The organism is Pseudomonas sp. FSL R10-2189, assembly GCF_009600325.1.
Classification (GTDB): Bacteria; Pseudomonadota; Gammaproteobacteria; order Pseudomonadales; family Pseudomonadaceae; genus Aquipseudomonas; species Aquipseudomonas helleri.
Window position 1 is genome coordinate 1 of sequence record NZ_WIVZ01000032.1, and the last position, 57,247, is coordinate 57,247.

The 57,247-nt window shown below is 59.7% G+C and carries 50 protein-coding genes (1 of these 50 cut by a window edge); 12 read left to right on the forward strand and 38 right to left on the reverse strand.

Going from position 1 to position 57,247, the window contains the following annotated elements; all coding sequences use genetic code 11:
• Window positions 1–92: 92 nt before the first annotated feature.
• The 28 genes from GHO32_RS20025 to paaF form a co-directional block, all read right to left on the reverse strand.
• Window positions 93–713 (reverse strand): TetR/AcrR family transcriptional regulator, encoded by a 621-nt coding sequence (locus GHO32_RS20025; RefSeq protein ID WP_048372709.1) that lies wholly within the window; start codon window positions 711–713, stop codon window positions 93–95.
• Window positions 714–828: 115 nt separating this feature from the next.
• A complete protein-coding gene (locus tag GHO32_RS20030) occupies window positions 829–1,917 on the reverse strand; it encodes an endonuclease/exonuclease/phosphatase family protein (RefSeq protein WP_153334884.1) in 1,089 nt (362 codons plus the stop codon).
• Between the two features lie 50 nt (window positions 1,918–1,967).
• Window positions 1,968–2,678 carry a purine-nucleoside phosphorylase gene (gene deoD / locus GHO32_RS20035; RefSeq protein WP_153334885.1) on the reverse strand — a complete coding sequence of 237 codons (711 nt, stop codon included), beginning with the start codon at window positions 2,676–2,678 and terminating at the stop codon, window positions 1,968–1,970.
• A gap of 2 nt (window positions 2,679–2,680) precedes the next feature.
• Window positions 2,681–3,922, reverse strand: a complete 1,242-nt coding sequence (locus GHO32_RS20040; RefSeq protein ID WP_153334886.1) for a phosphopentomutase — start codon at window positions 3,920–3,922, stop codon at window positions 2,681–2,683.
• Complete coding sequence (gene deoA / locus GHO32_RS20045; RefSeq protein ID WP_153334887.1) at window positions 3,919–5,241, reverse strand: thymidine phosphorylase; 1,323 nt, start codon at window positions 5,239–5,241, stop codon at window positions 3,919–3,921. Before deoA ends, GHO32_RS20040 begins: the two co-directional genes overlap by 4 nt.
• A complete protein-coding gene (deoC, locus tag GHO32_RS20050; protein ID WP_153334888.1) occupies window positions 5,241–6,014 on the reverse strand; it encodes a deoxyribose-phosphate aldolase in 774 nt (257 codons plus the stop codon). Before deoC ends, deoA begins: the two co-directional genes overlap by 1 nt.
• Window positions 6,015–6,082: 68 nt before the next feature.
• On the reverse strand, window positions 6,083–7,342 hold the full coding sequence (locus GHO32_RS20055) for a NupC/NupG family nucleoside CNT transporter (RefSeq protein WP_153334889.1): 1,260 nt from the start codon (window positions 7,340–7,342) through the stop codon (window positions 6,083–6,085).
• 77 nt (window positions 7,343–7,419) lie between these two features.
• A complete protein-coding gene (locus tag GHO32_RS20060) occupies window positions 7,420–7,836 on the reverse strand; it encodes a cytidine deaminase (protein ID WP_153334890.1) in 417 nt (138 codons plus the stop codon).
• Entirely contained in the window at window positions 7,833–9,557 is a 1,725-nt protein-coding gene (locus GHO32_RS20065) for a bifunctional UDP-sugar hydrolase/5'-nucleotidase (RefSeq protein WP_153334891.1), read from the reverse strand. The genes GHO32_RS20060 and GHO32_RS20065 overlap by 4 nt, the downstream gene beginning before the upstream one ends.
• A 19-nt stretch (window positions 9,558–9,576) precedes the next feature.
• Entirely contained in the window at window positions 9,577–10,224 is a 648-nt protein-coding gene (locus GHO32_RS20070; RefSeq protein ID WP_048372726.1) for a MotA/TolQ/ExbB proton channel family protein, read from the reverse strand.
• Window positions 10,225–10,297: 73 nt separating this feature from the next.
• Window positions 10,298–12,538: a TonB-dependent receptor gene (locus GHO32_RS20075; RefSeq protein ID WP_153329736.1), complete on the reverse strand. Its 2,241-nt coding sequence runs from the start codon at window positions 12,536–12,538 to the stop codon at window positions 10,298–10,300.
• A 46-nt stretch (window positions 12,539–12,584) separates the two neighbouring features.
• The gene (locus GHO32_RS20080) at window positions 12,585–13,346 is read right to left on the reverse strand and encodes an energy transducer TonB (protein WP_153334892.1); all 762 of its coding nucleotides are present in this window, start codon (window positions 13,344–13,346) and stop codon (window positions 12,585–12,587) included.
• A gap of 3 nt (window positions 13,347–13,349) precedes the next feature.
• Complete coding sequence (locus tag GHO32_RS20085) at window positions 13,350–13,757, reverse strand: biopolymer transporter ExbD (RefSeq protein WP_048372729.1); 408 nt, start codon at window positions 13,755–13,757, stop codon at window positions 13,350–13,352.
• 470 nt (window positions 13,758–14,227) lie between these two features.
• Entirely contained in the window at window positions 14,228–14,719 is a 492-nt protein-coding gene (locus GHO32_RS20090; protein WP_153334893.1) for a GNAT family N-acetyltransferase, read from the reverse strand.
• Between the two features lie 131 nt (window positions 14,720–14,850).
• Complete coding sequence (paaZ, locus tag GHO32_RS20095; RefSeq protein ID WP_153334894.1) at window positions 14,851–16,905, reverse strand: phenylacetic acid degradation bifunctional protein PaaZ; 2,055 nt, start codon at window positions 16,903–16,905, stop codon at window positions 14,851–14,853.
• Between the two features lie 29 nt (window positions 16,906–16,934).
• On the reverse strand, window positions 16,935–18,542 hold the full coding sequence (locus GHO32_RS20100) for a cation acetate symporter (RefSeq protein WP_153334929.1): 1,608 nt from the start codon (window positions 18,540–18,542) through the stop codon (window positions 16,935–16,937).
• Between the two features lie 35 nt (window positions 18,543–18,577).
• A complete protein-coding gene (locus tag GHO32_RS20105; protein WP_153334895.1) occupies window positions 18,578–18,886 on the reverse strand; it encodes a DUF485 domain-containing protein in 309 nt (102 codons plus the stop codon).
• A gap of 43 nt (window positions 18,887–18,929) precedes the next feature.
• A complete protein-coding gene (gene paaE, locus GHO32_RS20110) occupies window positions 18,930–20,006 on the reverse strand; it encodes a 1,2-phenylacetyl-CoA epoxidase subunit PaaE (protein ID WP_153334896.1) in 1,077 nt (358 codons plus the stop codon).
• 33 nt (window positions 20,007–20,039) lie between these two features.
• Window positions 20,040–20,573, reverse strand: coding sequence for a 1,2-phenylacetyl-CoA epoxidase subunit PaaD (gene paaD, locus GHO32_RS20115; RefSeq protein WP_153334897.1), 534 nt, complete (start codon window positions 20,571–20,573; stop codon window positions 20,040–20,042).
• Complete coding sequence (gene paaC / locus GHO32_RS20120) at window positions 20,560–21,321, reverse strand: 1,2-phenylacetyl-CoA epoxidase subunit PaaC (RefSeq protein WP_153334898.1); 762 nt, start codon at window positions 21,319–21,321, stop codon at window positions 20,560–20,562. Before paaC ends, paaD begins: the two co-directional genes overlap by 14 nt.
• Before the next feature lie 8 nt (window positions 21,322–21,329).
• On the reverse strand, window positions 21,330–21,611 hold the full coding sequence (gene paaB, locus GHO32_RS20125; RefSeq protein WP_153334899.1) for a 1,2-phenylacetyl-CoA epoxidase subunit PaaB: 282 nt from the start codon (window positions 21,609–21,611) through the stop codon (window positions 21,330–21,332).
• A 15-nt stretch (window positions 21,612–21,626) separates the two neighbouring features.
• Complete coding sequence (paaA, locus tag GHO32_RS20130) at window positions 21,627–22,616, reverse strand: 1,2-phenylacetyl-CoA epoxidase subunit PaaA (protein WP_048372745.1); 990 nt, start codon at window positions 22,614–22,616, stop codon at window positions 21,627–21,629.
• A 252-nt stretch (window positions 22,617–22,868) separates the two neighbouring features.
• Entirely contained in the window at window positions 22,869–24,194 is a 1,326-nt protein-coding gene (paaK, locus tag GHO32_RS20135) for a phenylacetate--CoA ligase PaaK (protein WP_153334900.1), read from the reverse strand.
• 102 nt (window positions 24,195–24,296) lie between these two features.
• Complete coding sequence (gene pcaF / locus GHO32_RS20140) at window positions 24,297–25,508, reverse strand: 3-oxoadipyl-CoA thiolase (protein ID WP_153334901.1); 1,212 nt, start codon at window positions 25,506–25,508, stop codon at window positions 24,297–24,299.
• Window positions 25,501–25,950: a hydroxyphenylacetyl-CoA thioesterase PaaI gene (gene paaI / locus GHO32_RS20145; RefSeq protein ID WP_153338366.1), complete on the reverse strand. Its 450-nt coding sequence runs from the start codon at window positions 25,948–25,950 to the stop codon at window positions 25,501–25,503. The genes pcaF and paaI overlap by 8 nt, the downstream gene beginning before the upstream one ends.
• On the reverse strand, window positions 25,943–27,460 hold the full coding sequence (paaH, locus tag GHO32_RS20150) for a 3-hydroxyacyl-CoA dehydrogenase PaaH (protein ID WP_153334902.1): 1,518 nt from the start codon (window positions 27,458–27,460) through the stop codon (window positions 25,943–25,945). Before paaH ends, paaI begins: the two co-directional genes overlap by 8 nt.
• 2 nt (window positions 27,461–27,462) lie before the next feature.
• Window positions 27,463–28,254, reverse strand: a complete 792-nt coding sequence (gene paaG / locus GHO32_RS20155) for a 2-(1,2-epoxy-1,2-dihydrophenyl)acetyl-CoA isomerase PaaG (protein ID WP_153334903.1) — start codon at window positions 28,252–28,254, stop codon at window positions 27,463–27,465.
• 40 nt (window positions 28,255–28,294) lie between these two features.
• On the reverse strand, window positions 28,295–29,068 hold the full coding sequence (gene paaF / locus GHO32_RS20160; protein WP_153334904.1) for a 2,3-dehydroadipyl-CoA hydratase PaaF: 774 nt from the start codon (window positions 29,066–29,068) through the stop codon (window positions 28,295–28,297).
• A gap of 370 nt (window positions 29,069–29,438) precedes the next feature.
• Between paaF and paaY the strand changes: the two genes are divergently transcribed.
• The 3 genes from paaY to feaR all read left to right on the forward strand — a co-directional run bounded on the left by paaY (window position 29,439) and on the right by feaR (window position 32,012).
• Window positions 29,439–30,035, forward strand: coding sequence for a phenylacetic acid degradation protein PaaY (gene paaY / locus GHO32_RS20165; RefSeq protein ID WP_153334905.1), 597 nt, complete (start codon window positions 29,439–29,441; stop codon window positions 30,033–30,035).
• A 55-nt stretch (window positions 30,036–30,090) separates the two neighbouring features.
• A complete protein-coding gene (gene paaX, locus GHO32_RS20170) occupies window positions 30,091–31,014 on the forward strand; it encodes a phenylacetic acid degradation operon negative regulatory protein PaaX (RefSeq protein ID WP_153334906.1) in 924 nt (307 codons plus the stop codon).
• An 83-nt stretch (window positions 31,015–31,097) separates the two neighbouring features.
• Window positions 31,098–32,012 (forward strand): transcriptional regulator FeaR, encoded by a 915-nt coding sequence (gene feaR / locus GHO32_RS20175; protein ID WP_153334907.1) that lies wholly within the window; start codon window positions 31,098–31,100, stop codon window positions 32,010–32,012.
• A 49-nt stretch (window positions 32,013–32,061) separates the two neighbouring features.
• Here the strand turns inward: feaR and tynA are convergent, their stop codons facing one another.
• Window positions 32,062–34,350 carry a primary-amine oxidase gene (gene tynA, locus GHO32_RS20180; protein ID WP_153334908.1) on the reverse strand — a complete coding sequence of 763 codons (2,289 nt, stop codon included), beginning with the start codon at window positions 34,348–34,350 and terminating at the stop codon, window positions 32,062–32,064.
• Between the two features lie 292 nt (window positions 34,351–34,642).
• On the opposite strand from tynA, the gene GHO32_RS20185 reads away from it, so the two are divergent.
• Window positions 34,643–36,133, forward strand: a complete 1,491-nt coding sequence (locus GHO32_RS20185) for an aldehyde dehydrogenase family protein (RefSeq protein ID WP_153334909.1) — start codon at window positions 34,643–34,645, stop codon at window positions 36,131–36,133.
• Between the two features lie 28 nt (window positions 36,134–36,161).
• Here the strand turns inward: GHO32_RS20185 and GHO32_RS20190 are convergent, their stop codons facing one another.
• Genes GHO32_RS20190 through GHO32_RS20200 form a run of 3 tightly spaced genes read right to left on the reverse strand, consistent with a single transcriptional unit; the run spans window position 36,162 to window position 39,046 of the window.
• Complete coding sequence (locus GHO32_RS20190; RefSeq protein WP_153334910.1) at window positions 36,162–37,079, reverse strand: DMT family transporter; 918 nt, start codon at window positions 37,077–37,079, stop codon at window positions 36,162–36,164.
• Between the two features lie 2 nt (window positions 37,080–37,081).
• A complete protein-coding gene (locus GHO32_RS20195) occupies window positions 37,082–38,041 on the reverse strand; it encodes a 2OG-Fe(II) oxygenase (protein WP_153334911.1) in 960 nt (319 codons plus the stop codon).
• A 24-nt stretch (window positions 38,042–38,065) separates the two neighbouring features.
• Complete coding sequence (locus GHO32_RS20200) at window positions 38,066–39,046, reverse strand: hypothetical protein (RefSeq protein ID WP_153334912.1); 981 nt, start codon at window positions 39,044–39,046, stop codon at window positions 38,066–38,068.
• A gap of 162 nt (window positions 39,047–39,208) precedes the next feature.
• On the opposite strand from GHO32_RS20200, the gene GHO32_RS20205 reads away from it, so the two are divergent.
• Entirely contained in the window at window positions 39,209–40,057 is an 849-nt protein-coding gene (locus GHO32_RS20205; protein WP_048390670.1) for a LysR substrate-binding domain-containing protein, read from the forward strand.
• Here the strand turns inward: GHO32_RS20205 and GHO32_RS20210 are convergent.
• Together GHO32_RS20210 and GHO32_RS20215 are read right to left on the reverse strand one after the other, a co-directional pair.
• Window positions 40,051–41,541 (reverse strand): M81 family metallopeptidase, encoded by a 1,491-nt coding sequence (locus GHO32_RS20210; protein ID WP_153334913.1) that lies wholly within the window; start codon window positions 41,539–41,541, stop codon window positions 40,051–40,053. The two genes, GHO32_RS20205 and GHO32_RS20210, sit on opposite strands and share 7 nt — an antisense overlap.
• Window positions 41,542–41,570: 29 nt before the next feature.
• Window positions 41,571–42,875 carry an MFS transporter gene (locus tag GHO32_RS20215; protein ID WP_153334914.1) on the reverse strand — a complete coding sequence of 435 codons (1,305 nt, stop codon included), beginning with the start codon at window positions 42,873–42,875 and terminating at the stop codon, window positions 41,571–41,573.
• Window positions 42,876–43,000: 125 nt separating this feature from the next.
• Between GHO32_RS20215 and GHO32_RS20220 the strand changes: the two genes are divergently transcribed.
• Complete coding sequence (locus tag GHO32_RS20220) at window positions 43,001–43,912, forward strand: LysR family transcriptional regulator (protein ID WP_123749554.1); 912 nt, start codon at window positions 43,001–43,003, stop codon at window positions 43,910–43,912.
• Here GHO32_RS20220 and GHO32_RS20225 read toward each other — a convergent pair.
• Window positions 43,906–44,814, reverse strand: a complete 909-nt coding sequence (locus tag GHO32_RS20225) for a LysR family transcriptional regulator (RefSeq protein WP_153334916.1) — start codon at window positions 44,812–44,814, stop codon at window positions 43,906–43,908. The two genes, GHO32_RS20220 and GHO32_RS20225, sit on opposite strands and share 7 nt — an antisense overlap.
• A gap of 187 nt (window positions 44,815–45,001) precedes the next feature.
• On the opposite strand from GHO32_RS20225, the gene GHO32_RS20230 reads away from it, so the two are divergent.
• The 4 genes from GHO32_RS20230 to lpdA all read left to right on the forward strand — a co-directional run bounded on the left by GHO32_RS20230 (window position 45,002) and on the right by lpdA (window position 51,629).
• Window positions 45,002–46,039: a D-cysteine desulfhydrase family protein gene (locus GHO32_RS20230; RefSeq protein ID WP_153334917.1), complete on the forward strand. Its 1,038-nt coding sequence runs from the start codon at window positions 45,002–45,004 to the stop codon at window positions 46,037–46,039.
• A 119-nt stretch (window positions 46,040–46,158) separates the two neighbouring features.
• Window positions 46,159–48,777 carry an alpha-ketoglutarate dehydrogenase gene (gene mdeB, locus GHO32_RS20235; RefSeq protein WP_153334918.1) on the forward strand — a complete coding sequence of 873 codons (2,619 nt, stop codon included), beginning with the start codon at window positions 46,159–46,161 and terminating at the stop codon, window positions 48,775–48,777.
• A 93-nt stretch (window positions 48,778–48,870) separates the two neighbouring features.
• A complete protein-coding gene (gene aceF, locus GHO32_RS20240; RefSeq protein ID WP_153334919.1) occupies window positions 48,871–50,142 on the forward strand; it encodes a dihydrolipoyllysine-residue acetyltransferase in 1,272 nt (423 codons plus the stop codon).
• 11 nt (window positions 50,143–50,153) lie between these two features.
• Entirely contained in the window at window positions 50,154–51,629 is a 1,476-nt protein-coding gene (lpdA, locus tag GHO32_RS20245; protein ID WP_218576902.1) for a dihydrolipoyl dehydrogenase, read from the forward strand.
• 57 nt (window positions 51,630–51,686) lie between these two features.
• Here lpdA and GHO32_RS20250 read toward each other — a convergent pair whose 3' ends face one another.
• Window positions 51,687–52,427 carry an SDR family oxidoreductase gene (locus GHO32_RS20250; RefSeq protein WP_153334920.1) on the reverse strand — a complete coding sequence of 247 codons (741 nt, stop codon included), beginning with the start codon at window positions 52,425–52,427 and terminating at the stop codon, window positions 51,687–51,689.
• Window positions 52,428–52,919: 492 nt separating this feature from the next.
• On the opposite strand from GHO32_RS20250, the gene GHO32_RS27240 reads away from it, so the two are divergent.
• Entirely contained in the window at window positions 52,920–53,858 is a 939-nt protein-coding gene (locus GHO32_RS27240; protein WP_368668514.1) for an AEC family transporter, read from the forward strand.
• Between the two features lie 27 nt (window positions 53,859–53,885).
• Here the strand turns inward: GHO32_RS27240 and lldD are convergent, their stop codons facing one another.
• Window positions 53,886–55,028 carry an FMN-dependent L-lactate dehydrogenase LldD gene (gene lldD, locus GHO32_RS20260; RefSeq protein ID WP_153334922.1) on the reverse strand — a complete coding sequence of 381 codons (1,143 nt, stop codon included), beginning with the start codon at window positions 55,026–55,028 and terminating at the stop codon, window positions 53,886–53,888.
• A gap of 132 nt (window positions 55,029–55,160) precedes the next feature.
• Here lldD and GHO32_RS20265 point away from each other — a divergent pair, with 132 nt between their 5' ends.
• A complete protein-coding gene (locus tag GHO32_RS20265) occupies window positions 55,161–56,042 on the forward strand; it encodes a LysR family transcriptional regulator (RefSeq protein ID WP_153334923.1) in 882 nt (293 codons plus the stop codon).
• A 63-nt stretch (window positions 56,043–56,105) separates the two neighbouring features.
• Here GHO32_RS20265 and GHO32_RS20270 read toward each other — a convergent pair whose 3' ends face one another.
• Window positions 56,106–57,247, reverse strand: partial view of a MalY/PatB family protein gene (locus GHO32_RS20270; protein ID WP_153334924.1) — the 3' portion only. It continues 16 nt past the right edge of the window; only the last 1,142 of its 1,158 coding nucleotides appear in the window; the start codon falls outside the window, past its right edge; it ends in the stop codon at window positions 56,106–56,108.

The following is a 57,247-nucleotide window of genomic DNA, read 5'->3' on the forward strand; positions in this document are numbered from 1 at the left end:
CCTAAGCCCTGTGGGATACAGGACTCAGGCTGCGCTGGGCGCTAGTTAATCTGTCCAACTTTTGGGGGGCAGTTCAAGGGGGCTAGGGCAGCCTACGGTTCCAGCCCGATGCCGCGCAGGATGACTGTGGTGATGGTTTGTACCGCTTGATCAAACTGTTGGTCTGACAGCGGCTGGTGGCCGTTGAGCACGTTGACCTGGTAGTCGAAGTCCGCGTAGTGCTGGGTCGAGGCCCAGATCATGTACAGCAGGGCAGAGGGCTCGACCGGGTTGATGCGTTTTTCTTCAACCCACTGGCGGATCTTCTCTTCCATGAATTTGGCGCCCTTGGACATGTGTTCTTCAAGCATGTCCTGAAACAGTGGCGCACCGCGCATGATCTCGTTGGCCCAGAGTTTTGAACCGTGGGGACGCAAACGCGAGTGGGTCATTTTTTTCATCACGTAGCTGGTCAGTACCACGCGCGGGTCGTCGAACTGCACAAAGCAGTCGCCTTCCAGATCCCAAGTGCCGAGGAGGTTGACCAGCACTTCGCGGTAGAGGTCTTCCTTGGTGGTGAAGTAGTAATGCAGGTTGGAGCGTGGCAGTTCGGCATGCAGGGCAATGTCGGCCATTTTGGTCCCGGCATAGCCTTGTTCGGCAAAAATTTTCTCCGCAGCTAAAAGGATTTTTTCGACGTTTTTTCGACGGATTTTAACTTTAGGATTGGTCATCGAATTCCATATTCGGGCGAAGGAGCAGCTCGGGCCTATGCGTGCGTAGCATAGTTCAAATCATTTACAAAAATCAGGTCAGCCGCCTGAACAGACGGCCGACCGGCCCGCTTTTTCAAGGCGCAGGGCGGAAGATTTCTGCGTACAGCGGCCAGTGGTCAGAAACGCCTTCGGCATGCCGGGCACTGTCAAAACGTGCCGGACTGCCCCAGCGATTGACCTGGTACGGGCTGCTGTGGGCCAACCGGATGCTAGCAGGGTCAACTTGCCAGCCATTGAAGCCGCCCGCCCTGGTCATTTGCTTGGGGAATAGCAGCATGTCGAAGAACGACCACTCGCGCTTGGTGTGGTAGTAGTAGCTGCCTTTGCAGTCATTGCAGCCAATGAATTGCGAGACCGCCCAGGTGCTGGCCAGGTCTTTGGCGATGTAGCCGTTCTGTTTTTCTTCCCCGGCATTGATGTTGAAGTCACCGCCGACAATGGGCAACACATCGCTTGGCAGTTCGCTTTTGAGTTGTGCCAGATACGCCACGGCTTGCTGGCGCAGGTAGCCCGGGGCGCCGCCAGACGGCAGGTGCACGGCGAACACGGCGGCCTTTTGGCCACCCGGCAGCAATAAGCGTACTTCAAGGATGCCGCGGGTTTTGCTCACGCGTTCCTGGTCTTCGTTGCCCAGGGCTTTGTACGGCACGCGGTGCAGGCGGGCCTTGTCCCATTGCGGTAAACGGCTGAGCACAGCGGTATCGATACCCCGCGCATCCCAACCTTCGATCAGCACGCGCGTCTGGTAGTTCGACTTGCCGAGGTGGCTGTTGAGCTGCTCAATCACGTTGATGTTTTCAACTTCGTCGAGCATCAGGATGTCCGGGCCTCGGCCCTGGTTGATCTGCTGGATGACGGCGCTCAGGCGTTTGAGTTTTTCGTTGAGCAGGGCGTCGGTCCAGTCGTTTTCTTCACATTCCTTGCGCCACGCCGCCACGTCAATTTTGGTGCAGGTGGCGAGGTATTCCGGGTGAGCTTGCTTGACGCTCAGGGGCAGGTAGGCGTAGTCGTCCTTGCCCTCGTCGTGCACGGTATCGAAGAGGTTTTCGACGTTATAGGTCATCAGCGACACCCGCGCTGTGTCGGCGCTGTGATGGGGGGTGCAGGCGCTCAGGCACAGGACGCTCAGCGCAATGGCGATAGGGGCACGAAGGAATTTCATGGTGGATCGATCCAGGCAAGTAGGGAAGTGTTGGTCTTAAGCGTCAGGGGTTACGGAGTGGTCAGCGCCTCCAGGCTCAACTGCATCATGGCGTGGAAGTCGTCCTGGCGTTGTTGGGCGCTGAGCCTGTCACCGGTGAGGATGTGGTCGCTGACGGTGAGGACGGTCAGGGCTTTTTTCCCCAGTTCGGCGGCAACGCCATACAGCCCGGCCGCTTCCATCTCTACGGCCAGCAAGCCCATTTTTTGCATGCGTTCAAACAGCCCGGCCTCTGGTTCGTAGAACAGGTCGGCGGAAAAAATATTGCCGATGTGTACCGGCAGTTTTTGCCTGTCGGCCTGGCGCACCACGCGTTCAAGCAGGCGGTAATCGCAGATGGCGGCAAAGTCGTGGCCGGCCAGACGTTTGCGGTTGACGTTGGAATCGGTGCAGGCGCCCATGGCGATGACCAGCTCGCTGAGCTGTACGTGGGGCTGCACCGAGCCGCAACTGCCGACGCGGATGATCTGCTCCACGCCAAACTGGCTGAACAGTTCGTGGGCATAGATGGACACCGAGGGGATGCCCATGCCGGAGCCCATCACCGAGATTCGCTGGCCGTTAAAGCGGCCGGTGTAAGCCAGCATGTTGCGCACGCCGTTAACCTGCACTACGTCGGTCAGGTAGGTGTCAGCGAGCATCTTGGCGCGCAGCGGGTCGCCGGGCATCAGCACGGTGTCTGCAAAGGCGCCAGGTTCGGCGTTGATGTGCACAGTAGCCATGATCAGTTGCCTCGCGCCGGTGTTTCGTGAAGAAAAGACCGCCCATGGGAGCATGGCGGTAGCCTGAAGAAATCAGCCAGGGTCTGGCCAAAATCGGCAAAACTGTCGCGTTCGCCGAGGCTGCCAGGCGTGATGCCTGCGCCCCAGGCCAACACGGGAATGTGTTCGCGGGTGTGATCGCTGCCGGCAAAGCTGGGGTCGCAGCCATGGTCGGCGCCAAGCAGCAGCAGATCGTCAGGGCGCATCTGCGCGAGCAACTCGGGCAGGCGCCGGTCGAAGGCCTCCAGCGCTGCGGCATAGCCGGGGATGTCACGGCGATGGCCGTAGAGCATGTCGAAGTCGACAAAGTTGCTGAAAATCAACGTGCGGTCCGGGGCTTCGGCCAGCGCGCTGAGGGTGGCGTCGAACAGCGCATCGTTACCGTCGGCCTTGTACAGTCGGCTGATGCCACGGTGGGCAAAAATATCGCCGATCTTGCCCACGGCAAAAACCTGGCCACCGGCTTCGCACAAGCGGTCAAGTACGGTCGGGGCGGGCGGCGGCACGGTGTAGTCATGGCGGTTGCCGGTGCGCACGTAGGTGCTCGGGCTATCACCTTTAAAGGGCCGGGCGATGACCCGGCCGATGGTGTACGCATCGCACAATTCACGGGCGATTTCGCACAGGGCCAGCAACCGCTCAAGACCAAAGTCGTCCTCGTGGGCGGCGATTTGCAACACGCTGTCGGCGGAGGTGTAGAGAATCGGTTTGCCGCTGCGCCGATGCTTGTCGCCCAGTTGCTCGAGGATGGTTGTGCCGGAGGCGTGGCAGTTGCCGAGGATGCCCGGTAGGTTGCCCCGTTTGATCAAAGCCTCCAGCAGTTCGGGCGGGAAGCTGTTTTGGTGTTCAGTAAAGTAACCCCATTCAAACAGCACCGGCACACCGGCCATTTCCCAGTGCCCGGACGGAGTGTCTTTGCCGCTAGACAGCTCACGGGCGTAGCCGTAGGCGCCCTCGACCTGACTCTGGGCGGGCAGGCCGGGCGGGAACACCCCGGCACTTAATGCCGCGGCATGCCCCAGCCCGAGGCGGGCCAGGTTGGGCAAGTGCAGCGGCCCTTGACGTTGTGGGGTGTCGGCTTCGCCACGGGCGCAGGCCTGGGCGATATGCAGCAAGGTGTTGGCCCCGCTGTCACCAAAGGCGTCGGCATCGGCGCTGGCGCCAATACCAAAAGAGTCGAGCACCAGCAGCAGTGCCCGGCTCATGAAGCCTCCATCAATAACTGCACGATCAACGGCGAGGCGCTGTCGGTGTGCTCGGTGATGGTATAGGCCGCAAGCACGGCCTTGGCGGCTTGCTCGGCCTTGAACGGGTTGCTGGCATGCACCATGGCCAACGGTTGACCGGCCTCAACATGTTCGCCGGGGAGCTTCAACTGGCTGAGGCCGACGCTTGGGTCGATGCGGTCTTGCGGGTGCAGGCGGCCGCCGCCCAGAGACACCACGCAAATGCCGATGGCCCGGGTATCAATGCTGTTGACCACGCCCGACACTGGGGCGCAGACCGGGATCACTACCTCGGCTGCGGCCAGGTACGCCTGTGGGTGATCGACCAGGTCGGCCGGGCCGCCGAGTGCTTCGACCATGCGTGAGAAGCGGCGCAGGGCCTCACCGCTGCGCCAGACGTCGAGCAAGTGCTCTCGGGCCTGTTCGGCGCTGCTGGCCAGGCCTGCACAGAGCAGCACTTGGGTGGCCAGGGCCAGGGTTACTTCCCACAGGCGCTCGCTGCGCACTTCACCGCGCAACAGAGCAATCGCTTCTTCGACCTCCAGCGCGTTGCCCGCCGAGCGCGCCAGCGGCTGGTTCATGTCAGTGATCAGGGCGCGGGTCTTGACCCCGGCGCCGTTGGCCCCGGACACCAGCGAGTCGGCCAGGGCCACGGCGTTGTCGGCCGTGGACATAAACGCGCCGTTGCCCACTTTGACGTCGATCAGCAGCACATCGAGGCCCGCCGCGAGCTTTTTGCTGAGGATCGAGGCGGTGATCAGGTCGATGGATTCGACGGTCGCGGTCACGTCGCGAATCGAGTACAGGCGCTTGTCGGCCGGAGCCAGATCACCGGTCTGGCCAATGATTGCGCAGCCGACGTCAGCGACGATGGCCTGCAAGCGCTCGGGGGAGGGCAGGCTGTTGTAGCCGGGGATGCTGTCGAGTTTGTCGAGGGTGCCACCGGTGTGGCCCAGCCCGCGCCCGGAGATCATCGGCACATAACAGCCGCAGGCGGCCAGCAGCGGTGCCAGCGGCAGGCTGACCATGTCACCGACCCCGCCGGTGGAGTGTTTGTCGACCACCGGGCCCGGCAGGTTCCAGCTCATGACTTGCCCTGAGTCGCGCATGGCCAGCGCCAAAGCGACGCGTTCCTGCACCGTCATGCCCTTGAGCATCACGGCCATGGCGAAGGCGGCGATCTGGCCTTCGCCAATGCTGTTATCGGTGATGCCGCGAACAAAGCGCTGGATATCGCTGTCGCTGAGGGTCAGGCCTGCGCTTTTGCGGCGAATGACTTCTTGTGGCAACCAGTTCATCAGTACGCTCCTTGCGCTGGGGTATCGGCACTCAGGCCGATGAGTTCAAGCGTGTTGTCGAGCAGGCTGGAGGCGCCAAAGCGCAAGTGGCGCGGCGAGATCCAGTCTTTGCCAAGGGTGTGTTCGGCCAGCCACAGGTACACCGCTGCATCGCCCAGCATGCGCATGCCGCCTGCGGGTTTGAAGCCGACGTTCGGGTTGGTTTTGGCGATCACATGCAGCATCAATTCAGCCGCTTCAGGGGTGGCGTTGATCTTCACTTTGCCGGTGCTGGTCTTGATAAAGTCGGCACCGGCTTCGATGGCGTCGATGCTCGCCCGGCGGATCAGCAAGGCATTGAGTTCACCGGTTTCGAGGATCACCTTGAGCAGCGCTCGGCCTTCGCACAGCGCTTTGCAGGCGGCGACCAGTTCGCGTCCGCGTTGTTCGTCGCCGCCAATCAGGGCGCGGTAGGGGTAAACCACGTCGATTTCGTTGGCGCCGTCTGCCAGTGCCTGGCGAATTTGCTCAAGCACCTCGGCCAACGGCGCATCGCCTGCGGGGAAGTTGCACACGGTGGCCACCTGGATCGAGTCGCCACCCAGGGTATTCAGGGTGCTGCGCGCCAAACGGACAAACTGCGGGTAGACACACACTGCGGCGACAGGCCCGACCGGGGTCAGGGCCTTGCGGCACAGCGCCTGGATGCTGGCGTCGGTGTCGTCGGCGTTGAGTGAGGTAAGGTCCAGCAGGGCGATGACTCGACGTGCCAGTTGGAGTTCGGTGTCATTCATGTCGGTTCTTCGATCTTTCAAGGGCGCCCGGTCAGTGGCGGGCGCCTGTTGGGGTAATAAGGTGCGTTTCACAGTGAAATAAACACGCCGGCCAGTGCTGCACTCATAAGGTTAGACAATGTCCCGGCGGTGACGGCGCGCAGGCCCATGCGGGCGAGATCCTTGCGCCGGGAAGGGGCCATGACCCCCAGGCCGCCGAGGATGATGCCGATCGATGAGAGGTTGGCAAAACCGCACAGGGCAAAGGTCACGATGACTTGCGTGTGGGCCGACAACACGCTGACGCCTTTGCTTGCCGCTTGCACCGGATCGATGTGAGCCGCGAAGTCGACGTAAGCAACAAACTCGTTGAGCACCAGTTTTTCACCGATAAACCCGCCAGCAACCGTGGCTTCGCTCCACGGCACGCCAATCAGGAAGGCCAGCGGCGCAAACAGGTGGCCGAGGATCAGTTGCAGGCTCAGGTGCGGCAGGCCGAACCAGGCGCCGCACCAGCCGAGAATGCCGTTGAGCATGGCGATCAGGGCGATAAAGGCCAGCAGCATGGCGCCAACGTTGAGTGCCAGGTGCAGGCCGTTGCTGACGCCCAGTGCCGCAGCGTCGATGACGTTGGCCGGTTTGTCCTCGGGGTAGACTTCCACGCAACTCGGGTCGTCATGGGGCAGATGGGTTTCAGGCTCCATCAGCTTGGCCATCAGCAACCCGCCGGGGGCGGCCATAAAGCTGGCCGCGATCAGGTATTTAAGCTCGATGCCCAGGCTTGCGTAGCCGATCAATACAGAGCCGGCCACCGAGGCCAGACCGCCCGCCATCACCGCGAACAGTTCGCTACGGGTCATGCTGGGCAGAAACGGGCGCACCACCATCGGCGCTTCGGACTGGCCGACAAAGATGTTGGCGGTGGCCGACATCGACTCGGTGCGGCTTGTGCCCAAGATGCGGTGCAATGCGCCACCGATCACCCGGATGATCACGTTCATCACGCCCAGGTAGTAAAGAATGGCAATGAAGCTGCTGAAGAACACAATCAGCGGCAACACCTTGATCGCGAAGACAAACCCCTGATGGCCGAACACCTCGAACATCTTCTCGCTGGCCAGCGGCCCGAAGAGAAAGCTGATCCCTTCGTTGGCATAGTCCTGCAGCGACGAAACGGTGTTGGAAATGGCCGCCAGGGTGGTCTGCCCCCAGGGCACGTACAGTGCGAATGCACCGACACCTGCTTGCAGTAAAAAGGCTCCGCCCACTGTTTGTAACTTGATCGCCCGGCGGTTGCTGGAGAGCAAGACCGCCAGAAGGATCAATACACCTACACCAATGAAGCTCATGACTGCATTCCCATGTGTAAAGCATCAAAATCGCCTGCACCTCTGTTGGGTGCTGCGGCGGGCAGGGCAGTGGGTCGTTAAAAACGGAAAGCGCCGGGTAACAGTTGCTCGATGGTCCAGTCGCGGCTGGCCGATTCTTGATGCCCGATACAAAACACCGGGCAGTGAGCAAGCATGAGTTCGTGCATGACCTGACGGCAGGCGCCGCAGGGGGAAATCAGCGCCACTTTTGGGGCATACACCAGCATCGCCTTGAAACTGCCGGGGGCATGCCCCTGGGCGATGGCGCTGAACAGTGCACTGCGTTCAGCGCAGTTGGTCAGTCCGTACGAGACGTTTTCGACGTTGCAGCCGCGGATGATCTGATCATCCGCGGTCAGCAGGGCGGCCCCGACAGGGAAGTCCGAGTGCGGGCACCAGGCGGCTTTCGAGGCCGCAATGGCCTCGGGCAGCAGGCGCTCGTAAAGTGCTTGCGCTTGGGCCGTGCGGCTCATCGTTGGGCACTCTTGGCCAATGCATCGTCGACCTTGTGAATGCGCTGCGCGGGAGTGTGTTCGCCCACCGGGTTACCGGCGCGGTCGTTGACTTGCAGGTAGTCGATCAACGCATTGAGGTCATTTAGACCGGTGTCCAGACGTTCGCTGGCGTCCTTGAAGACCGTAAAGTTATCGCCGCCGCCGGCCATGAACGAGTTGACGGTGACTTGGTACGGGTAATCGGCAATCACCGGAACGCCGTCAATTTTCATGCTGTTGGCCAGTACCCGGTCACCTTGAGGTTTGCTGGCATCCCAGCTGTAGGTCAGCGAAGACGACGGTTGCAACGGGTAAAAGCCGAAACCGTTGTTTTGCCACTGTTGTTCCAGCAGTTGTTTTAGTTGCGCGCCGGTCAGGGTGAGGATGTTCAGGGTGTTGTTGAAGGGCTGGACCGAGGCCACTTGGCTGTAGCTGAGTTGGTCCTGGCCCGGGTCGAGAATCAGGTCGGTACGGATCCCGCCGAGATTGATGAACGCCACTTGCGCACCCAGCGAACGGGTGGCATGCAATTGCGCATCGGACACCAGGTCGCCCATGGCGGACTCGCCTGCGGCGTTGAGGGTACGTTTGACTTCTGTCGCGGCCATGCGCGCGATGGGCTTGTTCAGTTGCTCATGGCTGCGGGCTTCGACTTCGGCCTGCTGCGCAGCGATTTCTGGCATCGGCTGGTAGCGTTTGGGGTCGACCACAATGTTTTCGGCCTTGGCATCCAGTAACTGGTGCTTGCCGGTGTCGACCTTCAGGTTCAGGTGCGTGACCAGACGCCCGTACGAGCTGGCCTGGGTGATGAGTTTGTCGCCCAGACGGCACATGTAGCCCTGGTGGGTGTGCGCAGTGATCACCACTTTGATTTCCGGGGCCAGACGGTTGGTCACATCGAGGATGTCGCCTTTGAGCTGGCTGCAATCGGTCTTGTCGAAGGATTCGGCGGTTTCGCCGCCCTGGTGAATCACCATGATCACCGCGTCCACGCCTTGCTTGTGCAGTTCTGGCAACAGCGCGTTGGCCGCTTCGGCTTCATCGATGGTGTACAGGCCGTTCATGCTTTGGGTGCTGACATAGGTCGACACATTGCGCAGCACGGCACCGACGAACGCAATTTTCGCGCCGTTGGCTTCTTCAATCTGGTAAGCCGGAAAGAGCGTCTTGCCGGTTTGTGCGTCCATCAGGTTGGCTGCCACATAGGGGAAGCGTGTGCCTTTGTAATCCTTGCTGTACAGACAGGCCTTTTCCGGGCGCGGTGAGTCGCAGCCGCCGTTGATCTGGCGTTGCAACTCGATCGTGCCCTGATCCAGTTCATGGTTGCCGATCACGCTGAATTTCAGCCCCAGGGTGCCGAGAGCCGTCAACGTCGGCTCGTCGGCCCACATGGCAGACATCGGCGGGCTGGCCCCAATCATGTCCCCGGCGCCGACCAACAGCGTTTGCGGGTCTTTTTTGCGCAGTTCGCTGACCACACCGCTGAGGGCGTTGATACCGCCCGCCTGCATCGTCACCTTGCCACCCGGCGCCGAGGCATCGGCGTAGGTGAACGGGTTGGGTGCGAGGTTGCCGTGGAAGTCGTTGATGGCAGCAATGTTGACCTCGACCGTTTTGCCGGGCGGGTTACAGGCGGCTATTGCCAGGGCCAGCGGTAGAATCAGGCTGGCCTGGCACAGGCGCGAGAATACATTCGACATGGGGGCTCCTTGGCTTGGCTCAGGCGGTACGTGGCTGGCCGGCCAGCGAGGCGGCAGGCGTAGGGGAGGCGACGTATTGAGTGCCCAGGCCTGCGCGCAGCAGAAGCATTTTCAGGTTGTCGTTGATCAGTTCCAGGCGGTCTTGCAAATGGCTGTTGAAGACCATGCCCACCAGTGCAATGGCGATACCCAGCGCGGTGGCGTACAGCGCCGTACCGATACCGCGGGACACTTCACCCGGGTCGGAAACACCGGCTTCGGCCAGGGCCTTGAAGGTGTCGATGATGCCCATGATGGTGCCGAGCAAACCCAGCAGCGGTGCGCCGGCGACGACGGCTTCGAGGATCCACAGGCTGTGGGACAGCTTGCCGCGCATGGAGATGTAAATGGCCTGGCCGAGGTCTTCGAGTTCCTGGTGCGAGTGCAGTTGACGACGGCCGTCGTAAATCTGCGAAAGCAATTGCAGTGGCAGGCTGTCACGTTGGGTCAAGGCTGCTGGCAGGTCATCGACGCTGCGCACTTTGCCGCTGATGGCCGGGACAAGTTGGCGGGCCTTGCGCAGGGAGTAGCTGAAAAAGATGCAACGTTCAACGACGACAAAGGCGGCCAGCGCAGCAGCGCCGTACATGACGTAGAAAGTGAGATCGTGCAGCAGATTCATGTTCATCAGGTTCTTCCTATGGGTGGGTACAGCCCAGGCCCGCTGTTTAGCCGGGCCTGGTTACAGGTCAAATCAAGGGTTAGAAGCTGGCTTCAAACGAAACCATGGCAGTACGTTCTTCACCGACGTTGTAGTACGGCGTTGCAGCGTTCAGACCGTTAACCGGCGCGGCGTTGAGCACCACGGTGCGTGCCGACGACAGGTATTCCTTGTCGAAAACGTTGAGCATCGAGACGCGGATGGCGGCAGATTTGAAGATCTTTTTGTCGACTGGCAGGCGCACACCGGCGCTCAGGTCAACGGTGGTACGGCCAGCGATTTCCTGGTCGTTGGTCAAGTCGCCGTAGTAGCTGCCGACGTATTTGCCGGCGATGTTGGCGTAGTAGCGTTTGTTGTCCCAACCGATGCTGGCGTTAAGCATGTTTTTCGGCACGTTGGCCAGTTGTTTGCCCGCGGTCGGCAGGTTTCTGTTGCGGATTGTGATGTCGTCTTTCTGCTCGGAATCGGTGTAGGTGTACGAGGTGTAGTAGTTGAAGTTGTACGGCAGCAGGCCGCTCCACTCCAGTTCCAGACCTTTGTTGACCACACTGCCGACGTTGAGCATTTCGTAGTCGCCATCCGAGTTGGTGGTCGACAACTGACGGTCGCGGTACGAGATGTGGAACAACGTTGCGCTCAACGCCATGTCGTCCTTGGTGAAGCGCCAGCCCAGTTCCTGGTTCCAGCTCAGCTCAGGCTTGGTGCTGATCGAGTCGCCAACGTTGTACAGCACGTAGTTAGGCGGGGTACGCATGTTGCGGGTGATGTTATAGAACGCCTGATTCTGCTCGTTGATCTGGTAACGGGCGCTGAAGTTCGGCAGGAACTGGTGGTACTTGGCGTCACGCTTTTCAGGCTTGTTGTACAGGTCGCCGAGGTTGTTACCGTCACGCTCGACGTACTGGTAGGCAAGGCCACCGACCAGGGTCAGGTCGGGTGTCACGATCCAGGTGTCTTGCAGCGAGAGTTTCTGCGCCGGGGTAACGGTGTACTGATGGCGGCCCTGTACGGTCACGCCATTGTTGTCTTTAACCTGGTTGCCCGAGTTGTAATCGCCCCAGATGTCGCTTGGCGCGCCGTTGGCATCGATGCTGATAAATGGCTGGGTCTGGCGCTGACGGGCGCGCTCGTACCAGTAGCCCAGGTCGATGCTGTGGGACTCATTCATGTCCCATTTCAGCTTGTTGTAGATACCTGTACGCCAGGTTTCGGTCCAGGAAGGGCGGTAGTAGGTGTCGTACGGCAGGCCCTTGAGGTCGTAGTTGCCGGCTTTGCTGCTGGTGGACGACAGGGCGGAGGCGGTCTGGCCGCTGAAGCTGCCGCCGTTGGCCCACATGTAGTAAGGCGCGATGGACAGTGACAGGTCGTCGCGCAGCTGGAAGCGCTGGGTCAGCGTGGCGGACACGTTTTCAAACGGGTTACGGTTGATCTTGTAATACGAGGTCAACTTGCCGCTGCTGTTGTAGATCGGGTTTTCTGCGTAATCAAGGCTGCGACCCGACTTCTCGAACTGCGCCTTGCTCAGCGTGTTGTAGTTATAGTTGTCCTGGCGGTTGTATTTAATGATGGCGTTGGTCGAGTTGCCATTGCCGTCTTCAAATAACGTGTTCCATTCAACTTTGTCTGCGCGTACAACACCTTTACCGCGCCATTTATCACCTTCGGTGTGCGAAGCCGATACATACGTTTTAAAACCGTTGATGTCGCCGGTGTTAATACGCACAAATGATTTGTCGAGGCTGTTGGAGCCCACCGCCTGTTTAACGAAAACACCAAAGTCTTTCGTCGGACGCAGGGTCACCAGGCCAATGTTGCCACCGCTGGAACCAATATGTGGGCCGTCGATTTCCGAAGAACCTTGAGTGGCGAATATTTCACTGAAGTTCTCAGGGTCGCCGAGCAAGTTTGGATAGATCGAGTAGTCACCCGAGTCGTTGATCGGGATGCCGTCAGCCGAGACGCCGACCTGGTCGGAGTTCATGCCGCGCATGGTGAAGCTGGTGCCGCTGAGGCCCGAGGCGTCGGTGCTGGACACGTTGATGCCGGGCGTGTACTTGAGTTTGTCGAGGGCGTTGGCAGTGGGTGCCATTTCGTCCATCGCCTCTTTGGTTACCGTTGAGCGCGCTTTGGGCGAATCTTCCTGAACCATATGGCCATTGCCCAGACTTTGGCCGGTTACTTTAACGTCACCTATATCAACTGAATCTTGCGCGAGCGCAGACAAAGTCCAGCCGCCAACCCCAACGGCCAGCAACGTTGCAAATAAAGTATTGAGTTTCAAAACGCTTTCCTCTTGAACATCATGAGTGGAGCAGAAGTGGTTTTAGTTATTGCTCAATGTTGTATACAAGCGTGGCGCTAAAGCGGTATTTATCCTTGCCCGAAAAAGTGTTGTCGGGAAAAGGCACAACTTGGTCGAGGCGTTTCAAACTTGTTTGTGCTGCCCGATTGAGCAACATGTTTGCCGCCTTCTTTTCAATGCCCGAATCGAGCACCTTGCCGCTTCGATCAATCAGCAACCACACCACCACATTGCCTTCCGGGCGTTGTAATGAAGCTTCGCGACCTCGCGGGTATTGCTTGTATCTCTCTAACTCCGCCAGCAGGCGAGCGGTGTAGCGGCTCTCCTGGTCTGCCGGGTTGGTGTGGGGCACCTGGGCAACAGGTCTGGCCACCGGGGCTGCCGCTGGCGGTGCTGCTGTTGGCGCGGGGGCCGGTGCCTGCACCACAGGTTGTGGCTTGGGCGGTGTCGGTGCGGCCTTGACCACTTGCGGTTTGGGCTTGGGCGGCGGCGGTTTTGGTGCCGGCGGCTTGGGCTTGGGTGGCGGTGGTGGCGGCTCTTCGATTTGCGCTTCGGCCTCTTCGATTTCCGGCGGCGGTGGCGGTTGTTCAACCACTGGCTCAGGCTCGGGTTCAGGTGGCGGCGGGAGCAATTCCTCAGGATCGATCAAGGCGATTTCGACGGTTGTATCGTCGTACTTCGGGGTGATCTTCAAGGTTGTGTGTGTGGCGCTATGAATGGCCACCGCCAGCAGGCAAATCGCTGGAAGACAGGCGATTGCTTTGCGGGATTTGAAAAGAACCGACATGACTTAGAGCTTCCGGGTCGCGATGGAAACGGAGGAGAAACCGCTGCTTTTGAGCACGTCCATCACGCTCACCAAACGCGCTACTTCAACACCCTCATCGCTGTTGAGGATGATCACCATCTTCTGCTCAGGGTTTTCCATGGCCTTGAGCTGTACCACCAGTTCGGTCTGGTCCAGGTCCTTGCCGTCCAGTTGCAGGCGGTCGTCCAGGCCCAGGGTAATCACAGCCTTGTTTTGCGGCTTGAGTTGTTGCGCGTGTGCAGCGCCTGGCAACTGAGTCTTGATCCCCAGCGCAGGGATCACGTTGAGACTGATCAATACGAAAAACACCAGCAGAAACATCATCACGTCGATCATCGGAATGATCTCGATATGCAGGCGTTTTTTCTTAGGTTCTTCCCAGCTTCGCATCACGTGTACTCCAGTCCACAGAGGGGATCACACAGCTGATCGCCCATTCAGATTCTCACTTGTGGTTAGCCAGGGCACAGTAGCTGTCGAACCTGTCTCAAGTGACAGGTTGGAGAGTAGGGGAGCGGTGTTTCATTTTGATTTCAGCAATATTATTTTGTTACGAAAGCTCTGGATGTGTGTTGTTTCTGTAAAGCTGCTATGTAAGTCGCGGTTTTTTATGGGTTTTAACGTGATTTTAAGGATTTTGTTCTGGGGCGCAGGGATTAGGTGAGTTGCTGGCTCAAACTGAAAAAAACTGACATGTGTGTCAGTTTTTTGGATTTATGATTGGCTTTCAGCATGAGGAGGGGAAGCAGACCGTGACAATGTCGAAGACACGTTACGGTCAAGTCATGGTGATTTGTATGACAGCGAGGTTAAAACTTGCGAACAGCTCAAGATCAAAAGATCGCGAGGCAAGCTCGCTCCTACAAGACCATCACCATCTCGTGCCACGCCATCCCGCCATGCTCGGAGGGCGAAGGCTGCACGTAGGCATAGCCAAAGTGTTTGTAAAGGTCGATATGCTGTTCTTTGCACATCAGGTGAATGGTGGATTTACCCATGCCGCGCATATGTTCGACAAATTGGCGCATCAGCTTGCCCGCATGGCCCTGGCCTTGATGGGCCGGATCCAGCACCACCGACATGATCACGACATTGGCAGCGTCTGGGTCGTGGCCTGCCAGCTCTTTGAAAGACTCGTCAGACATGACCACTTCATGGGCGCAACCACTGTTGATGAACCCGGCGATTTCGCCGTCCAGTTCCAGTACCAGAAAGCCTTCAGGATACTGACCGATACGCGTGGCAATTTTTGCGTGAGTGGCGGCTTCGTCGCCTTCGTAGGCCTGGGTTTCGATTTCGAAGCAGCGATCGGTGTCTGCGGGTACTGCCTGGCGGAAGATGGGGTGTGTCATGTGGATCAATCCTGTTAAGGCGCGTGTAGGTTTGCCATTTTAAGCTCAGAACAAAATGCGCCCCAAAAGACTCAGCTCAGTCCTTTGGGGCGCTTGCAGTATGGTTCTCGATCGCTTCAGGTGGAAGGCTCTTAAGCTTCGCGCTTAACCACCAAGGTCAAAATATCGTAACTGGCGACCAGTTCGCCCAGTTGGTTGGTCACTTCAACATCCCACGCCACCACCCCTTGCGGGATGCCTTGGGGACTCTTCTTGCCTTGGTCAATTTTGCGCTTGCAGGTCAGGCGCGCCTGAATGGTGTCGCCAATCCCCACCGGGTTGATAAACCGCAGGGTGTCCAGCCCGTAGTTGGCCAGTACCGGGCCGGGTGCCGGGGAGACGAACAGGCCGGCCGCTGCCGACAGCACAAAGTAGCCGTGGGCAATGCGTTTGCCGAACTGCGATTCCTTGGCGGCGATGTCGTCGAAGTGCATATAGAAGTGATCACCCGACAGGCAACCGAAGTTCACCAGGTCGGCTTCGGTGACGGTGCGCCGGTGGGTCAAGAGTGACTCGCCGATCTGCAGGTCCTGGAAATACCGGCGGAACGGGTGCACGTCGGTTTCGATGACCTTGGCGCCGCGTACGTACTCACCGGTGACTGCTGCCAGCATGCTCGGCGAACCCTGTACGGCGGCGCGTTGCAGGTAGTGTTTAACCGCGCGCAAACCGCCCAACTCTTCGCCGCCGCCCGCGCGGCCCGGGCCGCCGTGCTTGAGTTGCGGCAGGGGCGAGCCATGGCCGGTGGACTCTGCCGCTGATTCACGATCAAGCACCAGTAAACGGCCGTGCCAGGCTGCCGCCACCGGGATGGCCTTGGCCGCAATGTGCGGGTCTTTGGTGATCAAACTGGCCACCAGGCTGCCTTTGCCGCGTGCGGCCAGTGCCAGTGCTTCGTCGAGATCGTCGTAGGCCATCAAGGTGCTGACCGGGCCGAACGCTTCGATGTCATGGGCGCCGCCTTCAGCATGCGGGTCACGGGCTTGCAGCAAGGTTGGGGCAAAGAACGCACCCTGGCTGACGTTTGTACCGCGTGGCTCAAAACCGTCGCGGGCACCGAACAGCAGGTCGCTGCTTTGCAGCAGGCTTTCAAGGCGTTCGCTGACGTCTTTGAGTTGATCGTGGGAAGCCAGTGCACCCATGCGCACGCCTTCGACCGACGGGTCGCCGACCACGACTTTACGCAATTGATCACGCAAGCGGCTGGCTACCGCATCGATGTGCTTGGCCGGGACGATGGCGCGGCGGATGGCGGTGCATTTTTGCCCGGCCTTGGTGGTCATCTCGCGGGCTACTTCTTTGATGAACAGCTCGAACTCTTCATCGTCCGGGCTCACGTCCGGGGCCAAAATTGCGCAGTTCAGCGAGTCTGCTTCGGCGTTGAACGGCACCGAGTGGCGGATCAGGTTGGGGTTGACCCGCAGCTTGGCGGCGGTGTCGGCAGACCCGGTAAAAGTCACCACATCCTGGCCTTGCAGGCGGTCGAGCAAGTCACCGGTGCTGCCAATGATCAGTTGCAGGCTGCCCGCAGGCAGCAAGCCCGACTCGTCCATCAGACGTACCACGGCCTCGGTCAGGTAGCTGGTGGCGCTGGCCGGTTTGACAATGCACGGCATGCCGGCCAGAAAGCTGGGGGCAAATTTTTCCAACATGCCCCAGATCGGGAAGTTGAAGGCGTTGATGTGCACCACAAGGCCGCCACGGGGCACCAGAATGTGCGTGCCCGCGAACGTGCCCAGCTTGCTCAGTGGCATCGCCGGGCCCTCGTGCACGATGTTGCCCGACGGCAGTTCGCGCGAGCCGAGGCTGGCATAGGTGAACAGCGTGCTGTTGCCGCCTTCAATATCAATCCAGCTGTCGGCACGGGTCGCGCCACTGTGGTGGGACAGCGCGTAGAGCTGTTCTTTGCGCTCGCTCAGGTACAGCGCCAATGCCTTGAGACGCTGGGCGCGCTGTTGAAAATCGAGGGCCTGCAGGGCGCTGATGCCTTGATGGCGACCGTGCTCGATGGCTTCGGCAAAGTCCAGGCGCTCCTCGTGGGTGCGCGCCAGTTCGTGGCCGTCGATGGCACTGCGCAGCACTTGAGCGCCGTGTTGGCCGATCCAGCGGCCAGCGATAAAACTTTGCAGGGTAGGGGCGTGAGGCATCACGGTTCCTCCGGGTTAAAAATATGGGATTAGTGTTTGCTGGCGCCCGCAGCGCCAATGCCGGTCATGGAACGAATGAACTGCGCCAGGTATCGGCCGCGCTCAAGGACCGCGCGGGGCGAACGGTCGGTCACGGAAAAGAACCACGCGCTGAAAAACGCCAGGCTCATGGAAAACAACGCGGGGTTGGAATACGGGAACAGCGCCTTGTCGTGCTGCAACACGTTGACCCACACCGCCGGGCTGAGCACCAGCAGCACAATCGCCGAGACCAGCCCCGACAGGCTGCCGAGTACGGCGCCGCGGGTGGTCAGGCCTTTCCAGTACATGGAAAGGAACAGCACCGGGAAATTCACCGAGGCGGCAATTGCCAGCACCAGGCCGGAAAGGAAGGCAATGTTCTGAGATTCAAACAACAGGCCGAGGATGATCGCCAGCACGCCAATACACAGGGTGGCGATGCGCGACACGCGAATTTCCTGTTGTTCGCTGACCTGGCCCTTGCGGATGACGCTGGCATACACGTCATGGGACACCGCTGAGGCCCCCGACAGTGCGAGCCCGGCCACCACCGCCAGGATCGTGGCGAAGGCCACCGCCGAAATGAACCCCAAAAACAGGTTGCCACCTACTGCCTGCGCCAGGTGCACGGCGATCATGTTGCTGCCGCCGATGATTGCGCCGCTGGCGTCACGGAACTCCGGGGCCGTGCCGACCATGACGATGGCGCCAAAGCCGACAATGATCAGCAGCAGGTAGAAGTAGCCGATAAAGCCTGTGGCGTAGAACACGCTCTTGCGGGCTTCCTTGGCATCGCTGACGGTGAAAAAACGCATAAGAATGTGTGGCAGGCCAGCGGTGCCGAAAATCAAGCCAAGCCCCAGGGAAATGGCCTCGACAGGGTTGGCCAGCAAGCCGCCCGGCGCCATGATTGCGGTGCCCTTGGCGTGGACTGCGCTCGCCTGGGCGAACATCGCTTCGGTGCTGAAGCCAAAATGCTTGAGCACCATAAAGGCCATGAAACTGGTGCCGAACAGCAGCATCACTGCCTTGATGATCTGTACCCACGTGGTCGCCAGCATGCCGCCAAAGGTCACGTAGAACACCATCAGCACGCCAACCAGGATCACCGCGTAGAGGTAGTCGATGCCAAATAGCAATTCAATGAGCTTGCCGGCCCCGACCATCTGCGCCACCAGGTACATCAACGCCACGGTCAGGGTGCCGAACGCTGAAGTCAGGCGTACCGGTGTTTGTTCAAGGCGATACGAGACCACGTCGGCAAACGTGTATTTGCCCAGGTTGCGCAGGCGCTCGGCAATCAGGAACAGGATGATCGGCCAGCCGGCCAATACGCCCAGCGCGTACAAAAGCCCGTCATAGCCGTTGAGAAACATCATCGCTGAGATGCCCAGAAACGACGCCGCCGAGATCATGTCACCGGCAATCGCCAGGCCGTTCTGGAAACCGCTCATGCCACCGCCAGCGGTGTAGAAGTCACTGGCCGAGCGTGTGCGCAAGGCCGCCCAGCGCGTGACGCCGAGGGTAAACAGCACAAACACCATAAACATGCCGATGGCGTTCCAGTTCAATGGCCGTGATGTTTCCTCGGCGGCAAGCGCCAGGTCCGCGACCATCACTAAAGGCAAAACAAACCCAGCATTGAGGCGGCTCACAGGGCGCACTCCTGCTTGAGTTTATCGTTAAGCGGGTCGATGACCCGGTTGGCCCGGTACACGTAAAAGCCGGTCAGGGCGAAGGCCGCCAACACCACCAGTACACCGACGAGCATGCCCACCGAGGTCACGCCGTCACTCAGGGGCTGGCCCAGGGTGGCCGGGGAGAACGCCACCAGCAGCACAAAGCCGAAGTAGATCACCAGCATGATCAGCGACAGCGACCAGTAGAGGTTTTGCTTGCGGCGTACCAACTGAATGAAATCGGGGTTTTGACAAATACGCTGGATGTCGTCGGGGGTCATGATGGTGCGCTCCTTCTTATTGTTGTAGTGGGGCGAGACGGTGTTACAGCTGGTCGAAATCCAATACCACCTTGTCACTGACCGGGAATGCCTGGCACGACAGCACATATCCGGCAGCCACTTCGTAGTCTTCGAGGGCGTGGTTGCTGTCCATCTCCACTTCGCCTTCGATCACCTTGCACTTGCAGGTCGAGCACACCCCGGCCTTGCACGAATACGGCAGCTCGGCACCCTGCGCGTTGCCTGCGTCGAGGATGCTCTGGCTGTTGCGCGGTAGGTCGAAGGCCAGGGCGCGACCGTCACTGATCACGGTGATCTGGCTGACTGCCGCGTCGATCTGGCGGGCCGCCTCGCGGGCCTCGCGTTTTTGCTGGCTGCCGGCAGCGGCAAAGAGTTCGAAATGAATGTTCTCAGGCGCCATGCCCTCAGACTTGAGGCAGTCGCGCACGGTTTCGGTCATCTCTTGCGGGCCGCAGATAAACGCGGCGTCGAGTTGCTTGACGTCGAGCCAGCGGGTGAACAGCTGGGTGCATTTTTCGGCGTTGATCCGGCCGTTATAAAGGTCGACGTCCTGTTGTTCACGGCTGAACACGAAGATCAGGTTCAAACGCTGCAAATAGCGGTTTTTCAAGTCTTCGAGCTGCTCGCGAAACAGTGCGCCGGAGCTGGAGCGGTTGCCGTACAGCAACGTCACGCGGCTGTGCGGTTCGGTCTGCAATGTGGTCTTGATGATCGAGAGAATCGGCGTAATGCCGCTGCCAGCCGCCACCGCCAGGTAATTGCCATGGCGCGCCGGGTCCAGCTCTACGTGAAAATGCCCGGCGGGCGGCATCACTTCCAAACTGTGCCCGGCCTTTAACTGCTCGTTGGCAAAGGCTGAAAAACGCCCGCCTGCGACACGTTTGACGGCAATTCGCAGTTCGCCGTCATTGACCCCGGTGCAGATCGAATAAGAGCGGCGCACTTCTTCGCCGTCCAGCAGGGTGCGCATGACCAGATGCTGGCCCTGGGTGAAGTGAAAACTGTCTTGCAGGTGCTGCGGAATGTCGAAGGCGATGGACACCGCATCACGGGTCTCGGTGCGCACATCCTTGATGGTCAGGCTGTGAAACTTACTCATGGTTATTCTCCAACCAAGACGGCCGAGGGCGCCTCAGATGCATTTGAAATAGTCGAACGGTTCCAGGCAGTCGCGGCAGCGGTACAGTGCCTTGCAGGCGGTGGAGCCGAATTCGCTGAGCACTTCGGTGTGGGTGCTGGCGCAGTGCGGGCAGGCGATCACCGGGCTTTCGCCGAGCAACGTGCGCTTGCTGGCGCTGCCTTGCGGCGGTGCGATGCCATAGGCGCGCAGGCGCTCGCGGCCACTGTGGGTGATCCAGTCGGTGGACCAGGCCGGGGTCAACTTGCGCTCCAGTTGCGGTGCGCGAAAACCGGCCAGCTCCAATGCCTCACGAATATCGCTCTCGATCACTTCTGTGGCGGGGCAGCCGGAATAGGTGGGCGTGACCACCACATGCAAGTGCCCGGCTTGCCAGGCCAGATCGCGGACAATACCCAGGTCGACCACGCTGACCACCGGCACTTCCGGGTCCATGACCTGCGCAAGGATGGCCCACGCCGCCGCCAGGTCCGTGGGTTGCACCGGGCGCGCGCCGAGGTCGCTGGCGATCAGCTCACCAGGTTGCATCGGGGTACGCTCGGGGCAAAAACTGCATTTCGGCCAGCAGAATGCCCAAGTGTTCGGTGTGCAGGCCGCTTCGCGCGTTCAGGTAGAAATAGCTCGGTGCCGCGGGCACGGGCAGGGTGGCGCGGGTAAACGTGTCGCTGACGGTGGCTTGCCATGTGGCAGCAACGTGGGCGGTGTCCGGCGTGATGGCGGCCTCGCACAGGCGTTGTTCGCTGTCATCGGCGCTGGTCAGTTCCACGGTAAAGCGCCACACCTCGGGGAGGGCGGCGAGCATGCGCGCGTGGCTTTCGTCGGTGCCGTCACCGAGCCGCTCCACCCATTCGCTGGAGCGACGCAGGTGGTAGGTGACTTCTTTGACGGCTTTGGCGGCGATACCGGCGATGCGCTCGTCGCTGGACTGGCTCAGGCCTTCAAGGACTGGCAGGTGCCAAGCGTCATACAAAAACTGCTTGAGAATGGTGACCGCGTAATCGCCATTGGGTTGCTCCACCAGCAGCAAATTGCGATAGGCCCGCTCATCCCGGCGGAAGGCCAGGTGGTCTGCATCGCGGCCGTCATCCAACAGTTCGGCGGCGTATTCCAGCCAGTTGCGCGCCTGGCCGACCAGGTCGAGGCCGACGTTCATCAGCGCCAGTTCTTCTTCCAGTGCAGGTGCATGGCCGCACCACTGGCACAGGCGCTGGCCCTGGATCAGGGCGCTGTCGCCGAGGCGCAGGAGGTATTCGGTCAGATCAGTAGTTGGCTTCATGGTTGACCTCACATGTGCCCGACTTCGGCCGGCAACTCGTAGAAGCTGGCGTGGCGGTAGACCTTGTCGTCGGCCGGGTCAAACAACGGGTCTTTTTCATCCGGCGACGAGGCGGTAATCAACCTGGAGGGCACCACCCACAGGCTGACGCCTTCGCTGCGGCGGGTGTACAGCTCGCGGGCGTTCTCGATGGCCATGGTGGTGTCGGCGGCGTGAACGCTGCCAACGTGTTTGTGGTTGAGGCCGTGCTTGCTGCGCACAAAGACTTCAAAGAGGGTCCATTCAGACATAACGGTAACTCCGGATCAGGCAGCGTTCTTATTGTGTTTTTTACGGGCGTGGGCGACGGCGGCTTCGCGCACCCAGGCGCCGTCTTCAATGGCCTTGCGGCGGGTGGCGACGCGCTCCTGGTTGCACGGGCCGTTACCCTTGAGCACTTCGTAGAATTCGTTCCACTGGATTTCGCCGAAGTCGTAATGACCGCGTTCGGCGTTCCACTTCAGGTCCGGGTCGGGGCAGGTGCAGCCCAGCAGTTCAAGCTGTGGAATGGTTTGGTCGATGAAACGCTGGCGCAATTCGTCGTTGCTCTGGCGCTTGATCTTCCAGGCCATGGACTGGGCGCTGTTGGGGGAGTGTTCGTCGCTGGGGCCGAACATCATCAGCGACGGCCACCAGAGGCGGTTGATCGCGTCCTGGACCATGTCTTTTTGTGCCTGATTGCCTTCGCGCATCATGGTCAGGAGGATTTCGTAGCCCTGACGCTGATGAAAACTCTCTTCCTTGCAGATACGCACCATGGCCCGTGAATAAGGCCCGTAAGAGGTGCGCTGCAGCACTACCTGGTTGACGATGGCCGCGCCATCCACCAGCCAGCCGACGGCGCCCATGTCGGCCCAGTTCAGGGTCGGGTAATTGAAGATGCTCGAGTACTTGGCCTTGCCGCTGTGCAGCTTGGCGATTTCTTCGTCGCGGTCGGCGCCCAGGGTTTCCATCGCGCTGTACAGGTACAGGCCGTGGCCGGCTTCGTCCTGGATCTTGGCCATTAATTGCAGTTTGCGTTTGAGCGACGGCGCGCGGGTGACCCAGTTGCCTTCCGGCAGCATGCCGACGATTTCTGAGTGGGCGTGTTGAGAGATCTGGCGGATCAGGGTTTGCCGATAGGCATCGGGCATCCAGTTTTTGGCTTCGATCTTGATTTCGGCGTCGATTTTTTCCTGGAAGGCGCGTTCCTGATCGGACATCTCCGCCAGGTCCTTGATGCGCTTAACGCCGGTTTCTACAAGCTGTGCGTACATGGGGCTCTCCCGCCTTGCATGTGTTCATAGGCATGGAGAACTTTATAAGCGATACAAAAATTAATATCAAACACAAAATAGTGTGTTCTATTTATTTTTTGTATCGCTTTTGGCGTATTTGGGTGTTTGCCAGGCGAAAAAAAGCCCCGCAAAAGCGGGGCTGTACGTCAATCATCAGTAGGAGCGAGCTTGCCTCGCGATCTTTTGATGCTGAAAAGATCGCGCGACAAGCTCGCACCTGCAGGCCGGTGGTCAGGCTTTAGGGCGTTTATCAATCACGTGGCAGGCTTTGCCTTCCGAGCGCTTGAGCGAATGCAGCGGCTGCAAAACGATACGGGAACTGATGCCGATATGGGTTTTGATATGTCGGCTCAGCTCGTTGGTCACGGCGCTCTGTTGTTCGCTGCTGAGGTGCTGATGCTCGGCTTTAAGCTCTACGTGCACGTCCACGCTGTCGAGATTGCCATTGCGATACAGATGGATCTCATAGCTTTCATAAAGTTGTTTTACTTTTAGTACTTGCTCCTCGACCTGGGTCGGGAACACGTTGACCCCGCGAATGATCAGCATGTCATCGCTGCGCCCGGTGATTTTGTCGATGCGCCGCATGGGCCGCGCCGTACCTGGAAGCAGGCGCGTGAGGTCGCGGGTGCGGTAGCGGATCATGGGCAGCGCCTCCTTGCTCAGGGAGGTGAACACCAGTTCGCCCATTTGCCCGTCTGGCAGCACCTCGCCGGTGACCGGGTCGATGATTTCGGGGTAGAAGTGGTCTTCCCAAATGGTCGGGCCGTCTTTGCTTTCTGCGCACTCCATGGCAACGCCGGGGCCCATGATTTCCGAAAGGCCATAGATGTCCAGTGCGGTGATGCCCAGTCGCGCTTCGATGGCGCTGCGCAGTTCGCCGGTCCACGGCTCGGCGCCGAAGATCCCCAGGCGCAAGGCCAGCTTGTGCGGGTCGATGCCCTGGCGTTCTAGCTCATCGGCAATATTGAGCATGTACGAGGGGGTGACCATGATGATGTCCGGCTGGAAATCCTTGATCAGTTGCACTTGTTTTTCGGTTTGCCCGCCGGACATCGGGATCACCGTGCAGCCCAGCCGTTCAGCTCCGTAGTGGGCGCCCAGACCGCCGGTAAACAGGCCGTAGCCATAGGAAATATGCACCTTGTCGCCACGCTGGCCGCCAGCGGCGCGAATTGAACGGGCAACCACATTGGCCCAGGTGTCGATGTCGTTCTGGGTATAGCCCACCACCGTCGGTTTGCCGGTGGTACCGCTGGAGGCATGCAGGCGTACGACCTCATTCATGGGCACGGCAAACATGCCGTACGGGTAGTTGTCACGCAGGTCGTTCTTGGTGGTGAAGGGGAACTTGGCCAGGTCCGCCAGAGACGTGACGTCGTTGGGGTGAATGCCCAGTGCATCGAAGCGCTGACGGTACAGCGGCACGTTGTTGTAGGCGTGGCCCAGGCTCCAGCGCAGGCGTTCGAGCTGGTGTTCTCGCAATTGATCGACGCTGGCAGTTTCCATCGGGTCCAGCAACGGGTTAAGCACGGTCGTTGACATTGGCATGTTCATGAGTTCACTCGAATTATTTTTGTCTATCAGCCCGGCTTAAATGCCGGGCCTTGAGTGCATGCCCCAAGGATACCGCTCGGCTCCCCGGGAATCGCGAATCTTTTAGTCGCCCAGGCGTTCGATGATCAGCGCTATGCCCTGGCCGACGCCGATACACATGGTGCACAGGGCATAGCGGCCACGACGTTCTTCCAGCTCATGCAGGGCGGTGGTGACCAGTCGCGCGCCACTCATGCCCAGCGGGTGGCCCAGGGCAATGGCGCCGCCATTGGGGTTTACCCGTGGGTCGTTGTCGGCCAGGCCCAGCTCGCGCAGAACCGCCAGGCCTTGTGCGGCAAAGGCTTCGTTGAGTTCGATTACATCCATGTCGGCCAGGCTCAGGTTGGCCAGCTCCAGCACCTTGTGGGTGGCGGGTACCGGACCAATGCCCATGATGCGCGGTTCGACACCGGCGGCGGCCATTGCCACCACCCGGCCGCGGGCGACCAAACCGAAGCGCTTGGCCACTTCGGGGCTGGCCATCAACAGCGCGCAGGCACCGTCATTGACCCCCGAGGCGTTGCCTGCGGTGATGCTGCCACCTGCACGAAATGGTGTGCCGAGTTTTTGCAGTTGTTCGAGGGTGGTGTCGCCACGCGGGTGTTCGTCGTGCTCGACCACTTTGGCCGGGCCTTTGCGCTGGGCAATCTGTACCGCGACGATTTCTTTGGCCAGGCGCCCGCTGGCTTGGGCAGCCGCGGCGCGTTGCTGGCTGCGTAAAGCAAAGGCGTCCTGATCGGCTCGGGAGATAGCAAACTGCTCTGCGACGTTTTCAGCGGTTTCGGGCATCGAATCGACGCCGTGGGCCTGCTTCATCAGCGGGTTGATAAAGCGCCAGCCGATGGTGGTGTCGTACAGCTGAGCCTCGCGAGAAAACGCCTGCTCGGCCTTGCCCATGACCATGGGCGCGCGTGACATCGACTCAACGCCACCGGCCAGCATCAAACCGGCCTCACCACAGCGAATGGCGCGGGCGGCGTTGCCGATGGCGTCCAGCCCGGAACCGCACAAACGATTGAGGGTGGTGCCCGGCACACTCACTGGCAGCCCGGCGAGCAAGGCCGACATGCGTGCAACGTTGCGGTTGTCTTCGCCAGCCTGATTGGCGCAGCCGTAGATCACGTCGTCGACGCTGTTCCAGTCTACTTGCGGGTGACGGCGCAGCAGCTCACGCAGCGGCACCGCGCCAAGGTCGTCGGTGCGCACGCTGCTCAAGGCACCGGCATAACGGCCAATCGGGGTGCGTACCGCGTCGATGATCAAGGCGTCATTCATTGGGGGTCTCCTGCGCCAGCACCGTGCCGCGCACTTTGTAGGATTTGCCATGGAACAGCGCAATCAGCTGGCCCAGTTGGTTGGTAATGCGCACGTCGTAGTTGCCGGTACGCCCGGCGCGGCTTTGCTCGCGGCACTCCGCGCTCAAGGTGTCACCCAGGCGGGCCGGAGCAACGTAGTCGATGCTGCAACCGAGGCCGACGGTGGCGTCGTTGTAACTGTTGCAGGCCAGGGCGAATGCCGAGTCGGCCAAAGCAAACAGGTAGCCGCCGTGGCAGGTGCCGTGCCCCTGGATCATGTCTGCGCGCACGCTCATGCTCACGTGCGCGCAACCGGGTGCTGCTGCCAGTAAATGCATGCCCATGGCCTGGCTGGCCGCGTCACGCGTGAGCATTGCCTGGGCACATTGGTTGGCCAGGTTCATGGCTTCAAGGTCAGTCATGCAGTGTTCTCCCTTCAGCGACACGGCGGCGCAGCAGTAACGACGGCCGATAGCGGTCTTCTCCGTACGTGGCTTGCAGGTTGTGCAGCACCCGCAGCACATAGGCCGGGCCGATGGCGTCAGCCCAGGCCAGCGGACCTTGGGGGTAGTTGACGCCAGCGCGCATCGCCAGATCGATGTCAGCGGCTGAGGCCACACCTTGCAGCAGCGCGTCGGCAGCCTCGTTGGCCAGCATGGCCACGGTGCGCAACACCGCCAGCGCCGGGGTGTCACTGAGCAGGCTGACGTGCAGCCCGGCCCGTTGCAGCAGCCCCACGCCTTGTTCAAAAGCCTGCGGCTCGATACCGGCGGCGCAACTGATACCAATGCGTGTGGCCTGGCGGTAATCGAAGGCGAGGTCGAGCAGTATCAGATTGCGCAGGCCGTCTTCCTGCGCCCGTTGGCACGCCATGCGCCCGTCACTCAGGGCCAGCACCGCATCGCCAACTCGCAGCAGGCCGCCCCCGTCACGGCTGATGACCTTTACGCCCTGGCCTTGCAAGCGGCTGAGCAGCGGTTGCAAAGCACCCAGATCGCCCTCGACCGCGCAGGTTTGCGGGGCTGGAGCATTCGGCAGGGTGCTGGCGCCGGGGCGTTCGGCCTGCTCGCTGTAGCAGTAGAAACCCTGACCGCTTTTGCGCCCCAAGCGGCCTGCGTCGACCAGCGCTTTTTGTGCCAGTGATGGCTGAAAGCGTGGGTCGCCATAATAGGCGTCGAACACCGAGCAGGTGACTGCGTAGTTGACGTCATGGCCGATCAGGTCGGTCAATTCGAACGCGCCCATGGCGAAGCCACCGGCTTCACGCAGCAGCGCATCAAGCGTTGGGCAATCGGCTGCGCCTTCTTGCAGCAGGCGCAGGCTTTCGGCGTAAAACGGCCGGGCGACACGGTTAACAATAAATCCGGGCGTGGAGCGCGTGTGCACCGGTTTTTTGCCCCAGGCCTTGGCGGTGTCGTACAAGCAGTCGGCGAGCACCGGGTCGCTGGCCACGCCACACACCACTTCCACCAGCGCCATGACCGGCGCCGGGTTGAAAAAATGCAGGCCGAGCAGGCGGTGCGGGTGCTTGAGTGGCGCGGCGATGCCGGTGATCGACAGCGACGAGGTGTTGCTGGCGAACACGCATTGTGTACTGCACAGGCTCTCCAACTGCACAAACAGCGCGCGCTTGGCCTCGAGGTTCTCGGCAATGGCTTCGATGACCAATGCGCAGTCAGCCAGCGCTTGTGCGTTTTCGACCGGGTGCAGGCGGGCGAGGGTGGCGTCTCGGGCTTCTGCGGCGAGCTTGCCGTTTTCGACGCGTTTGCCCAGTTGCCGATCAATGTTGTCAATGGCCTGGGCAGCAGCGCCCGGACGGTTGTCAAGCAACAGCACCTGATGGCCGGCCTGCGCTGCGACCTGGGCGATCCCGGCGCCCATGGCCCCGGCGCCAATCACGCCGATGCGGGCATTGAGGTTGAGAGCACTCATGGCTAGCACCCCTTGAAACGCGGGCTGCGTTTTTCCATGAAGGCGCTGACGCCTTCACGGTAATCGTCGCTGCGCCCGGCCAGGCGTTGCAGGTCTTTTTCCAGCTCCAATTGTTCATCGAAGGTGTTGCTCAGGCTGACATTGAGGCTGCGTTTGATCAGTGCCATGCCATAGGTCGGTTGCGTGGCCAGGTGGCGGGCGAGGATCAGGGCTTCGTTGCGCAGTTCAGCATCGTCTACACAGCGGTAAATCAGGCCCCATTGTTCCGCTTGTTCGGCGCTCAGTTTATTGCCAAGCAGGGCCAGGGCCTTGGCCCGTGCCATGCCGACCAGACGAGGTAAGGTCCAGGTGCCGCCGGAATCCGGGATCAGGCCGATTTTGCAGAAGGCTTGGATAAAGCTGGCCGAGCGCGCCGCTAGCACCAGGTCGCAGGCCAGCGGGATATTGGCCCCGGCCCCGGCCGCCACGCCATTTACGGCGCAAATCACCGGCATGGGCAGATCGCGCAGTTGGCGGATCAACGGGTTGTAGAATTTCTCGATGGATAGCCCCAGGTCCGGCACTTCGCTGCCGGGCGACACATTGCGGTCGCTGAGGTCTTGCCCGGCGCAAAAGCCGCGGCCTTCGCCGGTCAGCAGCAATACCCGCACTTCGGGGTTTTGCCGCACCTGTTTAAGGGCTTCCTTGACCTCGCCGTGCATCTGCGTGTTGAAGCTATTGAGCTGCTCGGGGCGGTTGAGGCTGAGCAGCGCAACGCCGGCCTCAATGGAAAACACAATGTGTTCGAAAGTCATGGTCTTGATGCTCGCTTGAGAAGTCGTTCGAGTGCGCGGTTTATTCACCGGTGAAGGCTGGTCGGCGCTTTTCCTGGAAGGCGCGGATGCCTTCATCGCGGTCACGGGTGCCGGCCAGCAGGGTGAAGGCATGGCGCTCCAGGCGCAGGCCGCTGGCAAGGTCAGTGTCCATTGCCTTCAGCAGCGCCTCTTTGGCCAGGCGCACGGCCAGCGGCGCCTTGGTGGCGATGCTGTGGGCGATGTGCAGTGCGCGTTCGACAGTGAATTCGGGCTGGGTCACTTCACTCACCAGCCCTGAACGCAGGGCCTGGCGGGCGCTGATCGGCTCGCCGGTCAGGACCATTTGCATGGCCATCGACTTGCCCACGGCGCGCAGCAGACGTTGGGTGCCCCCCGCGCCGGGCATGATCCCCAGGTTGATTTCCGGCTGGCCGAAGCGTGCGTCTTCACCCGCGATGATGATGTCGGCATGCATTGCCAGCTCGCAGCCAGCGCCCAGGGCAAACCCGTTAACCGCTGCAATCAACGGCTTGCTGAAACGAGTGAGGGTCTGCCAGGACGCCTGGCGCGGGTCGTCGAGGATGCCGACCAGATTGCTTTCGGCCATTTCGTTGATGTCGGCGCCTGCGGCAAAGGCCTTGGCGCTGCCGGTGATGACCACCGCGTGGGTGTTGTGATCGCTTTGCGCAGCGTTCAGTTCGTCGGCCAGTTCGCCAAGCAATTGGGTGGTCAGGGCGTTCAAGGCTTGCGGGCGCTGCAAGGTAATCAAACGCACGCCGGGCTCGATGAACTCGACGGCAAGGGTTAGTGGCATGGCGGATGCCCTCACGGTGCACGCTCGGCGGTCAGCCGGCTCATTATTGGATCGGCCTGAGGGGCCGGTTTTGCCCAAGTATAGCTTTGACGTGATACACAAATGCAACGATAAAATTAATTTAACGTGTCTTATTCTGTTGGTTTTAGTTTTTGTGTAGCGCTTTTTAATGAGGGGTTATGACCTGAAAGCCCCGATTTTATGCGCTTTAAAGGCGTTGTATGGCCGATTTTACGGGGTTGCTGGTGAGAGGTTTTTAAGTGATACGCTTTTTTTTAAATTGTGATTACAAAAGTGATGTGATACAAAATGCCAGAACATTGGCATCGCTTTGCGAATACGCCAGGCACTGAGTCAAAAGGAAGCGTTCATGACCTGTTACAGCCTCGATGGCCTGACCCCGGTGGTCGATCCCACCGCCTATGTCCACCCTTCAGCGGTGCTGATCGGCGATGTGATCATTGGCCCGCATTGCTACGTCGGCCCGCTGGCGAGTTTGCGCGGTGATTTCGGGCGGATCGTGCTCGAAGAGGGCGCCAATCTTCAGGACACCTGCGTCATGCATGGTTTTCCGGACAGCGATACGGTGGTGGAGCGCAACGGTCACATCGGGCATGGCGCGGTTTTGCACGGCTGTCGGGTGGGCGCTGATGCTCTGGTGGGGATGAATGCCGTGGTGATGGACCATGCGCGCATCGGTGAGCGCTCATTTGTGTCGGCGGCGGCGTTCGTTAAAGCCGGTTTCGAGTGCCCGCCGCAGTCATTGGTTATGGGCACACCGGCCAGCGTCAAACGCACCCTCAGTGATGAAGAAGTGGCCTGGAAGCGCGCGGGCACGCTTGAATATCAGCGCCTGGCCCAGCGTTGCTTGACGAAGATGCAAGAATGCGCGCCGTTAGGCGAGCCGGAGCCCGACCGGCCGCGTATCAGCGACAGCGGTTTGCGCCCCAAGCGCAGCGTCCAGTGAACTCTGGCGCCGAATTTTTCGGTATATTCCTTTCTTTTTTCAGCCCGGTACGTCCATGTCGTCCCTGACCCCCTTGAACCAACTGATTACGCGCTTTCAGGAGCAAACGCCGATTCGCGCCAGTTCCCTGATCATTACCTTGTACGGGGATGCCATTGAGCCCCATGGCGGAACGGTCTGGTTGGGGAGTTTGATTCAACTGCTCGAGCCTGTCGGGATCAATGAGCGGCTGATCCGCACGTCGATCTTTCGCCTGACCAAGGAAGGCTGGCTGAGCGCCGAAAAAGTCGGCCGGCGCAGTTACTACAGCCTCACCGGTGCCGGGCGTCGGCGTTTCGACAAGGCGTTCAAGCGGGTCTACAGCTCTACCGTCCCGGCCTGGGATGGCTCGTGGTGCCTGGTAATGCTCACACAACTGGCTCAGGACAAGCGCAAACAAGTGCGCGAAGAGCTGGAGTGGCAAGGTTTTGGTGCAATTTCTCCGGTGCTGCTGGCCTGTCCACGCAGTGATCGTGCCGACGTGAACGCGACCCTGGCCGACTTTGATGCCCAGGAAGACACCATTGTCTTCGAGACGACTGCGCAGGATGTAATGGCCTCAAAGGCCTTGCGTCTGCAGGTCCGCGAAAGCTGGAACATCGAGGAGCTGGCGACCCATTACAGCGAGTTCATCAAGTTGTTCCGACCGCTCTGGCAAGCCCTGCGCGAGCAGGACAATTTGCTGCCCAGCGACTGCTTCCTGGCACGTCTTCTGCTAGTGCATGAGTACCGTAAATTGCTGCTGCGTGACCCACAGTTGCCGGACGAACTGCTGCCCGGCGACTGGGAGGGCCGGGCTGCACGACAGCTGTGCCGAAATATCTACCGTTTGATCTTCGCCAAGGCGGAGGAGTGGTTGAACAGTGCACTGGAAACAGCCGATGGGCCGTTGCCGGATGTCGGAGAGAGTTTCTATCGGCGTTTTGGCGGGCTTAAATAGGCCGCCATCATCCCAGCAGAGTCGCTGTTCGTTTTAGCGTGGATCAACGTAGATAAAAACAATAAACCTGCGTGAGGCCTCACATGAATTCTTCAATTGCACAGCGCCGTGACGGGTTCGATCATTGGATCCATCAGGTCAACCGCATCTGCGGTGCCTTCAGTGCGCAAACCTTGGGCGATGAGTTTTCCGGTCACATCAGTGAGTACCAGAGCGGTGCACTCAAACTCAGCTTTGTCGATGCTTGCCAGGCGCGGCTGTACCGCACGCCAAAGGAAGTCGCCGCGAGCGAAGGCGGCAAGTACTTTGCGGTGTTCCAGCTTGACGGCAGCGCCTGCATGGCGCAGGGCGACAACCGGGTGTCGCTGTGCGCCGGTGACATCACCTTGATCGATGCTTCCCAGCCCAGCGATTTCACCTATCACGAAAACTCCCGACAGTTGTCATTGATCCTGCCGCACCGGCTGATCGAGCAGTCCTTGCGTTATACCCCGGTCAAGTGCGGCCACCGGATCGGCGGGAAGTCACCCATTGCCACGCTGTCGCACCACTTGATACTGGACGCTGCACGTCAGACCAACCTGAGCCAGCAGGAAAGCGAAGCGACATTGGATGCCGTGATCAGCCTGCTGCGCCCCGCCATCAGCCAGAGTGAAGGCGTCGATGATGTGCATGAGCGTATTTTTCGCAAGACCCTCGGCTATATCGATGAGCATATTCGCTCGGAAGACCTCTGCCCCGAACTGCTGGCGCGGGAGGTGGGGGTATCGATGCGCGGGTTGTATCGGATGTTTGCCCGCAAGGGCCTGGTGGTTGCGCGCTATATCAAAAATCGCCGCCTTGACCTGTGTGCCGAATCCCTTCGTCAGTCGCGTACCGAACAGAAGTTGTCGGCACTGGGTTACTCGTGGGGGTTTTCCGATTCGAGCTACTTCTCTACCGCGTTCAAGTCGCGCTTTGGTATTTCGCCTGGTGAATACCGCAAGCAGTACGCCTGAAACAACAATGCCCCCGTCACCAGGGTGACAGGGGCATGGCTTATACAGGTTATTTTGCCGCGTTGAGGTTCAGCGTCGGAGTCTCATCGAAGAAGTTCCACGGTTTCAACAGCACGTGTACCCACTCGGTCGGCATGATCGGCCATTCCTCGGCCCTGGCGATGTGGGTTGTACCGGTGGTGAGCCACACCACATTGTCGGTGTTGTCGATGGACTGGTTATCCTGGGTGAACTGCCCGAGCCCGGTGTCGGTTTGCGAGCGGTTCGGGTACTTGCCTTCCGGGTACTTTTCGTCCGGGTTGTAGCGCGTCACCCAGAGTTGTTTGTCCATGAAGCTCAAACGGTGGTAGAGCCATTCGTCCTTGCCGAAATTGGCGCCCTTGGCCACCGGGTGAGTACCACCGGCATACGGGATCAGTTGGTAGGACACGGGGTTGCCGACTTTGTTTTCCTTATTAAGGTTGCTCAGCAGGCGCACGGTCGACGGGTCGAATTTCTGTGCCGCTTGTTGTTCGGTGCTGACCACCCGCTGTTTAGTCTGCATGGTGCTGGTGCGGGGTCCGCCACGGTCGTTTGGCGCGATGACCGGGTCTATTTCGACCAGTGAGTTATTTTCCCCGTCAATGTCCATGTCCAGGCGAAAGTTATAGATGTGCTGGTGGGTGGTGCCGACGATGTTGTGGTCGATCAGGGTGCCGTAGCGAGTATCTTCCTTGGCGGTTGCTTCATGCATGGTTTTACTTTTCACGCCCTTGACCGCTTCGATACCCGTGGCGCCTACGTCGATGCCAATGGTGCCGTTCTGCTGCAAGACCCAGTCGAAGATGTAGTCGTAGTTGCCCACGGTGCTGATCCAGCGGATCACCAATTCACGTCGCTCGGCGCTCAGGTTGGGCTGGCCCATTTCCTGATGTTTGTACTCTGGACCGGCGTAGCGTTCGAACACAGCGAGAGCGTGAGGGATTGTGGTGGGTGCACCGGTGTAATCAGCAATGGTTGCATCCAGCAGCACGGCATTTTGCGGAGCGTCTTTACCACGGGCAATCGGCGAGGTGAGCGTGCCCATGCCGTAGTCGCCCGAATCCAGGTACGCCTTGAAATACCAGCCTGCGTCCGGATCCCCGTACGGCACGATCATGCCGCCCAGGTTGCCCTCGTACATGATCTTGCGTTTATTGCCCTTGTCGTCATAAGTGACGGTAGACAGGATCGGCCCGACCCGTGAGTCGAGACGCACATGCAAGTCCCAGTTCTGCCAGTGAATGCTGTTGCCGGTAATGGTGTAGTTCTTGCCCTCCGGCTCGATGATCTCCAGCGGCTTTAGCGCGACGCTCTTGCGATCGCGACCATCGTAGGGGGTGGCTTTTATGGGGACCGGAATCACGCCTCCATCCTCGACCTTGATGAGCTTCTTTTGCTCCAGGTCGACCACCGCGACCAGCCCTTCGATCGGATGGGCCCAGTAGTTGCCGTCACCAACATCGAGGTAGCTGACGATTTTCAGCAGGCGCTTGTCTTGGGTCAGACCGTCCTTGCCGTCGAAATAGCCCACGGTGAGGGGTGTCGTCACCACTTTTTTAATGTCTTTGATGCCACGTTTGGCCAGCGCCTGGGCGTACTCGGGGCTGGTATCGATCACGGATTGCACGGTGGCAAAGTCGTCCAGCAACACCATGCCGTGAGCGCCTTCAATGGGCTTCCACGACAACAGGGTTTTGCTGTCCAGGTCGACCTGGCCTTCAATTACGTGCTTTCCATCCAGCACCACGATATTGGCCTGGCGCGACTGCGCAGGTTTTTGCCCGGTGTAGATGAAATTCCACACCTGGTCCTTGGGCGGGGTATGCACCGAGATTTCGGTGAAACGCAAACCCGGTGTGTAGTGCCCGGATGTCTTGATGATCTCGACCGCAGTGTTGATCTCATCCGCGCTCAGCGGGTTGAGCGGGCTAGGGCGGGTTTCGATGACAAATGTTTTGTCCAGGCCGGATTGGAACACCTGGTTGATGAAGTCTTTGGACATGAACGCCGTCTTGCCCTTGAACACCACTGGCACTGTCAACTCCATGCGCTTGCCGTTGAGCACGGCGACTTTGCTGTCGGGTTTCACCTTGAGGTAGGCGCCGTCCTTGGCAATCACAAACACATCGGCGTAATCGTCCCATTTGACGGTGGCGCCAAACGCTTCAAGGGTTGACTGCAGCGGCACCATTTCGGCGGCGCCGCCATGGGCGTGGGCGTTGGACTGCAAACCGGGCAGGCCTAAGGTGCCCAGGGCAATGGCCAGTGCGAGTCGGGCCAGGGGCGTTCGTTTGAGCAAAGCGGCGGGCGAAAGCATTTCTGATTTCCTTGAGGTAAACCGAGGACAGTGTCAGGCAGCACTTTGCTACAGCGCGTGGAGGGATGCTTTTGGATTCTCGCCAAAATCCTTGTGCTGCGTGCCTGAATTGTCAGGCCGCCATATTCGCAACCGTTGTTCTGCCTGCGATCCAGGTTGCGCAACGTTTGGCAAATCAGCCAATACAACTGGCACGCAGGGAAAACCCGGCTTGGCGTTGAGCATCGACAATCGCGTCAACCTTGCCGGTCACAGTGAACGGCTTGCAACTCAATTAAAAGAAAGGTGCTTTATGAGCAACGTTGAAATCCTGCCGCAGGTTGCCGCATTCCTTGACCGTCGCCATGGCTGCTTTATTGACGGCCAATGGGTAGTGGCAGATGGGCAAACCATTGCAGTACTCAACCCGGCGACCGGTCAAGTGCTGTGCGAAACCCTGGATGCGCCGCCGCACCTGGTTGAACGGGCTGTACAGTCATCTCGCGCGGCTTTCAGATCGGGTGTGTGGTCTGGTTTGCGTCCGGCCGATCGCGAACGGATCCTGCTGAATTTCACTCGCCTGGTTGAAGAACACGCTGAGGAACTGGCGCAACTTGAAACGCTGAGTCAGGGCAAGTCGATCAATATGGCGCGGGCGCTGGACCTCAATGCCACCGTTGAATTCATGCGCTACATGTCCGGTTGGGCGACGAAAATCGAAGGCCAGACCTTTGATGTGTCGATTCCGCTTCCGCAGGGGGCGAAGTTCACCACGTTCACCAAGCGTGAACCGGTCGGTGTGCTGGTGGGTATCGTGCCGTGGAACTTCCCGCTGATGATCGCCGCCTGGAAACTGATGCCAGCGCTTGCCAGCGGTTGCACGGTGATCATCAAACCAGCGATGGAAACCCCGCTGACCGCCATGCGCCTGGCTGAACTGGCGGTTGAGGCGGGTATTCCGGCTGGCGTATTCAACGTGGTGACCGGCGGTGGCGCCTCAGTCGGCGGTAGGTTGACCAGCCACCCACTGGTGAGCAAGGTGTCGTTCACCGGCTCCACCCTTGTGGGCAAAAGTGTTGGCGTGGCCTGTATGGAGAATATGACCCGGTTTGCCCTGGAACTGGGCGGCAAGAACCCGATGATCATCCTGGCCGATGCTGACGTCGAAAAAGCCATCCAGGGCGCGATTCTTGGCGGTCTGTTGAACAATGGCCAGGTGTGTGCTGCGGCATCGCGCTTCTATGTGCACCGCTCGATTCACGATCGCTTTGTCGAAGGGCTGGCCGCTGCAGTCTCGGCCCTGCCGATGGGCGCGGGCATGAACTGCGATGCAGCGATCAACCCTTTGGTGTCGCGTAAACAGCAACAGAGCGTACTCAAGCACATCGAACTGGCGCGCAAGCAAGGTGCGCGCGTGGTGTTGGGGGGGGAATCGCTGGAAGGTGAGGGGTTTTATGTGCAGCCGACCATCCTCGCAGACATTGACCACAGCATGGCGGTGGCCCGCGAGGAAGTGTTTGGTCCTGTGCTGGCTGTCATGCCGTTTGACGATGAGGACACCGCGATTGAACTGGCCAACGACAACCGCTACGGCCTGGCTGCCAGCCTCTGGACCAACGACCTGACCAAGGCGCTTAACCTGGTACCACGCATCGAAGCCGGCACCGTGTGGGTCAACGCCCATGTCCTGCTGGACCCGGCGATGCCATTTGGGGGTGTTAAACAATCGGGCATGGGGCGTGAATTTGGCCGTTCAGTGATTGAGGCCTGTACTGAGCTTAAATCGGTGTGCATTGCCCACTGATTGCTCGTCGCCCAGTTTGATTTCCTTCTCACGCTTCACTGCAAACGGCGCAGGCATGGCTGCGCCGCCGGGTAATCAGGACTCCAGTGGCCACCACCAAAATGCCCACGTAGGTGGTCCAGTGCAGGGCGTCGCCAAACATCAGGGCGGCCCACAGCAAGGTGACCGGCGGCTCCAGATAGACCAGCGCCGACACGCGAGTAGCGGACATTCGCTTGAGCAGGGTCCACAGGCTGAGGTAGGCAATAAACGTTGAGAACAGCGTCAACCAGCCGACGGCCACCCAGACATTGGCCTGGGTGGGTACATGGATGTCATTCAGTGCCAAACCGGCAGCGGACAGCAGGACCAGCGTGGTGGCCGATTGTAGAAACAGTGGCATTAGCTGGCCGTCCTTGCTGTGTCCGGTTGCCAATACCGATTGCTGGCGCTGATACAGCGTGGCGATAGACAGGGTGATCGCCGCGATCAATGGCAGGGCATACAGGCCAATGCCGATGTTGTTGTCGGACAGGGCATACTCGCCGCAGATCACGATGCCGACTCCGCTGAATCCGATCACCAGCCCAAGCCATTCCTGCAAGCCGCTGCGCTCGTGGTTGCCCCGTGCGGCCAGGGCGGCGGTGATCAGTGGCTGCAGTGCGCAGATAATCGCCGCTATCCCGGCGGGCAGGCCGCCACGTATGGCGATATAGACACTGACCAGGTAAGCGAACTGAGACAGGAAGCCTATGATGGCGTTATAGCGCACCTGTGCCCGGGACAATGCCCACAGTCGCTGCCAGACAAACGGCAGCAAACACGCAGTGACCAGCAGGAACCGCCAGAACAGCAGGTTGATGGCGCCAGCATCTTCAGTGCCCAAGCGCGCGCCGATAAAGCCCGAACTCCAGGACAGGACGAAGACGGCTTGCAGTGAAAACAGATACAGCGTGCTGCGTGACATAGTCAACTCTCTGGATAGCGCAGTTCTTCGAAGGTAATGGGGGTGATACCGATACGCGCGAATTGTCTGGCGGCTGAGCGATGTAAGGCCCAGCGCAGTTTTAACCAGTTGGGAATGGTCGCGGGGATGCCGTCGTCTGAGGCGAGGTGCCAGAACTGATTGGAATCTTCACGGGCGTAAGGGCAGTGGAAGGACAGCACCAACGACATGCGTCGGCCGGTGCTTACTGGCCGAACGCCATGAAACAATCGACTGCCATAAATGAATAGCGCATCACCGGGTTCGATCAGCGGGGCGGTTTCGAACGTACGGTGATTAAGGGCGTCGAAAGACTCGACAGTGCTGTTATGAAAGACGAATTCTCCGCCGGTGTAGTCTGACGAGCGCGTTAGCACAATGTTCAGCACATAGTTGGTGCCGTCGGTATGCCACATACCGAGTTGCTGCTGTTCATGCTCAGGCTTGGGATAGAAATAATTGATCTGCGACCGGGCATTGAGCATGGGGTAGGGCACCAGGGGGACGCCCGCAATGCGCGAGATGGCCAACAGGAAGCGGCGACTGTTCATCATGGCGTTGATGAACGGCGATAGCGTGGTGACTGCGCGTGTGCGCCGGGAAATGATCCAGTCGCTGTCATCTGCATGTTCTTCCAGACGCGTGCAGATGTCTTGAAGAGTCGCCACGGCTTCGGGCGTGAACAACCGGTGCGCGCAAGCCACTGCGGTGATCGTTTCGGCCGGTATGTCGGGGTGCGGGCTCAAGGCGTAGCCCAGGTCGGCAAGTGTTCGCGCATCGCTGATCGTAAGGTTTGCCTGGCAGAGCAGGTCGTCACGCCAGAGCGCTTGCTCGTCGGCAGCGGGCGAGGCACTGCGCGACCTTTTTCTCAACGTGGATTTCAGCGCCAGTTTTACTCGCCCGACGCCGCGCTCAAACAGGGGTAGCGGGTCTGTGTGATCCATGGTTCATGGCTCCCTGTGGTGTTGCTATTGGAGGTATTTGGCAATCTGATAACGCACAGAGCCATCACCGCTGGCGAACTCATCCAGCACGCTGCAGTTGCAGTGTCGGGATCTGATGCGACGGAACTGTTCAGGGGTGTATTTGAGGCAGATATTGGTCAGCAGGCAGCCTTGTTGGCGTCCCTTCTCAACGGGTTGCAGGGTGACGGCCACATGGATCAGCTCATCCAGCAGTTTGAATCTCACGAGGGTGACAGCATGCTCATCCAGCGGGATGAAGCCTTGCTGCAGGGCAACTACCTGCGAAAACCTGATCATGTGCGGGTTGGCATAAAAAGCGTGGATGTTGCTTTGCAGCCCTTCTTCGTAGATCTGCATCTCCGAAATGATGTATGTGGCGTCGCTCGCGAGGCTGCGAATGAGTCGTCCGGTGGTCACCGGCAACTCGTTGCCTTCTTGAAAGCCAAGCAAGGTAATCAGGGTAATGTCCTGCTCATGATGCAGGTCGGCACGTTCAACGGTTCGATAGTCGGCGGCGATGTAATTGAAGCTGCCATGCTGTTCCACGATTGGAAACACCGCGTCACGCATTACGCTTTCTGAGGTCTGATTGATGTCGATGGCGGTATAGCGCAGGGAGGTGCAAGCCTCAGTGATCCGCCCCAGCAAGTGCGCGGTTTTGATCGGTTCAGGGCCTAATTCAACATAGTGCACATGGCGATTCTCGCTCAGCAGGGCCAGACGCTCGGCAAGCGTGCCGAGAATGTCTTTGAGTGCGCCCTGGCCTTGGGCGTCGGCACACAGCCCATCCTCGGCCATGCCTTGCTGATTCAAGGCGCACATGAGCTGAAATATTTGCAAGTTGAAGCGCGAAGGGTTGCAAGAACTGGCCAGGGGGGCGGTCAGTGTCGAGTACTTGGCGTGGTTCTCAACGGTCCATAGTCGGGTGTTCTTATAGCGTTCGGTGCGTATGAGGGCATCTACAACAAAGTCATTCAGGCTCATCGGTGTCACTCCATACGGTGGTTTGAGTGGTCTTGTTTGCTCCGGTTGAGGTTGCGCGTTCAGTGGCTGGCATGTGTTGACCCCACCATAGGAGTGGGTGTAAACCCTGTACAGTTGAATAAATCGAATTGCTGGTTCGACATAACGAAATCAGGTGACCTCATGGGCAGAGCCCTCGACATTGATGTGCTCAGAACCTTCCAGGCCGTGGCCAGGTTCAGGCGCTTCAAGGATGCGGCCGATTACGTCCATCGCAGCCCTTCGGCAGTGACAACGCAGATCCAGAAACTTGAGGCAAAGGTTGGGCATCAACTTTTGGTCCGCAACAATCAACTCGTTGAGTTGACACCCGCGGGGCGGCAACTGTTGGGCGAAACCACGCGCTTTTTGATGGCCCATGACCGGCTGTTGGCAACGTTGTCGCCACAACTGATGACGGGCAAGGTTCGTATGGGAGTGCCGGACGGTTATGCCGAGCAATTGATGGCGGACTTTTTACCGCTGTTCGTCGCGGGCAATCCGGCTCTGGAGCTTGAAGTGGTGGTCAAATCCAGTACTGAACTGCTCGACCTGTTTGCACGCAAGCAACTGGACCTGACCATCGCTGTCAGTCATGAGCAGTTGAGCCATGCTGAGAGGCTGCGTTCGACACAGCCGTGCTGGGCGGCGGCTGCTGGCTTCAAGTACGATCCAGATCAGCCTTTGCCCATTGCCCTGCAATTGAGTGGCTGCCCGTACCGGGAGTCAGCGCTGGCGATCTTGAAAGCCGCCGGGATCCGTTACCGGATCCTGCTGGAGAGTGCCAATTCCCACGCTGTATTGGCGTGTGTGAGAAGCGGTTTGGCGTTGGGCATTGTGGAAGCCCAGGGGGCGGCCGATGACGGTTCGCTGATTCTTCAGATGGCGTTGCCTGGCCTGCCTGAGCATCACGTTTATCTGCTGACGGATACGTCCCATCATGCGGCAGTGCATCTGCACGAAATGCTCAGGTCATCCTTTTTGATTCAGTGATGAAACGCAGGCCCGTTGGGCTTTAAGCGGATGCCTTCACGCAACCTTGTCCACGGGATGTCCGCCGGATCTGCGGTCATCGGACCGGGTGCTTTGGCCACCAGGATGTGCTCGGCGATGGGTTGGAAGTCGGCGCGAAAATGCACGGAGCTTTTGTTGACCAGCACGCTCTTTTTTTCAGGGTCGATGCCGGCCAGCCGGTACAGGGTACGGTCCAGCATCTGGCATTTGCTTGAGCTGACGGCAATGCTCACATCGTCGATTTTCAGACCCGCCACCGGGCCGACATCAACGTCCATGCCATTCATCATGGGGCCTTCGAAGCGGCAGCGGCCGTCAGACAGGTGGGTGACTTCAAAGCGGCCTTGTAATGGCTCATCCCCCGGCACGCCGGATTGCCCACCCAGCGCGATGTCAATAAAACCGCCCAGCCCGACGGCAATCGCGGCCTGAACCGCTGCAGGATCATAGATCAAACCGATGGCAGCGTTACGCGCCTGATGGCTTAACAGGGCTTTGAGCATGCCCATGGTATTGGCGTCGCCACCTGCGCCGGGGTTGTCCTGGGTGTCTGCAATTACGATGGGGCGTTGGGCCGACGCTGCCAATGCCATGGCCTGGCGCACGGCATCGTCTGGAAGCAGTAGCGGCACTTCCCACTGATCTTCTTCGCCGACCAGCTTGTCATACAGAGTGCCGACGGCGGCTTGCAGCGCCTGCGGATCCAGCCCATAGCCCCAGATGACCGGCCCGCACTCTTCGAAATCGGCGGCCGGAAAGCCGGGGGTGAAGGACAGCGACAGGCCTTCAGACTCAAGGTGCTCCAGTTGCTGGTAAAGGCTGCGCGCGGGCTCCAGCAGGGTGCACATGCCGTTGACCGGAATCAGGAAGGGCAATCGCAGACTGGCGTGCTGCAGTTTCCCGCAACGCAGTCGCAGATCAAGCAGTTGCGCGGCTTTTATGCCGGTTTCAGCCATGTCCACGTGGGGATAGGTTCGAAAGGCAATCATGGCATCGGCCTGTTCGAGCATCAAATCGGTCACGTTGGCGTGCAGGTCCAGTGAAACCACGATCGGTATGTCCGGCCCCACCACGGCACGCAGCCGGCTCAGCAGTGTGCCTTCACCGTCATGGGTATGTTCGGCAACCATGGCGCCATGCAGGTCCAGATAGAGGCCGTCCAGTGTCTGGCTGGCAGCCGCCTGAATAATTTCTTTGGCAATGCGCTCGTAGGTTGCCTGGGTGACATGGGCTGACGGGCTGGCCCCGGCCCAGATCACCGGAACCACCTCATAGCCCAATCGTTCGGCCTCAATCAGAAAGCCGCCTGCGGGGATGTTGACCTCGCGTAATTTCAGCACGTCCGCGCCCCTGACCATTTGCGGGAAACCTTCGCCCCTGACGAAGTTTTCGTATTCTGCTTTGGAGGGCGCGAAGGTATTGGTTTCATGCTGGAAACCAGCCACCAGGATTCGATAGGCCATGACAGTAAAGACACCTTTTTATTATGGGTTTAAACGGTTTGGGTAGACGTTGCTCTTTGCTGAGCGTGTTCAGGTTTGTTCGCGGCCAGCAGCACGGCCCCCACCAGCAGAATCACCGAGATGAACACCAGGCCCGAGTCAGAGTTGCCCGTGGCCGTTTTGACATAGCCCATCAGCGTCGGGCTGAGGAAACCACCGGTAAGCCCGATGGTATTGATGACGGCAATGCCGCCTGCGGCCGCGTCACCCTTTAAGTGCTGCGAAGGGATGGCCCAAAACACCGTGTAGGCGGACCACATCATGGTGGTGGCCAAGGTCAGGAACAGCAGTGATAACCCGAAGTGGGTCTTGTAGATCACCGACGCGGTCAGGCAGATCGCACCTATCAATGCCGGAAGGGCTGTGTGCCAGCGCCGTTCATAGAAACGGTCGGAGGTCCGGGCAAAGATCAACATGCCCGCCATGGCGCCAATATACGGAATGGCCGAGTACCAGCCGATCTGCATGGTGTCGTGGATACCTGACTCTTTGATGATGGTCGGCAGCCAGAAACTCATGGCATAGATGCCGCAGATCAAACAGAAATACCCCGCAGCCATCAGGTAAACCCGTGGGTCTTTCAATACCTGTTTGAACGAATGGTGGCCGCCCCGACCTGTGCCGATGTGCGCCGCCAGTGCCTGTTTTTCAGGTTCACTTAACCAGGGCGCGGTGGCCGGTTTGTCACTCAGCACTTTCAGCGCAAGCACACCCAGCAGCACAGCGGGGATGGCTTCCAGAAAGAACATCCATTGCCAGCCGGACAAACCGTGTACGCCTTCGAACGCAGTCATCAGCCACACCGATAGCGGCGCGCCAAAGATCCCGCCCAGCGGCGCTGCCAGCATGACGATTGCCAGCACTTGCCCCAGCCGTTCGCGGCCGTACCAATAGGTTAAATAGAACAACATGCCCGGCGCGAAACCAGCCTCAAACACCCCGAGGAAAAAGCGCAAGACGTAAAACGCCCGCTCCGTTTCGACGAACATCATGCAGGCCGATGTGGTGCCCCATAAGATCATCACTCGACTGAGGGTCTTGCGTGCGCCGATCTTGGGCAGCAGCAGATTGCTCGGCGTCTCGAACAAGGCGTAGCCGATAAAAAAGATACCGGCGCCCAACCCATAAGCGGCATCGGACAAGTTCAGGTCGCTTTGCATTTGCAACTTCGCAAAGCCCACATTGACCCGGTCCAGATACGCCACGAAGTAACACACGAGCAAAAAAGGTAATAACCGCCAGTCAATCTTTCGATAGATGGCTGAAAGCTCACTCGCTGGCTTGCTGCTGTGCATACGGCTCTCCACGGGATCTTTTTATTGTTCGATCGATATTCAAGTGGAAACCTTGGGTGAGCAAGAGCAACTTTTTAATGCTAGCGTTGCTCTGTAAGCAACAGTCATTGAGCAGCAGGTTTATCGTGAGAGATCTGAATCAACGTCGAATGCGCTATTTCTATGAAGTCCTTTCCAGCGGCTCCATTCGCGGGGCGGCGGAGAATCTGAACACCGCGCCTTCTGTGATTACCCGGCAAATTCAATTGCTGGAGGAAGAGGTCGGCAGCGTCTTGTTTGAACGCCAAGCACGCGGTGTGGTGCCCACTGAAGCGGCGCAGTTTCTTTTGGAGTTCTGGCGTGGCTGCCAGGCGCAGCAAGAACACCTCGAAGACCGCTTGCGCGGGCTCAAAGGTTTGAGGGAAGGGGATATCCGGATTGTGATCAGCGAGGGCTTTATCGACTTGCTGATCGATAAGGTCTTGAGTGAGTTCACCGACACCTATCCCGGCATTCGCATCACGCTGGACGTGTTGCCGGTCAACAGCGTGCTTGAAGAAGTCGCGCAAAGCGCCGCGAGTATTGGCCTGGCCTACAACCCCCCGGCGCACCCTGACGTGACCTATCGCGCGTCGTCCTTGCAGCCGGTTCGTTTACTGATGCGTTCGGGCCATCCGTTGGCGCAGCTCAGCGAGCCGTTGAAGCTGGAAGACATCTTGCGTTACCCGTTGGCAGTGATGCCGTCGGAATACGGCCTGGGGCAGATCATTCAGCTCGTGCTGCATACCGAAAACCTGTCCATTCGCCCGGCCATGGTCACCAACTCCCTGACGGCCCTCAGGCGGTATGTGATGAGCGGTGATGCGGTAACCATGATGAGCGAGTTCTCGGCCTTCAACGACCGGGTCAGCGGCGCGCTGGTGACCCGCTCAATCGATCACCCGCTGTTCCAGAATGTGCATGCCCGGCTGTTGGTCAAGCTCAACAAGCCGCAATCGGTGGGGGCTGAAGAGTTGCTCAAGTGGATTGAGCATCGGACGTCTATTTTCGGTCAGTGAGCGTGTTGCTCAGGCGTGGACGAGCCCAGCCGTTCGCTGATGAACGTGACAAAGGCATTCAGCTTGGGCAGTGATTTTTTTGAACGCAAATAGACCATTTGCACCGGCTTGGGCTCCGGTGCACAGGCACTCATCAGCGGCACCAGCTCGCCACTGGCCAATGCCGCAGCTACCAGAAAGTTGGGCTGCATCAAGATCCCGCAGCCGGCAATGGCCGCTTCAAGCAGTACCTTGCCATCGTTGCTTTTGAGGACCGCCTGCTCGGGCCACGGAACGTCCTTGTTGCCTTGGCGCAAGGGCCAGGCAAAGCGATTGTTCCACGAGGTGTGGGTCAAAATCCGGTGTGTGGACAGATCCTCCGGGGTCTGCGGCGCCTGCCAGGTGGCCAGGTATTTGGGCGCCGCGCAGATCACCATCCGGTAGGGCGGCAGTGGCCTGCAGACGAGGTTGACGTCCACCCGTTCGGAAATCCTGAAGCCCAGATCAAATGAGCTTTCGTAGAGGTCTACGACCTTATTGCTCAAGATCAGCTCAATCTGTATCTCGGGGTACAACTGCATGAACTCGGTGACGAGTGGACCAATCAACGCACTGCCCAGGGTCATCGGCGCGGTCACGCGCAGCAGGCCGCTGGGTCTGTCGGTGGAGGCTTCGACGCGCTTGAAGGCGTACTCGATCTGCTCAAGGGCGGTTTTGGCTTCGGCGTAGAACAACCGGCCTTCACCGGTGACGGACTGGCGGCGCGTTGTTCGCTGAATCAGCCGGGTGTTTAAGGCTGTTTCAAGGCTCTGAATATGCCGCCCGACCATGACCGCCGACATGCCCATCTGAGCCGCAGCCTCAGCAAAACTGCCCGCCTCGACGACCGCCACAAAGACTTCCATTTGCCTGAGCTTGCTCATAAAAAATGCCTTCTGGCTGTCCAGATAAAAAACTGAAAACCCTTATAGCGCAGTTTGCCGCCTGAACAGCAGGCGACATTGATTGCGAACCTCAGGTTATACAAGTACTAACTTTCAGTGCGTTTATTACCCGCTGGTTTGTTCCTATATTAAATAAGAATAAACATCAGCGATGAGGTCACAGAACATGCAAACCAGACTGGACAAGGCTTTGGCGGCCTTTCCCCGGGCAGATGTGTTGCAGGGCGCCACCCGCATTCAACGCGCCGAGCGGCTTGAGCAGGCGTTGGGCTTGCGCGAGCAAGGCGTCGGCCTTTACCTCAAGCGTGATGATCACATGCACATCGGCGGTGGCGGCAACAAGCTGCGCAAGCTGGAGTTTCATCTCGGCGGCGCGCTGAAAAACGGTGTTGATACGCTGATTACGGTTGGTGGTATTCAGTCCAACCATGCGCGTTTGACGGCGGCGGTGTGTGCCGGACTGGGCATGGCCTGCGAGTTGATTCTGACCCGCTCGGTGCCCAAGGCCGACACCGATTACGAACTCAACGGCAACGTTTTGCTGGATCAGCTGTTTGGTGCCCGGCTACAGGTGCTGGCCAAGGGGGCCGACTCCCTGGCCGCCGCTGAGCACCGGGCCAATGAATTGAGAGCTGCAGGGCGCAACGTCATGGTCATTCCCACTGGCGGCTCGACGCCGTTGGGTAGCCTGGGCTACGCCCGTTGTACGGCAGAAATCGCGCAACAAGAGATCGAGTTGGGCGTGCACTTCGCCGAAGTGGTGATCCCCAATGGCAGTGCGGGCACCCATGCCGGGCTCGCGGCGGGCTTTGAGCTGCTGGGGCGTGGGGCTTCGACCGTGAAGTCCTGGTCGGTGCTGGCCGATCAGCAAACCTCTGCGAGCAGGACGCGGCAACTGACTCAAGAGGCGCTGGCGCTGCTCGGTCATGCCGCCACCCTTGCGCCGCAGGCCATCCATATCGATGGCAGCCAACTGGGGGAAGGCTACGGGCTGCCGACACCGGCGATGATCGAAGCCGTGCAACTCATGGCCCGTTGCGAAGGGCTGCTGGTTGACCCGGTGTACTCGGGCAAGGCCTTCGCAGGCCTGCTGGCCGACCTTCGCCAAGGCCGCTACCGCGCTGGCGATAACGTGCTGTTCGTTATGACCGGCGGCACCCCGGGCCTTTACGCCTACCGCGACACCTTCACCCAAAGCCTGTAGTCGCTGCCGAGGCACGAGGCTGCGAGAGATTAATCGGCGGTCCTGTGGCCCGCATCGCAGCCTTCGTGCCTCGACAGCGACTACAGCTGCTCCCTCAAATAATAATCAAGGAGGCCACCATGGGTGTGCCAAACGAACGTGTGCCGGTTGACAGTGACCGCGATGAAACCCGGGAGTGGCTGGAGTCGCTGGAGGCCGTGGTACGGGAGGCTGGCTGCGAGCGCGGCCAGTTTTTACTCAAACAGTTGGAGCAACACGCAAGAGCACTTGGCATCACCGCGCAGGTGCATCCGTACTCGGCCTATCGAAATACCCTTTCGATTGAACGCCAGGGGCCTTACCCGGGCGACCTGGCCGTCGAGGAACGGATTACCGCAATCATTCGCTGGAATGCATTGGCCATGGTGGTGCGCGCCAATCAGGCCTACGGCGAACTGGGCGGGCATATCGCCAGTTACGCCTCTGCCGCTGAAATTTTCGAGGTGGGGTTCAACCATTTTTTCCGTGCCCGTGATGAGCAGCATGGCGGCGATCTGGTGTTTTTCCAGCCGCACTCGGCGCCTGGGGTCTATGCCCGTGCGTTCCTTGAGGGGCGCTTGTCTGAAGAACAACTGGCCAACTATCGCCAGGAAGTCGGCGGCAACGGCCTGAGTTCATATCCGCACCCCTGGTTGATGCCGGACTTCTGGCAATTCCCGACCGGCTCGATGGGTATCGGCCCGATCAGTGCGATCTATCAGGCGCGGTACATGCGTTACCTCGAACACCGCCACTTGGCCGACACCGCCGAGCGCCATGTCTGGGGCGTCTTCGGTGACGGTGAAATGGATGAGCCCGAGTCGATTGCCGGGCTCACGCTCGCGGCGCGGGAGAAGCTCGACAACCTGACCTTTATCGTCAACTGCAACTTGCAGCGTCTGGATGGCCCGGTGCGCGGTAACGGCCAGGTCATTCAAGAACTTGAAGCGCTGTTTACCGGCGCTGGCTGGAATGTGATCAAGGTGATCTGGGGCTCGGACTGGGACCCGCTGTTTGCCCGGGACACCCACAACGCCTTGTTGCAACGCTTCGCCCAGACGGTGGATGGCCAGTACCAGACGTTGGGCTCCAAGGATGGCGCCTACAATTTGCTGCACTTCTTCCAGCAGGATCCGGAGATCCAGGCACTGGTCTCGCACATGTCGGATGCCGAGATTGATGCCCTCAAGCGTGGTGGGCATGACTTGCGCAAGCTGTATGCCGCGTTCGCCGCCGCCAAGGCGCACAAAGGCCAGCCGACGGTCATCCTCGCCAAGACCAAAAAAGGCTACGGCATGGGCGGCGCGGGGGAGTCACGCATGACCTCGCACCAGGCCAAGAAGCTGGATGTCGATGCGCTCAAGGCTTTCCGGGATCGCTTCGCTTTGCCGCTGTCGGATGATGATGTGGCGCAGTTGCGCTTCTATCGCCCAGCTGAAGACAGCCAGGAAATGCGTTATCTGCGTGAGCGCCGCAGTGCATTGGGTGGTTATCTGCCTGCGCGTAACAAGGGCAGTGAGCACGTCGCCATTCCGGCCATGGCGGACTACGCGCGTTTCGCCTTTGAAGCGGATGGCAAGGAAATGTCCACCACCATGGCCGTGGTCCGCATGCTGGGCGGTTTGCTCAAGGACAAAGAACTGGGGCCGCGAATCGTACCGATTGTGGCGGATGAAGCGCGCACTTTTGGTATGGCCAATCTGTTTCGTCAGATCGGCATTTACTCGCCGCTGGGCCAGCTGTACGAGCCAGAAGACGCTGGCTCCATGCTCTATTACCGCGAAGCCCGCGACGGCCAGTTGCTGGAGGAGGGCATCACCGAAGCCGGGGCGATTTCTTCGTGGGTGGCGGCTGCGACCTCGTACAGTGCCCATGGCAAGCCGATGCTGCCCTTCTACATCTATTACTCCATGTTTGGTTTTCAGCGGGTTGCGGACTTGATTTGGGCTGCGGCGGATCAACGTGCACGGGGCTTTTTACTCGGCGCCACCGCCGGGCGAACCACCTTGGGCGGCGAAGGGCTGCAGCATCAGGACGGCAGTAGCCACGTGGTGGCGGCCACCGTACCCAACTGCCGCGCCTACGACCCGGCATTCGCAGGTGAGCTGGCGGTGATTGTCGACCATGGCATGCGCCAGATGATGGAGCGCGATGTCGATGAGTTCTATTACATCACCGTGATGAACGAAAACTACGCCCAGCCGTCACTGCCGAGTGGGGTTGAAGCCCAGGTTATTCGCGGCATGTATCGCTATGCACAGACAGAGGCTGACGCGCCCCGTGGTTCGGTTCGGCTGCTGGGCAGCGGGACTATTTTGCGCGAAGTGATCGCTGCGTCTGAAATGCTCGCAACCGATTGGCAGGTTACGAGTGAGGTGTGGAGCGTCACCAGTTTCAGCGAGCTGGCGCGTGAAGCCCAAGAGGTCGAGCGGCACAACCGGCTCAACCCGGCCGAGCCTGAGCAGGTCAGCCATCTGTGCGCGTCGCTGGCTGGCGATGCGCCAGTGATTGCCGCCTCTGACTATGTTCGCGCCTGGCCGCAACTGATCGCCAGTTATGTCGATGCGCGCTTTATTGCGCTGGGCACCGATGGCTTTGGCCGCAGTGATACCCGCGCCGCCTTGCGTGACTTCTTTGAAGTGGATCGCCAGCAGATCGTTTTGGCGGCTTTGGACGGCCTGGTGCGCGACGGCCGTTTACCGCGACAGGTGTTGGCTTAGGCCGTTGAGCGTTATGGGCTGGACGGTGAGGTGATCGTCCCGCGCCCTGGACGCGCTAACGGTTGTCTTCCCTTTTTTATGCGGCGGTAAGTCATGAGTGAAATCAGAGAGATTCATGTCCCGGACATTGGGGACTTCAAAGACCTCCCGGTGATTGAAGTGTTGGTCAAACCGGGCGACACAGTGGCAATCGATGAGCCCTTGCTGACCCTGGAGTCGGACAAGGCTTCGATGGATGTACCCAGCTCCGAGGCTGGGGTTGTGGTGGCGGTGACGGTCAAAGAGGGTGATCGGGTTTCCAGGGGCAGCCTCATGCTGACGTTGCAGGTGGCGGTGAGTGCCGAGCCTGCGCCTCAACCGGCAGTCAGCAGCCCTGCGCAAATCAGTGTTGCGCCTGTGGCTGTCACTGCGCCGTCGGCCCCGGCGGCAGTCCCGGCGGTGAACCCATCGGCAGCCAAACCGCACGCCAGCCCCTCCGTGCGCAGTTATGCGCGCAAATTGGGGGTGGATGTGACGCGCGTGGTGCCCACCGGCAAGGGCGGGCGCATGCTGCGCGAGGATGTCGAGCGCTTCGTCAAGGACGCCATGGCGCGTCTGGATAGCCCTGGGCAAAGCGCCGGGCTCAACCTGCTGCCGTGGCCGGAGGTGGATTTTGCCCGGTTCGGTCCGGTTGAAAAAGTGGCGCTGCCACGCATCAAGAAAATCTCGGGGGCCAACCTGTCGCGCAACTGGGTGATGATTCCCCATGTCACCAATAACGAGGAAGTGGACATCACCGACCTGGAGGCATTCAGGGTTCAACTCAATCAGGAGGGCAACAAGGAGGCGATCAAGTACACCTTGCTGGCATTTCTGATCAAGGCGGCAGCTGCAACGCTGACGGCTTTCCCCGCGTTCAACAGTTCACTGGGCCATGAAGACGGTGAGTCGATCCTGATTGTGAAGCACTACTGCCACATCGGTTTTGCCGCGGACACGCCCAATGGGCTTGTAGTGCCGGTGATTCGCGATGTCGAGCACAAAGGCATCGGCCAGATCGCCACAGAGTGCGCAGAACTGGCAAAAAAGGCCCGGGACGGCAAATTGGGGCCTGCTGACATGAGCGGAGGGACCTTTACTGTTTCCAGCCTGGGCGGGATTGGCGGCACCGGCTTCAACCCGATTATCAACGCCCCGGAAGTAGCCATTCTGGGGGTGACCCGGGCACAGATGAGGCCCTTGTGGGATGGCCAGACGTTTGCCCCGCGCCTGGTTCTGCCGTTGGCGCTTTCGTGGGATCACCGCGTGGTCGATGGCGCGGCTGCGGCGCGTTTCCTTCAGCATCTGGCAGCGCTGTTGGCTGACTTTCGTCGAATTACCCTGTGAGTAGGGCGCACATGAGTCAGGTGAACGATGTGAGTGTTGAGTGCGATGTGCTGGTGCTGGGTGGTGGCCCCGGCGGCTATTCGGCGGCCTTTCGCTCGGCCGATCTGGGCCAGAAAACCCTGCTGGTTGAGCGCTATGCCACCTTGGGCGGCGTGTGTCTGAATGTCGGCTGCATCCCCTCCAAAGCGTTGCTGCATATCGCTGCGGTGATGGAGGAAGTGCCGCACTTGGCCGCCATGGGCATTGAGTTTGGTGTTGGCCAGGTTGATCTAGGCACGTTGCGCCGTCACAAAGAGGCGGTGGTCGACACACTGACCAGCGGGCTGGCGGGCATGGCCAAGGGGCGAAAGGTTGAGGTTGTGCGTGGGGTGGGGCGTTTTCTGGACCCGCATCACCTTGAGGTCTCGCTGTGCTCGGGCGCAGGTCTTGAGCTGACGGGTGAAAAGCAGGTGATCCGGTTCAAACAGTGCGTGATTGCTGCCGGTAGTCAACCGATGACGTTGCCGTTCATGCCGGATGATCCACGCATCGTGGACTCCACCGGCGCCCTTGAACTCAAGGCGCTGCCCAAGCGCATGCTGGTGGTGGGCGGCGGGATTATCGGCCTGGAAATGGCCACCGTCTATTCGGCCCTTGGTGCACGCATCGACGTGGTCGAAAGGCTGGATGGCCTGATGCAGGGGCCTGATCGCGACCTGGTCAAGGTCTGGCAGCAGTACAACCAACAGCGTTTTGATCGGGTGATGGTCAATACCCGCACGTTGAGCGCCGAGGCCAGCGAACAGGGCATCTGGGTGAGCTTTGACGGTGAGCAAGCGCCTGCCGAACCGCAGTGTTATGACTTGGTGCTGGTCGCGGTCGGGCGCAAACCCAATGGCGACCGGATCGGCGCTGACAAGGCCGGTGTCCATGTGGATGAGCGCGGGTTTATCCGCGTCGACAAGCAGATGCGCAGCACTGTGCCGCACATCTTCGCGATCGGTGACATTGTTGGCCAGCCCATGCTGGCGCACAAAGCCGTGCACGAAGGCCATGTCGCCGCCGAAGTGGCGGCGGGTGAGGCCCTGAATAACCCTGAGCTGGCGTGCAGCCATTTTGATGCGTTGCAGATCCCCGGGGTTGCCTACACCAACCCGGAGGTGGCGTGGGCCGGGCTGACTCAGCAAGAAGCCAAAGCCCAAGGCATCAAGGTAGAGGTGGCGGTGTTCCCGTGGGCCGCATCAGGCCGCGCGATTGCCAACGGCCGCGATGAAGGCCTGACCAAACTGGTGTTCGATGCCGACACGCGGCGTGTGATCGGCGGCGGCATTGTCGGCACCGGGGCGGGTGATTTGATCAGTGAAGTGTGCCTGGCCATCGAAATGGGGGCCGACGCCCTGGACATCGGCAAGACCCTTCACCCGCACCCCACCTTGGGTGAGACGGTCGGCATGGCTGCCGAGGTTGCCTTCGGCAGTTGCACCGACTTGCCTGCGCGCAGGCGTTAGAACGCTGTTTTGGGCCTGTTTGCTGCCAACCGCGCGGGAGGCAGGCTCAGCCCCTTATCAAATAATCCCGCCGTTGGCGCGCAAGGTCTGGCCGTTGATCCAGGCACCGTCCGGACCCGAGAGGAACGACACAACTGCTGCGATATCTGCAGGCTCGCCCAGGCGTTCCAGCGGCGCCAGTTTGGCCAGGCGATCGATCACCTCCTGAGGTTTGCCGTTAAGGAACAGGTCGGTTGCCGTCGGGCCGGGGGCCACGGCGTTGATGGTGATGTTGCGGCCGCGCAGTTCCTTGGCCAGAACGCTGGTCATGGCTTCTACTGCGGCTTTGGTGGCGGCATAGATCGAATAGGTCGGTTGCAGCAGGGCGGTCACGCTGGAAGAAAAGTTGATGATCCGCCCGCCATCACGCAGGTGCCTGGTGGCTTCGCGCAAGGTATTGAAGGTGCCTTTGACGTTGATCGCCAGCAGTCGGTCGAAGGTCGCGTCGTCGGTGTCGCCCAAGGGGGCCAGCGCCATGATCCCTGCGTTGTTGACCAGCACATCGACGCCGCCGAAGGTGTCGAGGGTGGTTTTGAACAGTTGCCGGACCGCCGCACTGTCGCTGATATCGGCCTGAACCGCGAGCGCGCTGCCACCCTGCTGAGTGATCTTATCGACCAGAGCGTGGGCTGGCACCGCATTGCCCGAATAGTTGACCACCACTGCGAAACCATCGTAGGCAAGGCGCTCGGCAATGGCTGCGCCAATGCCCCGTGAGGATCCGGTAACGATGGCGACTTTTTTGCTGGACGTGTTCATGAGTTAAAACCCTTAAGAAAATAACCTGGCCCCCGGAACGCCTGCGTAGTCGTGCGGGTGAGCTGAAGCGTGCTCTGTCTAAAGGTTTGCATGTTCGTTGGGCTGAATAAATAGGGCTTGACTGCAATCTCTATTCGGAAAATCACAATAATGTTGCGCGCCGCTCAGATCGAAAATGAAGAATAAGTCATGTTTTTTAATTTGCTGAACAACGGTAGCTCAATTACTTTCCGCTGACTTTGAAACCGACAGCGCGTTAGCGCGTGACCGGCTCAAACGGCGCAACACCCCAGCACAACTGCTGCTCGACACGGTTGATAAACCGCCTGTGTATGGGCGCCCAGGCCTAGGCCATCTGATCCGCAGTATTGACCCCGAATTCATCGCCCGCGTGTGCAACGTTCGGTAGCCGCAGTTACCGGGTGTGATGTCGCGTGCCGAACGTGTCGGGATCACACTCCAGAGATAAAAATAAAGTCGAGGATTCAAGAAGTGTTAGACAGGATAGTAGGGCCTCTTTTGCCTGTTGCATGCGTCATCCTCCTCGGCTTCATCGCCGGTAAGCGCGGGAAGTTAACCCACTCGGACAGCTTGTTGATCAGCCGCCTGGTGCTCGGCTGGATCATGCCGGCTCTGCTTTTCGTTGGCATGGCGAACACGCCGCGGGCGCAGCTTTTGGACTTCAAGTACATTTTCGCGACGGTGATTGGCATCATTGGCATGTTCCTGCTGGCGCTGGGCATTGGCTGGCTGCGCCTTCGCGACCTCAAGGCGGCGACCCTCAAAGGGCTGGTCAACGGTTTTCCGGATGCCGCGTTTATGGGGATCCCCATCCTGGGTGCCATGTACGGGCCGCAGAGCATCTATTCGGTGCTCGTCTTAAACCTTGTCGCAACCTTGATCATGATCCCCCTGACCATCACGTTGCTGACTATCGCCGATGGCAAAGGCAGCGGTGTTCAGGCGTTTGTGTCGAGCCTGTCAACGGCAGTGCGCCGACCGCTGGTATGGGCGCCTGCGCTGGGCATTCTGTTGTCTATGCTGGAGTTTAAATTGCCCGCCGTGGCCGCCGAGTCGTTCAACCTTCTGGGCAAGGCGACACCTGGGGTTTCGCTGTTCTGTCTGGGTTTGATCATGTCTACCGACACGCTGAAGATGTCGGGTGAGGTATGGACCAATCTGGGGCTCAAGCTGTTTATTCAGCCGGCCTTGATGTTTGGGGCGATGGTGGTACTGGGCAGGCACGGTTTGTTTGCCCAGCAAATGATTTTGTTGAGTGCGCTGCCCTCGGCGACGATACCGGCCATGTTCGCCAACCAGGCCGGTGTGTATCAGAGCGAGGCCGCGACCTCCATCTTGATCAGTACCGTGTTGTCGATCGTCACGTTTTCTGCCGCCATCTACCTCATAGACGGCGGGCTGGCTGCCTGATCACTGCATCTGGCCGGGAGCGAATTCTCAATAATCGCCATGGGTCAGGGTTGAGCGGTCGATCTGGTCAATCGACGTAACACCTGTGAGCGTCATGGCGACGCGCATTTCCTTGCTGAAGATATCCAGCAGGTTTTCAACCCCGTGTTGCCCGTCAGCCGCCAGTGCATAAGCGCTGGAGCGCCCCAGCAAGCATCCTTTTGCGCCCAGTGCCAGCATGCGCACTACGTCCAGCCCGGATCGAATACCGGAGTCGACGAGGACGGTCAGGTCATCGCCCACGCTGTCGGCAATCGCGGGCAAGGCTTTGGCGGTGGACAGCACGCCATCGAGTTGGCGGCCACCATGGTTGGAGACAACGATGCCGTCGGCGCCGAAACTCACCGCATCCTTGGCGTCCTGCGGGTCCAGGATGCCCTTGATGATCATCGGGCCTTTCCAGAACTCACGAATCCATTCCAAGTCTTTCCAACTGATGGACGCGTCGAAATTGTTGGCCAGCCAGCCGATGTAGTCCTCCAGCGTGGTTGGTTTGCCCCGGTATTTAGTGATATTGCCCAAGTCGTGAGGGCGACCCAACAGACCCACATCGAGCGCCCAGCCTGGCTTGGTCATGGCTTGCAAGATGCGCCGCGAGGAGGCGTACGGCCCGGACATCCCGGAGTGGGCATCCCGGTAGCGTGCGCCTGGGGTGGGCATGTCAACGGTAAACACCAGGGTCGTTACGCCCGCTGCCTGGGCACGCTCAAGCGCGTTGCGCATAAAGCCGCGGTCTTTGAGCACGTACAACTGAAACCAGATCGCCTGCGGGCTCTGCGACGCCACCTCTTCAATGGAGCACACCGACACCGTCGACAGGCAATAAGGGATACCTTTGTTGGCGGCAGCCTTGGCCACCTGCACTTCACCGCGACGGGCGAACATGCCGGTCAGGCCGACCGGGCTGAGGATGACCGGCATTGCGTGTTCCTGGCCAAACAGCGTGGTCTTGAGGCTCAGGCTCTCGACATTACGCAGGATGCGTTGACGCAAGCTGATAGACGAGAGGTCGGCGCTGTTGGCGCGCAGGGTGTGCTCGGCGTAGGCACCACCGTCGATGTAGTCGAACAGAAAGCGCGGCAACTTGCGTTTAGCGGCTTCACGATAATCGGAAGCGGATGAAATAATCATGTCAATCATTCCTCAAAAACCAGATGAGCTCAGTGACCGCGCCGTGTCGCCGAGGTGGGTTCAAGATAGGCAAAAACCAATTATGATAAAAACGACTTTTATTCCTTATGTTAAGTCGAAATTGGAATACCTATGAATCTGAGAACGTTGCGAGCCTTTGTCGAGGTTGTACGCCAGGGCGGGTTCTCGCAGGCGGCGCAGGTAGTGTCACTGACGCAGTCCACCGTCAGCAAGGCGGTCAAGTCCCTTGAAGACGAGTTGGGCACGCCCTTGTTTAACCGCGCCGGTCACAAAGTCGAGCTCACGGCCGCCGGTGAGATCGCCTACCGGCGTGCGCTTGTTTTGCTCTCTGAGCGTAGTGACATGCTCGCTGAAATCAACGAACTGCTCGACCTCAAGCGTGGCAGGTTGCGCATCGGCTTGCCACCGGTGGGCTGTGGCGTGCTGTTTGCGGCGATGTTTGCCACGTACCGCAAGCGCTATCCGCAGGTCGACATCGAACTGATTGAGCATGGCAGCAAACGCCTTCAAGAATGCCTTGAGGCCGGAGAGGTTGACCTGGCGGCGCTGTTGATTCCGATGGATGAGGCGTTTGATTATCAGGCTGTGCGCAATGAGCCGTTGATTGTGGTGCTGCCGGCAGGTCATGCGCTTTCGCGGCGCAAGCGCATTGATTTTACTGATCTCGCGGACTCGCCCTTCATTCTGTTTGAAGCGGGGTTTGCACTGAACGCAAAGATCATGGCCGCCTGCGAGCGAAAAGGCGTAGTGCCGCGTGTTACGGCCCGCAGCGGGCAGATCGACTTTATCGTCGACCTGGTGGCGGCGGATCTGGGCGTGGCCTTCTTACCGCGCATGCTGGCGCACAAACACCAACATGCGGGCATTGCTCTGGTGCCGCTGGATGAACCGCACACTGACTGGCACATCGCCCTGGCCTGGCGTGCCAACGCACACTTGCCACCCGCCGCCAAAGCCTGGCTGGAACTGGCCAGGGAAATGAACATCGGGTAATCGCTGCTGAGGTATGAAGGCTGCGATCTTTTAATATCAAAAGATCGCGAGGCAAGCTCGCTCCTACGGTTTTGTGGTGCCCCGCAGGCTGCGTTCCATCCGGGCCAGACCTTCTTCCAGGGTTGAGCGCGGGCAACCGAAATTGAGCCTTACAAACTGCTGACAGGCTGCGCCGAACTCAGTCCCGGCGCTCAGGGCAACCTTGGCTTCTTCGAGGAAAAAACGTTGCGGGTCGTCCAGGCCCAGGGCCGAGCAGTCCAGCCAGGCCAGGTAAGTGCTTTGCGGCGCCTGCAAGGTAATGCCCGGCAGCCGCGAGCGCACGGCCTCAAGCAGATAATCACGGTTACCCTGCAGGTAAGCCAGCAGCTCGATCAACCACGGTTTGGCATCGGCGTAGGCGGCGCGAGTGGCTTCCAGCCCCAAGGCATTCACACTGTCGACCATGCCGGCGCGGGCGTTATCAAACCGCTCACGCAGCTGCGGGTTCTGGATCACCGCAAACGCGGTCTTCAGACCGGCGATGTTATAGGCCTTGCTGGCTGACATCAGAGTCACCGTGCGTTGAGCGAACTGCGGATCAAGTGACGCAACAGGCACATGGCGCAGACCATCGAATTGCAGATCGGCGTGAATTTCGTCGCTGATGATCAGCGCATTGTGCTCGACACAGGCATGACCAATATCTGTCAGTTCGCCGGCAGAAAAGCTTTTGCCTAACGGATTGTGCGGGTTGCTCAACAGCAGCGCACCGGCGCTGGCCAACGCCTCGTGCAGTGCCGGGATATCGGTATAGCAGTGGCCTTGGACATCGGCCTGGAACGGCAACTCAATGCTTGGCAACTGCCAATGGCTGGCGGCATTACGCAGCGGCGAATAGTTTGGGGTCTGCACAACCACACCCGCACCCGGTTCGATCAATGAGCGCAGCGCCATACTGACACCGGGCTCGATACCCGGCAGAAACACCAGATCCTGAGGTTCGATCCGCCAGGCATAGTTATGCCAAAGGTAATCAACCAGCGTGTGGCGCAACGCGTCGGTAGCCAGGCAATAACCGAAAGCAGGGTGTGCGATGCGCTGTTGCAAGGCCTGCTGAATGACCGGCGCGACGGCAAAATCCATGTCCGCGACCCACATCGGCAGAACCTCATCCGGATAGCGGCCCCATTTTTTACTGCCGCTGCCGGCACGATCCAGCAGCGTAT

Excerpts from the sequence above, each read along its gene's own strand:
- GHO32_RS20025 (WP_048372709.1), bottom strand. The coding sequence starts at position 713 with ATGACCAATCCTAAAGTTAAAATCCGTCGAAAAAACGTCGAAAAAATC.
- GHO32_RS20030 (WP_153334884.1), bottom strand. The coding sequence starts at position 1,917 with ATGAAATTCCTTCGTGCCCCTATCGCCATTGCGCTGAGCGTCCTGTGC.
- deoD (WP_153334885.1), bottom strand. The coding sequence starts at position 2,678 with ATGGCTACTGTGCACATCAACGCCGAACCTGGCGCCTTTGCAGACACC.
- GHO32_RS20040 (WP_153334886.1), bottom strand. The coding sequence starts at position 3,922 with ATGAGCCGGGCACTGCTGCTGGTGCTCGACTCTTTTGGTATTGGCGCC.
- deoA (WP_153334887.1), bottom strand. The coding sequence starts at position 5,241 with ATGAACTGGTTGCCACAAGAAGTCATTCGCCGCAAAAGCGCAGGCCTG.
- deoC (WP_153334888.1), bottom strand. The coding sequence starts at position 6,014 with ATGAATGACACCGAACTCCAACTGGCACGTCGAGTCATCGCCCTGCTG.
- GHO32_RS20055 (WP_153334889.1), bottom strand. The coding sequence starts at position 7,342 with ATGAGCTTCATTGGTGTAGGTGTATTGATCCTTCTGGCGGTCTTGCTC.
- GHO32_RS20060 (WP_153334890.1), bottom strand. The coding sequence starts at position 7,836 with ATGAGCCGCACGGCCCAAGCGCAAGCACTTTACGAGCGCCTGCTGCCC.
- GHO32_RS20065 (WP_153334891.1), bottom strand. The coding sequence starts at position 9,557 with ATGTCGAATGTATTCTCGCGCCTGTGCCAGGCCAGCCTGATTCTACCG.
- GHO32_RS20070 (WP_048372726.1), bottom strand. The coding sequence starts at position 10,224 with ATGAACATGAATCTGCTGCACGATCTCACTTTCTACGTCATGTACGGC.
- GHO32_RS20080 (WP_153334892.1), bottom strand. The coding sequence starts at position 13,346 with ATGTCGGTTCTTTTCAAATCCCGCAAAGCAATCGCCTGTCTTCCAGCG.
- GHO32_RS20085 (WP_048372729.1), bottom strand. The coding sequence starts at position 13,757 with ATGCGAAGCTGGGAAGAACCTAAGAAAAAACGCCTGCATATCGAGATC.
- GHO32_RS20090 (WP_153334893.1), bottom strand. The coding sequence starts at position 14,719 with ATGACACACCCCATCTTCCGCCAGGCAGTACCCGCAGACACCGATCGC.
- paaZ (WP_153334894.1), bottom strand. The coding sequence starts at position 16,905 with ATGCCTCACGCCCCTACCCTGCAAAGTTTTATCGCTGGCCGCTGGATC.
- GHO32_RS20100 (WP_153334929.1), bottom strand. The coding sequence starts at position 18,542 with ATGGTCGCGGACCTGGCGCTTGCCGCCGAGGAAACATCACGGCCATTG.
- GHO32_RS20105 (WP_153334895.1), bottom strand. The coding sequence starts at position 18,886 with ATGACCCCCGACGACATCCAGCGTATTTGTCAAAACCCCGATTTCATT.
- paaE (WP_153334896.1), bottom strand. The coding sequence starts at position 20,006 with ATGAGTAAGTTTCACAGCCTGACCATCAAGGATGTGCGCACCGAGACC.
- paaD (WP_153334897.1), bottom strand. The coding sequence starts at position 20,573 with ATGCAACCTGGTGAGCTGATCGCCAGCGACCTCGGCGCGCGCCCGGTG.
- paaC (WP_153334898.1), bottom strand. The coding sequence starts at position 21,321 with ATGAAGCCAACTACTGATCTGACCGAATACCTCCTGCGCCTCGGCGAC.
- paaB (WP_153334899.1), bottom strand. The coding sequence starts at position 21,611 with ATGTCTGAATGGACCCTCTTTGAAGTCTTTGTGCGCAGCAAGCACGGC.
- paaA (WP_048372745.1), bottom strand. The coding sequence starts at position 22,616 with ATGTACGCACAGCTTGTAGAAACCGGCGTTAAGCGCATCAAGGACCTG.
- paaK (WP_153334900.1), bottom strand. The coding sequence starts at position 24,194 with ATGAACATGCCAATGTCAACGACCGTGCTTAACCCGTTGCTGGACCCG.
- pcaF (WP_153334901.1), bottom strand. The coding sequence starts at position 25,508 with ATGAATGACGCCTTGATCATCGACGCGGTACGCACCCCGATTGGCCGT.
- paaI (WP_153338366.1), bottom strand. The coding sequence starts at position 25,950 with ATGACTGACCTTGAAGCCATGAACCTGGCCAACCAATGTGCCCAGGCA.
- paaH (WP_153334902.1), bottom strand. The coding sequence starts at position 27,460 with ATGAGTGCTCTCAACCTCAATGCCCGCATCGGCGTGATTGGCGCCGGG.
- paaG (WP_153334903.1), bottom strand. The coding sequence starts at position 28,254 with ATGACTTTCGAACACATTGTGTTTTCCATTGAGGCCGGCGTTGCGCTG.
- paaF (WP_153334904.1), bottom strand. The coding sequence starts at position 29,068 with ATGCCACTAACCCTTGCCGTCGAGTTCATCGAGCCCGGCGTGCGTTTG.
- paaY (WP_153334905.1), top strand. The coding sequence starts at position 29,439 with ATGACCTGTTACAGCCTCGATGGCCTGACCCCGGTGGTCGATCCCACC.
- paaX (WP_153334906.1), top strand. The coding sequence starts at position 30,091 with ATGTCGTCCCTGACCCCCTTGAACCAACTGATTACGCGCTTTCAGGAG.
- feaR (WP_153334907.1), top strand. The coding sequence starts at position 31,098 with ATGAATTCTTCAATTGCACAGCGCCGTGACGGGTTCGATCATTGGATC.
- tynA (WP_153334908.1), bottom strand. The coding sequence starts at position 34,350 with ATGCTTTCGCCCGCCGCTTTGCTCAAACGAACGCCCCTGGCCCGACTC.
- GHO32_RS20185 (WP_153334909.1), top strand. The coding sequence starts at position 34,643 with ATGAGCAACGTTGAAATCCTGCCGCAGGTTGCCGCATTCCTTGACCGT.
- GHO32_RS20190 (WP_153334910.1), bottom strand. The coding sequence starts at position 37,079 with ATGTCACGCAGCACGCTGTATCTGTTTTCACTGCAAGCCGTCTTCGTC.
- GHO32_RS20195 (WP_153334911.1), bottom strand. The coding sequence starts at position 38,041 with ATGGATCACACAGACCCGCTACCCCTGTTTGAGCGCGGCGTCGGGCGA.
- GHO32_RS20200 (WP_153334912.1), bottom strand. The coding sequence starts at position 39,046 with ATGAGCCTGAATGACTTTGTTGTAGATGCCCTCATACGCACCGAACGC.
- GHO32_RS20205 (WP_048390670.1), top strand. The coding sequence starts at position 39,209 with ATGGGCAGAGCCCTCGACATTGATGTGCTCAGAACCTTCCAGGCCGTG.
- GHO32_RS20210 (WP_153334913.1), bottom strand. The coding sequence starts at position 41,541 with ATGGCCTATCGAATCCTGGTGGCTGGTTTCCAGCATGAAACCAATACC.
- GHO32_RS20215 (WP_153334914.1), bottom strand. The coding sequence starts at position 42,875 with ATGCACAGCAGCAAGCCAGCGAGTGAGCTTTCAGCCATCTATCGAAAG.
- GHO32_RS20225 (WP_153334916.1), bottom strand. The coding sequence starts at position 44,814 with ATGAGCAAGCTCAGGCAAATGGAAGTCTTTGTGGCGGTCGTCGAGGCG.
- GHO32_RS20230 (WP_153334917.1), top strand. The coding sequence starts at position 45,002 with ATGCAAACCAGACTGGACAAGGCTTTGGCGGCCTTTCCCCGGGCAGAT.
- mdeB (WP_153334918.1), top strand. The coding sequence starts at position 46,159 with ATGGGTGTGCCAAACGAACGTGTGCCGGTTGACAGTGACCGCGATGAA.
- aceF (WP_153334919.1), top strand. The coding sequence starts at position 48,871 with ATGAGTGAAATCAGAGAGATTCATGTCCCGGACATTGGGGACTTCAAA.
- lpdA (WP_218576902.1), top strand. The coding sequence starts at position 50,154 with ATGAGTCAGGTGAACGATGTGAGTGTTGAGTGCGATGTGCTGGTGCTG.
- GHO32_RS20250 (WP_153334920.1), bottom strand. The coding sequence starts at position 52,427 with ATGAACACGTCCAGCAAAAAAGTCGCCATCGTTACCGGATCCTCACGG.
- lldD (WP_153334922.1), bottom strand. The coding sequence starts at position 55,028 with ATGATTATTTCATCCGCTTCCGATTATCGTGAAGCCGCTAAACGCAAG.
- GHO32_RS20265 (WP_153334923.1), top strand. The coding sequence starts at position 55,161 with ATGAATCTGAGAACGTTGCGAGCCTTTGTCGAGGTTGTACGCCAGGGC.